The organism is Enterobacter mori LMG 25706, from assembly GCF_000211415.1.
Classification (GTDB): Bacteria; Pseudomonadota; Gammaproteobacteria; order Enterobacterales; family Enterobacteriaceae; genus Enterobacter; species Enterobacter mori.
Map to the genome: position 1 here is coordinate 685,561 of NZ_GL890775.1, position 57,671 is coordinate 743,231.

General features: G+C 54.4%; 44 protein-coding genes (1 of these 44 running past the window's edge). 31 read left to right on the forward strand and 13 right to left on the reverse strand.

Annotated elements, in window-relative coordinates:
• Positions 1-318 precede the first annotated feature (318 nt).
• On the forward strand, positions 319-759 hold the full coding sequence (locus tag ENTMO_RS0108315; protein WP_010429172.1) for a hypothetical protein: 441 nt from the start codon (positions 319-321) through the stop codon (positions 757-759).
• A 77-nt stretch (positions 760-836) separates the two neighbouring features.
• Here the strand turns inward: ENTMO_RS0108315 and infA are convergent, their stop codons facing one another.
• From infA to trxB, 5 genes are all read right to left on the reverse strand, one after another.
• Positions 837-1,055, reverse strand: coding sequence for a translation initiation factor IF-1 (infA, locus tag ENTMO_RS0108320; RefSeq protein WP_002211347.1), 219 nt, complete (start codon positions 1,053-1,055; stop codon positions 837-839).
• 284 nt (positions 1,056-1,339) lie between these two features.
• Positions 1,340-2,044, reverse strand: a complete 705-nt coding sequence (gene aat, locus ENTMO_RS0108325; protein WP_010429175.1) for a leucyl/phenylalanyl-tRNA--protein transferase — start codon at positions 2,042-2,044, stop codon at positions 1,340-1,342.
• A gap of 46 nt (positions 2,045-2,090) precedes the next feature.
• The gene (gene cydC / locus ENTMO_RS0108330) at positions 2,091-3,812 is read right to left on the reverse strand and encodes a heme ABC transporter ATP-binding protein/permease CydC (protein WP_010429177.1); all 1,722 of its coding nucleotides are present in this window, start codon (positions 3,810-3,812) and stop codon (positions 2,091-2,093) included.
• A complete protein-coding gene (gene cydD, locus ENTMO_RS0108335; protein ID WP_010429180.1) occupies positions 3,812-5,578 on the reverse strand; it encodes a heme ABC transporter permease/ATP-binding protein CydD in 1,767 nt (588 codons plus the stop codon). Before cydD ends, cydC begins: the two co-directional genes overlap by 1 nt.
• A 114-nt stretch (positions 5,579-5,692) precedes the next feature.
• On the reverse strand, positions 5,693-6,661 hold the full coding sequence (trxB, locus tag ENTMO_RS0108340) for a thioredoxin-disulfide reductase (protein WP_010429185.1): 969 nt from the start codon (positions 6,659-6,661) through the stop codon (positions 5,693-5,695).
• Between the two features lie 736 nt (positions 6,662-7,397).
• On the opposite strand from trxB, the gene lrp reads away from it, so the two are divergent.
• The 10 genes from lrp (at position 7,398) to ENTMO_RS0108390 (ending at position 21,364) form a co-directional block, all read left to right on the forward strand.
• Positions 7,398-7,892 carry a leucine-responsive transcriptional regulator Lrp gene (lrp, locus tag ENTMO_RS0108345; RefSeq protein ID WP_002439523.1) on the forward strand — a complete coding sequence of 165 codons (495 nt, stop codon included), beginning with the start codon at positions 7,398-7,400 and terminating at the stop codon, positions 7,890-7,892.
• Between the two features lie 136 nt (positions 7,893-8,028).
• A complete protein-coding gene (locus ENTMO_RS0108350; RefSeq protein WP_029485021.1) occupies positions 8,029-11,667 on the forward strand; it encodes a DNA translocase FtsK 4TM domain-containing protein in 3,639 nt (1,212 codons plus the stop codon).
• Between the two features lie 128 nt (positions 11,668-11,795).
• Positions 11,796-12,410 (forward strand): outer membrane lipoprotein chaperone LolA, encoded by a 615-nt coding sequence (gene lolA / locus ENTMO_RS0108355; protein WP_010429202.1) that lies wholly within the window; start codon positions 11,796-11,798, stop codon positions 12,408-12,410.
• A 9-nt stretch (positions 12,411-12,419) separates the two neighbouring features.
• A complete protein-coding gene (gene rarA / locus ENTMO_RS0108360; RefSeq protein ID WP_010429205.1) occupies positions 12,420-13,763 on the forward strand; it encodes a replication-associated recombination protein RarA in 1,344 nt (447 codons plus the stop codon).
• Positions 13,764-13,854: 91 nt separating this feature from the next.
• Positions 13,855-15,147 carry a serine--tRNA ligase gene (gene serS / locus ENTMO_RS0108365; RefSeq protein ID WP_010429208.1) on the forward strand — a complete coding sequence of 431 codons (1,293 nt, stop codon included), beginning with the start codon at positions 13,855-13,857 and terminating at the stop codon, positions 15,145-15,147.
• Between the two features lie 211 nt (positions 15,148-15,358).
• Entirely contained in the window at positions 15,359-17,803 is a 2,445-nt protein-coding gene (gene dmsA / locus ENTMO_RS0108370; RefSeq protein ID WP_010429211.1) for a dimethylsulfoxide reductase subunit A, read from the forward strand.
• A 10-nt stretch (positions 17,804-17,813) separates the two neighbouring features.
• Positions 17,814-18,431: a DMSO/selenate family reductase complex B subunit gene (locus ENTMO_RS0108375; RefSeq protein WP_010429214.1), complete on the forward strand. Its 618-nt coding sequence runs from the start codon at positions 17,814-17,816 to the stop codon at positions 18,429-18,431.
• A 1-nt stretch (position 18,432) separates the two neighbouring features.
• Positions 18,433-19,296: a dimethyl sulfoxide reductase anchor subunit family protein gene (locus tag ENTMO_RS0108380; RefSeq protein ID WP_010429217.1), complete on the forward strand. Its 864-nt coding sequence runs from the start codon at positions 18,433-18,435 to the stop codon at positions 19,294-19,296.
• Positions 19,297-19,570: 274 nt separating this feature from the next.
• Positions 19,571-20,719 carry an MFS transporter gene (locus tag ENTMO_RS0108385; protein ID WP_010429220.1) on the forward strand — a complete coding sequence of 383 codons (1,149 nt, stop codon included), beginning with the start codon at positions 19,571-19,573 and terminating at the stop codon, positions 20,717-20,719.
• A gap of 123 nt (positions 20,720-20,842) precedes the next feature.
• Positions 20,843-21,364 carry an anti-virulence regulator CigR family protein gene (locus ENTMO_RS0108390; RefSeq protein ID WP_010429223.1) on the forward strand — a complete coding sequence of 174 codons (522 nt, stop codon included), beginning with the start codon at positions 20,843-20,845 and terminating at the stop codon, positions 21,362-21,364.
• Between the two features lie 37 nt (positions 21,365-21,401).
• Here the strand turns inward: ENTMO_RS0108390 and pflA are convergent, their stop codons facing one another.
• The 4 genes from pflA to ycaO all read right to left on the reverse strand — a co-directional run bounded on the left by pflA (position 21,402) and on the right by ycaO (position 27,703).
• Positions 21,402-22,142 carry a pyruvate formate lyase 1-activating protein gene (gene pflA / locus ENTMO_RS0108395; protein ID WP_010429226.1) on the reverse strand — a complete coding sequence of 247 codons (741 nt, stop codon included), beginning with the start codon at positions 22,140-22,142 and terminating at the stop codon, positions 21,402-21,404.
• Between the two features lie 203 nt (positions 22,143-22,345).
• Positions 22,346-24,628 carry a formate C-acetyltransferase gene (gene pflB / locus ENTMO_RS0108400; RefSeq protein WP_010429228.1) on the reverse strand — a complete coding sequence of 761 codons (2,283 nt, stop codon included), beginning with the start codon at positions 24,626-24,628 and terminating at the stop codon, positions 22,346-22,348.
• A 51-nt stretch (positions 24,629-24,679) separates the two neighbouring features.
• Complete coding sequence (focA, locus tag ENTMO_RS25880) at positions 24,680-25,537, reverse strand: formate transporter FocA (RefSeq protein WP_010429231.1); 858 nt, start codon at positions 25,535-25,537, stop codon at positions 24,680-24,682.
• A gap of 405 nt (positions 25,538-25,942) precedes the next feature.
• Positions 25,943-27,703 (reverse strand): 30S ribosomal protein S12 methylthiotransferase accessory factor YcaO, encoded by a 1,761-nt coding sequence (ycaO, locus tag ENTMO_RS0108410; RefSeq protein WP_010429234.1) that lies wholly within the window; start codon positions 27,701-27,703, stop codon positions 25,943-25,945.
• A 127-nt stretch (positions 27,704-27,830) separates the two neighbouring features.
• Between ycaO and ENTMO_RS0108415 the strand changes: the two genes are divergently transcribed.
• The 13 genes from ENTMO_RS0108415 to ENTMO_RS0108475 all read left to right on the forward strand — a co-directional run bounded on the left by ENTMO_RS0108415 (position 27,831) and on the right by ENTMO_RS0108475 (position 42,757).
• The gene (locus tag ENTMO_RS0108415; RefSeq protein ID WP_010429236.1) at positions 27,831-28,523 is read left to right on the forward strand and encodes a DUF421 domain-containing protein; all 693 of its coding nucleotides are present in this window, start codon (positions 27,831-27,833) and stop codon (positions 28,521-28,523) included.
• Between the two features lie 162 nt (positions 28,524-28,685).
• Positions 28,686-29,774 carry a 3-phosphoserine/phosphohydroxythreonine transaminase gene (gene serC / locus ENTMO_RS0108420; protein ID WP_010429240.1) on the forward strand — a complete coding sequence of 363 codons (1,089 nt, stop codon included), beginning with the start codon at positions 28,686-28,688 and terminating at the stop codon, positions 29,772-29,774.
• Between the two features lie 69 nt (positions 29,775-29,843).
• Positions 29,844-31,127 carry a 3-phosphoshikimate 1-carboxyvinyltransferase gene (aroA, locus tag ENTMO_RS0108425; RefSeq protein WP_010429243.1) on the forward strand — a complete coding sequence of 428 codons (1,284 nt, stop codon included), beginning with the start codon at positions 29,844-29,846 and terminating at the stop codon, positions 31,125-31,127.
• A 185-nt stretch (positions 31,128-31,312) separates the two neighbouring features.
• Positions 31,313-31,996, forward strand: coding sequence for a (d)CMP kinase (gene cmk / locus ENTMO_RS0108430; RefSeq protein WP_010429248.1), 684 nt, complete (start codon positions 31,313-31,315; stop codon positions 31,994-31,996).
• Between the two features lie 109 nt (positions 31,997-32,105).
• Positions 32,106-33,779, forward strand: a complete 1,674-nt coding sequence (gene rpsA / locus ENTMO_RS0108435; RefSeq protein ID WP_010429251.1) for a 30S ribosomal protein S1 — start codon at positions 32,106-32,108, stop codon at positions 33,777-33,779.
• Positions 33,780-33,949: 170 nt separating this feature from the next.
• Positions 33,950-34,237 (forward strand): integration host factor subunit beta, encoded by a 288-nt coding sequence (gene ihfB / locus ENTMO_RS0108440; protein WP_003858233.1) that lies wholly within the window; start codon positions 33,950-33,952, stop codon positions 34,235-34,237.
• A gap of 213 nt (positions 34,238-34,450) precedes the next feature.
• A complete protein-coding gene (locus tag ENTMO_RS0108445; RefSeq protein WP_010429259.1) occupies positions 34,451-36,715 on the forward strand; it encodes a ComEC family protein in 2,265 nt (754 codons plus the stop codon).
• Positions 36,716-36,751: 36 nt separating this feature from the next.
• Complete coding sequence (gene msbA / locus ENTMO_RS0108450; RefSeq protein WP_010429262.1) at positions 36,752-38,503, forward strand: lipid A ABC transporter ATP-binding protein/permease MsbA; 1,752 nt, start codon at positions 36,752-36,754, stop codon at positions 38,501-38,503.
• Positions 38,500-39,477 carry a tetraacyldisaccharide 4'-kinase gene (lpxK, locus tag ENTMO_RS0108455; protein ID WP_010429264.1) on the forward strand — a complete coding sequence of 326 codons (978 nt, stop codon included), beginning with the start codon at positions 38,500-38,502 and terminating at the stop codon, positions 39,475-39,477. Before msbA ends, lpxK begins: the two co-directional genes overlap by 4 nt.
• Positions 39,478-39,521: 44 nt before the next feature.
• A complete protein-coding gene (locus tag ENTMO_RS0108460) occupies positions 39,522-40,751 on the forward strand; it encodes a winged helix-turn-helix domain-containing protein (RefSeq protein ID WP_010429267.1) in 1,230 nt (409 codons plus the stop codon).
• A 45-nt stretch (positions 40,752-40,796) separates the two neighbouring features.
• Entirely contained in the window at positions 40,797-40,979 is a 183-nt protein-coding gene (gene ycaR, locus ENTMO_RS0108465) for a protein YcaR (protein WP_006174474.1), read from the forward strand.
• Positions 40,976-41,722, forward strand: a complete 747-nt coding sequence (gene kdsB, locus ENTMO_RS0108470; RefSeq protein WP_010429271.1) for a 3-deoxy-manno-octulosonate cytidylyltransferase — start codon at positions 40,976-40,978, stop codon at positions 41,720-41,722. The genes ycaR and kdsB overlap by 4 nt, the downstream gene beginning before the upstream one ends.
• A gap of 141 nt (positions 41,723-41,863) precedes the next feature.
• The gene (locus ENTMO_RS0108475) at positions 41,864-42,757 is read left to right on the forward strand and encodes a YcbJ family phosphotransferase (RefSeq protein WP_010429273.1); all 894 of its coding nucleotides are present in this window, start codon (positions 41,864-41,866) and stop codon (positions 42,755-42,757) included.
• Here the strand turns inward: ENTMO_RS0108475 and elyC are convergent.
• On the reverse strand, positions 42,734-43,513 hold the full coding sequence (elyC, locus tag ENTMO_RS0108480; RefSeq protein WP_010429275.1) for an envelope biogenesis factor ElyC: 780 nt from the start codon (positions 43,511-43,513) through the stop codon (positions 42,734-42,736). The genes ENTMO_RS0108475 and elyC overlap by 24 nt on opposite strands.
• Positions 43,514-43,637: 124 nt before the next feature.
• Between elyC and cmoM the strand changes: the two genes are divergently transcribed.
• From cmoM to ENTMO_RS0108515, 7 genes are all read left to right on the forward strand, one after another.
• Positions 43,638-44,417, forward strand: coding sequence for a tRNA uridine 5-oxyacetic acid(34) methyltransferase CmoM (gene cmoM / locus ENTMO_RS0108485; protein ID WP_010429276.1), 780 nt, complete (start codon positions 43,638-43,640; stop codon positions 44,415-44,417).
• Positions 44,418-44,420: 3 nt separating this feature from the next.
• Positions 44,421-45,743 carry a chromosome partition protein MukF gene (mukF, locus tag ENTMO_RS0108490; RefSeq protein WP_010429279.1) on the forward strand — a complete coding sequence of 441 codons (1,323 nt, stop codon included), beginning with the start codon at positions 44,421-44,423 and terminating at the stop codon, positions 45,741-45,743.
• Positions 45,724-46,428 (forward strand): chromosome partition protein MukE, encoded by a 705-nt coding sequence (gene mukE / locus ENTMO_RS0108495; protein WP_003858208.1) that lies wholly within the window; start codon positions 45,724-45,726, stop codon positions 46,426-46,428. Before mukF ends, mukE begins: the two co-directional genes overlap by 20 nt.
• A complete protein-coding gene (gene mukB / locus ENTMO_RS0108500; protein WP_010429285.1) occupies positions 46,428-50,876 on the forward strand; it encodes a chromosome partition protein MukB in 4,449 nt (1,482 codons plus the stop codon). The genes mukE and mukB overlap by 1 nt, the downstream gene beginning before the upstream one ends.
• Before the next feature lie 177 nt (positions 50,877-51,053).
• Positions 51,054-52,877 (forward strand): L,D-transpeptidase, encoded by a 1,824-nt coding sequence (ldtD, locus tag ENTMO_RS0108505; RefSeq protein WP_010429288.1) that lies wholly within the window; start codon positions 51,054-51,056, stop codon positions 52,875-52,877.
• A gap of 175 nt (positions 52,878-53,052) precedes the next feature.
• A complete protein-coding gene (locus tag ENTMO_RS0108510) occupies positions 53,053-53,604 on the forward strand; it encodes a YcbK family protein (RefSeq protein WP_010429293.1) in 552 nt (183 codons plus the stop codon).
• Positions 53,605-53,624: 20 nt separating this feature from the next.
• Positions 53,625-54,272, forward strand: coding sequence for an MBL fold metallo-hydrolase (locus ENTMO_RS0108515; RefSeq protein ID WP_010429295.1), 648 nt, complete (start codon positions 53,625-53,627; stop codon positions 54,270-54,272).
• Between the two features lie 48 nt (positions 54,273-54,320).
• Here ENTMO_RS0108515 and ENTMO_RS0108520 read toward each other — a convergent pair whose 3' ends face one another.
• The 3 genes from ENTMO_RS0108520 to asnS form a co-directional block, all read right to left on the reverse strand.
• On the reverse strand, positions 54,321-55,511 hold the full coding sequence (locus ENTMO_RS0108520; RefSeq protein ID WP_010429298.1) for an amino acid aminotransferase: 1,191 nt from the start codon (positions 55,509-55,511) through the stop codon (positions 54,321-54,323).
• Between the two features lie 184 nt (positions 55,512-55,695).
• Positions 55,696-56,751 carry a porin OmpF gene (gene ompF / locus ENTMO_RS0108525; protein ID WP_010429301.1) on the reverse strand — a complete coding sequence of 352 codons (1,056 nt, stop codon included), beginning with the start codon at positions 56,749-56,751 and terminating at the stop codon, positions 55,696-55,698.
• A gap of 605 nt (positions 56,752-57,356) precedes the next feature.
• Positions 57,357-57,671: the end of an asparagine--tRNA ligase gene (gene asnS, locus ENTMO_RS0108535; RefSeq protein ID WP_010429307.1), read on the reverse strand. The gene runs 1,086 nt beyond the window's last position; only the last 315 of its 1,401 coding nucleotides appear in the window; the start codon falls outside the window, past its right edge — the gene reads right to left on this strand; its stop codon occupies positions 57,357-57,359.

The following is a 57,671-nucleotide window of genomic DNA, read 5'->3' on the forward strand; positions in this document are numbered from 1 at the left end:
CTTTCCACTTTCTTTCGAAGTCAGTTGCTGGATAAAAACACAGTAATAAAATGGCGGCGCACCTGCAAAATCAGGTGCCGGGATTGGCGTCCTGATTACACACGAGAAATGATGTTGATACGTCAACTATCATCAGGTTCGTTCACACTTTTGAAAGCTAGCGATATAATCCGCAGACTCAATTATGGTGGGCTGAACCGGGGCTTCTAATGAAGCGCCGATTTTCCCGTGTGGGTCGGTACGCCAAACCGGTTCAGTCTGCCACCTGAGTTGGCGTTCGGGTGGAGATCTCATCATTTCACACGGAGTCATAACCAAATGGAACATAACAATTTTTCACAACTCTACACCGAACTCTCCCTCAACCCCGATCTCCCCACCCTTGCCGAGCGCTGCAAACTGCTCACCGAAATCCTCCTCGACTGCAAATCACTCCCGCAAACCCAGCCCGTTTGCCGTTGCCTCGGAGCCTGGCTGGAAGAGGTGAAATCCGGCCTCACAGAGTCAATGCGTGATTTTCAGGTGGTGGAATTTGAGGACGAAGCGGAACAACCGCGACAAAAAGAGTGGTTGCTGGAAGATACAGAAACAAAATGCAACTACTGTCGGGCATTAAACCATGTGCTGCTGGTGTCGCATTTTGACCACGATATGTTGCCGCATCTCACGGGATTACTTCACGACATGGCTCATTCTATGGCAGGGGATTTAATCGCTCCTGCACAACCGTGGATGACAATACATCTTCCGACGCAGTAACACTAAAGTCATAAATAAAAAAGGCCGGGATTATCCCGACCTTTTAAATATTCATCTGCCATTACAGGCGAAAACAATTAGCGACTACGGAAGACAATGCGGCCTTTGCTCAGGTCGTACGGGGTCAGTTCAACAGTCACTTTGTCGCCCGTTAAAATGCGGATGTAGTTTTTGCGCATTTTACCGGAGATGTGCGCAGTTACCACGTGACCGTTTTCCAGCTCTACGCGAAACATGGTATTAGGCAACGTATCAAGTACGGTACCCTGCATTTCAATATTGTCTTCTTTGGCCATCTAATCCTCTGGGGTATCACTACCAAGTTTTGAACCGGCAAGATAATGCCGAAATTCATCAATTAAGTAAAGAATTGCGCGTTTAAAACGCAGCAAAACAGTTTCAGCGCATTGCCCAAGCGTCACGGTACAACCGAACGGAAAGCGCATTCGTAAAGGGGAAACAACAGGATAAACGTCAGGACGTTATCTGAAGCGAGGGTCCCAAACGGCGGCGGGGCAACAGGCAGAAGCTACTCTGCGGCATAATTATAACACCCTCATAAAAAATATGCGGAAAACATTTAGGCATTGGGCAGAAAGAGTGTACGCGGTACCCAGAAGTCACGCGGGAGCTTCTCCTGACGACAATTATCGAGATGTTCAATGTAGTGGCGGCGGGAGATTTCGACGGCGCCGAGCGAGGCGGTATGCTCGTTAAGCACCTGGCAATCCATCAGTCGTCCGCCACGTTGGGCAAATTCCTCGCAGAACACCAGCAGTGCCGTTTTTGAGGCATTAACTGCACGCGAGAACATCGACTCCCCACAAAACAGCGTTCCCTGAGCCACGCCGTACATGCCGCCCATCAGCTCACCCCCATCCCATACTTCAATAGAATGCGCGTAACCCAGCTCATGCAACTGGTGATAGGCGGTGATGATATCACGAGTGATCCATGTACCTTCGTGCCGATCTTCAGCACAGCCTTCAATGACCTGACCAAAAGCGTGATTCAGGGTTACGCGATACGGCGACTTCGCGTGAAAGCGCTTCATGCTGCGGCTAATGTGAAACTGCGCTGGCCACAATACGGCTCGTGGATCGGGTGACCACCATAAAATCGGGTCGCCTGGAGAAAACCACGGAAAAATCCCGCGCTGATAAGCCATCAACAGACGAGCAGGGCTGAGATCGCCGCCCAGTGCCAGCAACCCGTTAGGTTCACGTAGCGCCCCCTCCGGTGAAGGGAACGCAATATTATGACGAGACAGCTGGACCAGGCGCATGACAGCAGAACTCCAATACGCGAGTGAGGATCGGTACAAATATAGTCTACAGACGTTGTTTAAACTGGTAGTAGCGACCCTGTTTTGCCAACAGTTCTGCGTGACTACCTTGCTCAATAATGTGTCCGTTGTCCATCACAATTATCCGATCGAAACTCGCCAGTCCGCGCAGGCGATGCGTCACCATCAGCACCGTTTTACCGGCCATAACATTCGCCAGTAAATCAAGAATTTGGCTTTCGGTGGTGGCGTCCAGCCCTTCGGTGGGCTCGTCGAGCAGCATCAGCGGCGCATCGTGCAGCAGCGCACGGGCAATCGCCAGACGACGCAGTTCGCCACCGGAGAGGAGACGACCCCCTTCACCCAGCCAGCTATTTAGACCTTCGTCCTCAAGCAGCTTATGCAGCCCGACCTGTTCTAGCGTGGTACGAAGTGCATCGTCAGATGCGTCCGGCGCTGCCAGCAGCAGGTTGTCGCGCAGCGTGGCGCTAAACAGATGCACGCGCTGTGGCACAACGCTGACGGTCTTGCGTAAGATCTGCTCGCTGAAATCAACCAGCGGCACTGCGTTAAAGAGAATCTGACCGTGCTGCGGATCCCAGGCGCGCGTCAACAGCTGCAGAAGCGTTGACTTACCGCATCCGGTCCGCCCAAGGATTGCAATGCGCTGGCCCGGGTTAACGGAGAGATTGATATCTTCAAGTGCATTCTGCGTCTGTGTGTTATAGGCGAAGGTGACGTTATTCAGCGTCAGCGCAACCTGCGCAGGAGCCGCACTTTGTTCAGCCGTGAATTTCACCTCTGGCTCCTGCTCGGCAATTTCCGTGATGCGCAGGGCAGAGGCGATAACCTGTCCAAGATGCTGGAAGGCCCCCGTCACGGGTGCCAGCGCTTCGAAGGCTGCCAGTGCACAGAAAACAAAGAGTGCAATCAGCGGGCCTGGCTGCAGATTTCCACCCACGCCGCCGGAGGCCATCCACAGCATCGCGATAACAGCCACGCCGCCGATGAGCATCATCAACGCCTGGGAGAAGGCCGTGAGTTCAGACTGTCGACGCTGGGCTTCATGCCAGTTCAACTCCGTACTTTCCATACGCGCGCGGTAACGCTTGCTGGCACCGAAAATGGTCAGTTCTGCCTGTCCCTGCAGCCAGGAGGTCAACTGCTGACGATATTCTCCCCGCAGGCGCGTCAGACTTTCGCCGGTGGATTTACCGGCGCGATAGAACAGCGGCGGCAGGATAATCAACGTCAGCAGCATAATGCCGCCGAGCGTCAGCGCGATAGGGACGTCCAGAACACACAGACCCAGCGTGACGACAACAATCACCACAAACGCGCCGACTATCGGTGAAATCACGCGCAGATAGAGGTGATCCAGCGTATCGACATCCGCAACCACGCGGTTGAGCAATTCGCCCTGACGAAAACGCGCCAGCCCGGCAGGGGAGAGCGGGAGCAGCTTGCTGAACGTGTAGATGCGCAGGTGCTGGAGCACGCGGAATGTGGCGTCATGGCTGACCAGACGCTCGAAGTAACGCCCGGCGGTACGGGTAATGGCGGTGCCACGTACGCCTGCTGCCGGGAGCATGTAGTTAAAGCTGTAGAGCCCGGCGAAACCTGCAACGGCAGAGGCAGACAGGAACCAGCCAGAAAGGGTGAGCAGGCCGATGCTGGCGAGCAGGGTAATAATCGCCAGCACGATCCCCAACGTCAGCATCCATTTGTGGCGCTTATACAGGGCAAGATAAGGGAGCAGGGCACGCATCAGATGTCCTCCTGACGATTCGCGAGAAGGGCTGCAAAAGGCCCCTGCGCGGCAACGAGTGAAGCATAATCGCCTTGCTCAACGAGTTGACCGTTTTCCATCACCCAAATCTGGTCCCAGTCGGCGATGCCTTCAAGCTGGTGGGTGACCATCAGCGTGGTTTGCTGCTGTGATGCGGCATTAAGCGCTTCCATCACGCGTTGTTCGCTGTGCGCGTCCAGGCTGGCGGCAGGCTCATCCAGCAACATCAGTTGGCAAGGATTCAACAACGCGCGGGCAACAGCCACACGCTGCGCTTGCCCTACGGACAGCCCGGCAGACTGGTCGCCAACGACCGTATCCACGCCCTGCGGGAGCAGCGGCAGAAACTCGCTAACCCAGGCGCGATCGAGGACCGATTGCAACTCGTCTTCCCGCGCGTCCGGGCGAGCCAGAAGCACGTTTTCGCGTAGCGTGGAAGCCGGAAGCTGCGGGTTTTGTCCTACCCAGCTCAGCTGTTTGCGCCAGGCATCAGGCTCCAAATCGCACAACTCAGTTTTATTAATGCACAGCGAACCGGTGTAAGCCATAAAGCCGGAGAGTGCATTTAACAGCGAGCTTTTCCCTGAGCCACTGGTTCCGACCAGCACCACGCGCTGCCCGGCAGGCAGGGTAAAGTTGAGCGGACCTGCCAGCACTTTGCCTTCAGGTGACAGAACAGAAAAATCCTTCGCCTCAATCGTCACGGGCTCTTTGGCGTTCAGAACGATGTCTCCACGCTCGGGATGCGCCAGCGGTGTTTCAAGGAAGGTTTTCAGGCTATCGGCCGCGCCAACCGCCTGTGCTTTGGCATGGTAAAAGGTGCCAAGATCTCGCAGCGGCTGGAAAAACTCCGGAGCCAGGATCAATGCCAGGAAACCTGCTGAAAGCGTTACGGCTGTGCCGTAGTGACCGAAATCCAGCGCGCCGAGGTAAGAAAACCCGAAGTAGACCGCCACAAGGGCAATCGACAGCGAAGTGAAGAATTCAAGCACGCCAGAGGAGAGAAATGCGAGACGCAGCACCTCCATGGTGCGCTGACGGAAATCCTGAGACGCCAGGCGAATATTTTCCGTTTCCGCTTCACCCCGGCCAAAAATACGCAGGGTTTCCATTCCGCGCAGCCGGTCAAGGAAATGCCCGCTCAGGCGGCCCAGCGCGAGGAAGTTACGACGGTTAGCATCCGCCGCTCCCATCCCGACCATCGCCATAAACAGCGGGATAAGCGGGGCGGTACCCAGCAGGATCAGCGCCGCTACCCAGTTGGTCGGGAAAATCGCAATCAGTATCAGCAGCGGTACGCAAACGGCCAGCGCCATCTGCGGCAGGTAGCGGGCGTAGTAGTCGTGCATATCGTCGATCTGTTCAAGGATCAGCGTCGCCCAGCTCCCCGCAGGTTTACCCTGGATCCAGGCAGGCCCGGCCTCCTGAAGACGATCCAGGACCTTACGGCGGATCTCGTAGCGGATATGCTGTCCGGCATGAAAACCAACGCGTTCACGCAGCCAGACTACCCACGCACGAAGGATAAAAACCAGAATCAGGACAATAAAGGGCAACAGGAGCGCTTCACGCGGAATGTTCTCCATGATCATATGATTAAGAATGCGGGCCAGCAGCCATGCCTGGGCAACAATCAACAAACCACTGATGAGTCCCAGAAGACGGGAAATCATGAGCCAGCGGCGGGAAAGAACGCTTTGCTGTTTAAGCCAGCGTGTTAACTCTTGTTGACGGGTTTTTTCCATTGCGTACTTTGCAGGTGACGTTATAAGAAATTAGACCACTGCATGTTACACGTGGGGAAAAATAAAGGCGACCTGTGGCCGCCTTTATTTACGTTTGTTACTGACTTGTAAAGATTATTTACCTTGTTCAGCCAGTCCGTCGAGGTAGCGTTCAGCGTCCAGCGCGGCCATACAGCCGGTGCCCGCAGAGGTAATCGCCTGACGATAAATATGGTCCATCACGTCGCCAGCCGCGAACACGCCCGGGATGCTGGTCTGGGTCGCGTTACCGTGAATGCCGGACTGCACTTTGATGTAGCCGTTTTCCAGCTCCAGCTGACCGTCGAAGATCGCGGTGTTCGGGCTGTGACCGATCGCCACAAACAGGCCCGCCACTTCCAGCGACTCGATGTTATCAGTGTTCTGGGTATCGCGCAGACGCAGACCGGCAACGCCCATCTGGTCGCCCGTGACCTCTTCCAGGGTACGGTGGGTGTGAAGCACGATGTTGCCGCTTGCCACTTTATCCATCAGGCGTTTGATCAGGATCTTCTCAGCGCGGAAGGTGTCGCGACGGTGGATCAGGTGCACTTCAGAGGCGATGTTTGCCAGGTAGAGCGCTTCTTCCACTGCGGTGTTACCGCCGCCGATCACGGCGACTTTCTGATTGCGATAGAAGAAACCGTCGCAGGTAGCGCAGGCAGATACGCCGCGGCCCTTGAACGCTTCTTCAGATGGCAGACCAAGGTAACGGGCAGAGGCGCCGGTGGCGATGATCAGCGCGTCACAGGTGTATTCGCCGCTGTCGCCGGTCAGGCGGAAAGGACGGTTCTGCAGATCGACCTTATTGATGTGGTCGAACAGAATTTCAGTTTCGAATTTGGCGGCATGCTCGTGCATACGTTCCATCAGCAGCGGCCCGGTCAGGTCGTTCGGGTCCCCTGGCCAGTTTTCCACTTCGGTGGTGGTGGTCAGCTGACCGCCTTTTTCCATACCGGTGATGAGCACCGGGTGCAGGTTAGCGCGTGCAGCATAGACCGCTGCGGTATATCCCGCAGGTCCAGAACCAAGGATTAGCAGCTTACTGTGTTTGGCCGTGCCCATGAGATCCCCATTGTTGTTGGCAGACATTTGGCTGGATTGTAGGGAATTTGTTGCCGTAAAAAAAGAGCGCAGCAATTTTGATATCAATCTGTGTAATAGCCACGGACGATGAATGAGGCGCTATAACATCACTATTTCGCCTGAAATCCGGTCGTTTATAAGGCAATAAAATGACGATTAATACCCTGCCGTAATGAATATCCGGCATGTTGTACTAAAAATCGATGTTTTGCTTTGACAATCACCTGCGCTTTTGCGAAAACATTCAAGGAAGAAAAAAAACCGCGTTAACCGTGTGCCGCATAGGCATGCACGTAAATGCCATTTTTACCGTGTCAGTGAAATCTACGCATGGCGTGGACAGACGCCATACGTGATGTCGGTGACTGCCTTCGGGCAACGGTCTTCTTACCAACAGAACCCGAATCCGCATCGCGTCTATAGCCTAATAATTCGAGTTGCATGAAGGCGGCGACGCAGCGAATCCCCGGGAGCGTACATCAGTACGTGACTGGGGTGAGCGAGGACAAACTGGCCTGGCCAGTTTGAACAGCGCTTGCGCTGGCCCCGAAGGGGCGAGGCCACAGGCCGAGTCAAGCCAACGCACAGGCAACTTGAAGTATGACGGATATAATACATAACCAGGCGATGTGATGACTAACGGGTACAGGCTCTGAACAGTGATGTGCACAGGGTCCAGGCAGGAGTAGGGAAGGAATACAGAGAGACAATAATAATGGTAGATAGCAAGAAGCGCCCTGGCAAAGATCTCGACCGTATCGATCGTAACATTCTTAATGAATTGCAAAAGGATGGGCGTATTTCCAACGTCGAGCTTTCAAAACGTGTGGGACTTTCCCCGACGCCGTGCCTTGAGCGTGTGCGCCGACTGGAAAGACAGGGTTTTATTCAGGGCTATACGGCTCTGCTTAACCCGCATTATCTGGATGCCTCACTTCTGGTATTTGTTGAGATTACTCTGAATCGTGGTGCGCCGGATGTGTTTGAACAATTCAACTCCGCTGTACAAAAACTTGAAGAAATTCAAGAGTGTCATCTGGTTTCCGGTGATTTCGACTACCTGTTGAAAACCCGCGTGCCTGATATGTCCGCCTACCGTAAGCTGCTGGGTGAAACCTTGCTGCGTCTGCCGGGCGTGAACGACACCCGTACGTATGTGGTGATGGAAGAGGTTAAACAGAGCAATCGTCTGGTAATTAAGACGCGCTAACACGGAACAGGTGCAAAATCAGCGTAGTTTGATTACACTCCTGTTAATCCATACAGCAACAGTGCCGGGGAGTCCCCGGCGCTGTTGTCCGTTTTAGCAAACAGGCAGGATATGCCTGATACCTGGAGAGCCTTTCTTGAGCCAGGAATACACTGAAGACAAAGAAGTCACACTATCGAAGCTAAGCAGCGGACGTCGTCTCCTCGAGGCTTTGCTGTTGGTTATTGCCCTTTTCGCCGTCTGGCTGATGGCAGCCTTACTCAGTTTCAACCCCTCCGATCCCAGCTGGTCGCAAACCGCATGGCATGAGCCTATTCATAATTTAGGCGGTGTACCGGGTGCCTGGCTTGCGGACACGCTCTTTTTCATTTTCGGTGTGATGGCCTATACCATTCCCGTCATTATCATTGGCGGATGCTGGTTTGCCTGGCGTCATCGTCAGAATGACGACTACATCGATTACTTCGCGGTATCGCTGCGCCTGATTGGCGCGCTGGCATTGATCCTCACATCGTGCGGGCTGGCGGCTATAAACGCCGACGATATCTGGTACTTCGCCTCCGGTGGCGTCATCGGCAGCCTGCTGAGTTCCGCCCTGCAGCCGATGCTTCACAGCAGCGGAGGTACCCTGACGCTGCTTTGCATCTGGGCCGCAGGGTTGACCCTGTTTACTGGCTGGTCGTGGGTGAGCATCGCCGAGAAGATCGGCAGCTTTATTCTCACTATCCTCACTTTCGCCAGTAACCGTACCCGTCGTGACGATACATGGGTCGATGAAGACGAATATGAAGATGAGTACGAAGAGGAAGACGAGGCGCCGGTACAGCGTCGTGAATCTCGTCGGGCCCGTATTCTTCGTGGCGCGCTCGCGCGTCGTCAGCGCGTCGCTGAAAAATTTGCCAATCCGCTTGGGCGTAAAACAGATGCGGCGCTCTTCTCCGGCAAACGCATGGATGAAGACGAGCAGGTTGAGTACCGTGCGGCGGGCGCCGCCGTCGATCCTGATGATGTTCTGTTCTCCGGCAATCGTGCGATGCCGGGCGATTTTGATGAGTACGATCCGCTGCTGAATGGTCATTCAGTGACAGAGCCGGTCGCAGCCGCTGCTGCCGCTACCACGGCAGCGCAGGCTTTCGTTGCGCCAGCGGAAGCCGTAATGCCCTCCGCGCCTGTTCCGGCACCGGAGTCGGTTATCCAGCAACCTCAGGTTGACTGGCAGACTGCACCGGGTGTTCACACCCCGGAACCTGTTATTGCGCCTGAACCAGAAAGCTATGTTCCTGTGCAGCAGGAGCAATGGCAGCAGCCTTATCAGCCGGAGCCTGTGTATGAACCACAGGGGTACCCGGAATATGAGCAACCGGTCGCACAGCCGTATGTACCGGAACCGGTTGAACCTGCGCAGCCATACGCACAACCTGAGCCTGACGTGGCGGAAGAGGCGAAACCATCTCGTCCACCACTGTACTACTTTGAAGAAGTGGAAGAGCGCCGCGCCCGTGAGCGCGAGCAGCTGGCAGCCTGGTATCAACCTGTGCCGGAGCCGGTGCAAGAGCCTGTCACAAAAGCGCCTTCCGTTTCCGTACCGCCAGTAGATCCAACGCCTGTGGCAGAGAGCGTGAAGCAAGCCTCTGTCGCTGCCGCCGCTGCGGCACCAGTCTTTAGCCTGGCGACCGGCGGCGCGCCTCGTCCTCAGGTGAAAGAGGGCATTGGCCCGCAATTGCCTCGTCCTAATCGCGTACGTGTGCCCACGCGCCGCGAGCTGGCTTCCTACGGTATCAAGCTGCCTTCCCAGCGTATGGCTGAGGAAAAAGCGCGTGAATCGGACTATGAAGACGACGCCGATGAACTTCATCAGGATGAGCTGGCGCGTCAGTTCGCCGCGCAGCAAAATCAGCGTTACGGTGAAGAATATCAGCACGACGAGCAAATCCAGGAAGATGAAGACGATGCGGCAGAAGCGGAATTAGCCCGCCAGTTCGCCGCTACGCAGCAGCAGCGTTATTCTGGTGAACAGCCTTCGGGCGCGAACCCGTTCTCGCTGACGGATTTTGAATTCTCACCGATGAAAGATCTGGTGGATGATGGCCCAAGCGAACCGTTGTTTACGCCGAGCGTAATGCCGGACGCTGAACCCGTGCGCCAGCAGCCTGCACCTCAGGCTTACACGCAGCAGCCACAGCAGCCTGCGCCACAGCCGCCGCAGTTCCAGCAGCCTGCGCCTCAGCCGCAGGAAAGCCTTATTCACCCGCTGCTGATGCGTAACGGCGATAGCCGTCCGCTGCAGCGCCCAAGCACGCCGCTGCCGTCGCTGGATCTGTTAACGCCGCCACCGTCAGAAGTGGAGCCGGTTGATACCTTTGCGCTCGAACAAATGGCGCGTCTGGTCGAAGCCCGTCTGGCTGATTTCCGCATCAAGGCGGATGTGGTGAACTACTCACCGGGTCCGGTGATCACGCGATTCGAACTGAATCTGGCGCCAGGCGTAAAAGCAGCGCGTATTTCTAACCTGTCACGAGACCTGGCGCGTTCCCTGTCGACCGTTGCGGTACGTGTGGTGGAAGTGATCCCAGGCAAGCCGTACGTTGGCCTTGAGCTGCCGAACAAGAAACGTCAGACCGTTTACCTTCGAGAAGTGCTGGATAACACCAAGTTCCGCGATAACCCGTCCCCGCTGACCGTGGTGCTGGGTAAAGATATCGCAGGCGATCCGGTGGTGGCAGATCTCGCGAAAATGCCTCACCTGCTGGTTGCCGGTACCACCGGTTCCGGTAAGTCAGTTGGCGTTAACGCCATGATCCTCAGCATGCTATACAAAGCGCAGCCGGAAGATGTGCGTTTCATCATGATCGACCCGAAAATGCTCGAACTGTCGGTCTACGAAGGTATTCCGCATCTGCTCACGGAAGTGGTGACGGACATGAAAGACGCCGCCAACGCCCTGCGCTGGAGCGTCAATGAGATGGAACGCCGCTACAAGCTGATGTCTGCGCTGGGCGTGCGTAACCTGGCCGGTTATAACGAGAAAATCGCCCAGGCTATGCGCATGGGACGTCCTATTCCGGATCCTTACTGGAAGCCGGGTGACAGCATGGATGCCCAGCATCCGGTGCTGGAAAGACTGCCTTATATCGTCGTGCTGGTTGATGAGTTCGCTGACCTGATGATGACCGTCGGTAAGAAAGTGGAAGAGCTGATTGCTCGTCTGGCGCAGAAAGCGCGTGCGGCGGGTATTCACCTTGTGCTGGCGACGCAGCGTCCTTCCGTGGACGTTATTACTGGGCTTATCAAAGCGAACATTCCGACGCGTATTGCGTTTACCGTATCAAGTAAAATTGACTCCCGTACCATTCTTGACCAGGGCGGCGCTGAGTCGCTGCTGGGCATGGGGGATATGCTTTACTCAGGTCCGAACTCCACCTCGCCGGTGCGTGTCCACGGTGCATTTGTCCGCGATGAGGAAGTTCACGCTGTCGTGCAGGACTGGAAAGCGCGCGGTCGTCCACAATACGTGGACGGGATCACCTCTGACAGCGAGAGCGAAGGCGGCGGCGGTGGCTTTGACGGCGGTGAAGAGCTGGATCCGTTATTCGATCAGGCGGTTAACTTCGTGACCGAAAAACGCAAAGCGTCCATCTCTGGCGTGCAGCGTCAGTTCCGTATCGGCTACAACCGCGCGGCGCGTATCATCGAGCAGATGGAAGCGCAGGGGATTGTGAGCGAGCAGGGGCATAACGGTAACCGCGAGGTGCTGGCTCCGCCGCCGTTTGATTAACCTTCAGCGATTGCAAAGAAGGGTAAATCAGCCAAAATTAAGCATTTTCTTCTGTCGCCTGCCTTCGGGCAGGGCCAGAATAGAAGACGGAAACCCCATATCGGGAAGACGTATTTTAAGGAATAACAATGAAAAAAATCGCTATCGCCTGTGCTTTACTCACCAGTTTTGTTGCCAGCAGCGTCTGGGCTGATGCAGCCAGCGACCTTAAAAGCCGACTGGATAAAGTAAGCAGCTTCCACGCCAGCTTCACGCAAAAAGTGACTGACGGCAGCGGCAACGCGGTGCAGGAAGGCCAGGGAGATTTGTGGGTAAAACGCCCAAATCTCTTCAACTGGCACATGACCCAGCCGGATGAGAGTATCCTGGTGTCTGACGGTAAAACCCTGTGGTTCTTCAACCCGTTTGTTGAACAAGCCACGGCGACCTGGCTGAAAGATGCGACCAGCAATACGCCGTTTATGCTGATTGCCCGCAACCAGTCCAGCGACTGGCAGCAGTACAACATCAAACAAAACGGTGATGAGTTTGTCCTGACGCCGAAAGGCAGCAACGGCAACCTGAAGCAGTTCACCATTAACGTGAGCAGCAACGGCACGATCAATCAGTTCGGTGCGGTTGAGCAAGATGACCAGCGCAGCAGCTACCAGCTGAAAACGCAGCAAAACGGCGCTGTTGATGCATCAAAATTCACCTTTACCCCGCCGCAGGGCGTAACGGTGGATGACCAACGCAATAAGTAAGAGGCATGAGTGGGCAATCTGTCGCTCGATTTTTCAGATAATGCGTTTCAACCTCTGGCCGCTCGTATGCGGCCAGAAAATTTAGCGCAGTACATCGGCCAGCAGCATCTGCTGGCTGCCGGGAAACCGTTGCCACGCGCCATTGAGGCCGGGCATCTGCACTCGATGATCCTCTGGGGGCCTCCAGGCACCGGTAAAACGACCCTCGCTGAAGTGATCGCCCGATATGCAAACGCGGACGTTGAGCGGATTTCTGCCGTGACCTCCGGCGTGAAGGAGATCCGCGAAGCGATCGAGCGTGCGCGGCAGAACCGCAATGCAGGACGCCGGACTATCCTCTTCGTGGACGAAGTTCACCGCTTCAACAAGAGCCAGCAGGATGCCTTCCTGCCGCATATTGAAGACGGCACGATCTTCTTCATCGGTGCCACCACGGAAAACCCATCCTTTGAACTTAACTCAGCACTTCTTTCCCGTGCGCGCGTTTACCTGCTCAAATCGCTGACTACCGACGATATCGAAAAGGTGCTCACCCAGGCGATGGATGACAAAGCGCGGGGTTACGGCGGACAAGACATCGTTCTACCGGATGAGACGCGCCTCGCGATTGCTCAGTTGGTTAACGGCGATGCGCGTCGGGCTCTGAACACGCTGGAAATGATGGCCGATATGGCCGAAATAGATGATTCCGGCAAGCGGGTGCTGAAGCCTGAATTGCTCACCGAAATAGCCGGTGAGCGAAGCGCGCGTTTTGATAATAAAGGCGATCGTTTTTACGACCTAATCTCGGCGCTGCATAAGTCCGTGCGCGGTAGTGCCCCGGATGCGGCGCTCTACTGGTACGCGCGCATTATTACCGCAGGTGGCGATCCGCTGTATGTCGCACGTCGCTGTCTGGCGATTGCATCAGAAGACGTCGGTAATGCCGACCCGCGCGCCATGCAGGTGGCTATCTCCGCCTGGGATTGTTTCACACGCGTTGGGCCTGCCGAAGGCGAGCGTGCCATTGCGCAGGCGATTGTCTATCTGGCCTGCGCGCCGAAAAGCAATGCGGTTTATACCGCCTTCAAAGCAGCAATGTCTGATGCGCGCGAGCGTCCGGACTATGATGTGCCGGTTCATCTGCGTAACGCACCAACAAAGTTGATGAAAGAGATGGGGTACGGGCAGGAGTATCGTTACGCCCACGACGAACCCAATGCCTATGCCGCCGGAGAGGACTATTTCCCGCCAGAGATGGCACAAACCCGCTATTATCACCCCACAAACAGAGGTCTTGAGGGTAAGATTGGCGAAAAGCTCGCCTGGCTTGCCGGACAGGATCAAAATAGCCCTATAAAACGCTACCGTTAGCGCTATCGTTGCGGTAATGTTGGCGTTGTATCCCTGTGACCGCAGGCTGTGGTCACTTTTCCTATTTTAATTCGATAAGCACAGGATAAGCATGCTCGATCCCAATCTGCTGCGTAATGAGCCAGACGCAGTCGCTGAAAAACTCGCACGCCGGGGCTTTAAGCTGGATGTAGATAAGCTGCGCGCTCTTGAAGAGCGTCGTAAAGTTCTGCAGGTACAAACTGAAAATCTGCAGGCAGAGCGTAATTCTCGATCGAAATCCATCGGCCAGGCGAAAGCGCGCGGGGAAGATATTGAGCCATTACGCCTGGAAGTGAACAAACTGGGTGAAGAGCTGGATCAGGCGAAAGCTGAACTGGACGTTCTTCAGACCGAAATTCGTGATATCGCCCTGGCTATCCCGAATATTCCTGACGACAGTGTGCCTGTCGGCAAAGATGAAAACGACAACGTTGAAGTGAAACGCTGGGGCACGCCTCGCGAGTTCGACTTCGAGGTTCGCGATCACGTGACCCTGGGCGAAATGCACGCGGGCCTGGACTTTGCGGCGGCGGTTAAGCTGACCGGTTCTCGCTTCGTGGTCATGAAAGGTCAGATTGCTCATCTGCACCGTGCGCTGGCACAGTTCATGCTGGATCTGCACACTGAACAGCATGGTTACAGCGAAACCTACGTTCCGTATCTGGTTAACCACGATACGCTGTACGGTACGGGTCAGCTGCCGAAATTTGCCGGCGATCTGTTCCACACCCGTCCGCTGGACGAGGAAGCAGACAGCAGCAACTATGCGCTGATCCCAACCGCGGAAGTGCCGCTGACTAACCTCGTGCGTGATGAGATCATCGACGAAGACGACCTGCCAATCAAACTGACCGCACACTCTCCGTGCTTCCGTTCTGAAGCAGGATCTTACGGTCGCGACACGCGCGGTCTGATCCGTATGCACCAGTTCGACAAAGTTGAGATGGTGCAGATCGTCCGTCCGGAAGAGTCTATGGACGCGCTGGAAGAGATGACCGGCCACGCTGAGAAAGTGCTGGAGCTGCTGGGTCTGCCGTACCGCCGTATGGCGCTGTGCACCGGCGACATGGGCTTTGGTGCCTGCAAAACCTTCGACCTGGAAGTTTGGGTACCTGCGCAGAACACCTACCGTGAAATCTCCTCTTGCTCTAACGTCTGGGATTTCCAGGCGCGCCGCATGCAGGCTCGCTGCCGCAGCAAGTCCGACAAGAAAACCCGTCTGGTGCACACACTGAACGGTTCTGGTCTCGCTGTGGGTCGTACGCTGGTTGCCGTGCTGGAAAACTATCAGCAGGCAGACGGACGTATTGAGATCCCGGAAGTGCTGCGTCCCTACATGAAGGGCCAGCAGTTCATCGGCTAATAATATGTCTTAAAACAAGAAAGCGCCTCAGGGCGCTTTTTTTATGCCTGCTAATTGATACGACTCAATAATCTCTCCCTCTAAAGTAGTAATACTCCTCCGAATGAAAGTCAGCATAAAAAGCTGATAACGCAGAAATTCGTTCTATATAAAACTATATAGCGGTCTATGCCGCCTCTCTTTTCTTTGTGAGCAACCAAAGTGAGTCTTTATGAAAATCAAAGCGCCTGAAGCGTTAATGGCTGCCGAGGTCACTCGCCGTGGGTTGATGAAAACCACGGCAATTGGCGGCCTGGCTGTAGCCAGCAGCGCCTTCACGCTCCCTTTTACCCGACTAGCATCGGCGGCGGACACATTATCCCCAGCCTCAGCGCCGGAAAAAGTGGTCCGGAGTGCATGTACCGTTAACTGCGGTAGCCGTTGTCCACTGCGCATGCATGTGGTGGATGGTGAAATTAAATATGTCGAAACCGATAACACCGGGGACGATAACTATGAAGGGTTACATCAGGTTCGCGCCTGCCTGCGCGGGCGCTCCATGCGTCGCCGCGTCTATAACCCGGATCGTCTTAAATACCCGATGAAGCGTGTCGGTAAGCGTGGGGAAGGGAAGTTCGAGCGCATTAGCTGGGACGAAGCCTACGATATTATCGCGACCAACATGCAGCGTCTGATCAAAGAGTATGGCAACGAGTCCATCTACCTGAACTACGGCACCGGGACGCTCGGCGGCACGATGACGCGATCCTGGCCGCCGGGAAAAACGCTGGTAGCACGCTTGATGAACTGCTGCGGCGGTTATCTCAACCACTACGGCGACTACTCTTCCGCGCAGATTGCGGCAGGTCTCAACTACACCTACGGTGGCTGGGCCGACGGTAACAGCCCGTCTGATATCGAAAACAGTAAGCTGGTCGTACTCTTCGGTAACAACCCGGGTGAAACGCGCATGAGCGGCGGCGGGGTGACCTACTACCTCGAACAGGCCCGCGCCAAATCCAATGCCCGCATGATCATCATCGATCCGCGCTACACCGACACCGGTGCCGGACGTGAAGACGAGTGGATCCCAATCCGTCCGGGTACCGATGCGGCGCTGGTCTCCGCGCTGGCATGGGTAATGATCACCGAAAACCTCGTTGATCAGCCTTTTCTGGATAAATACTGCGTCGGCTATGACGAGAAAACGCTGCCCGCCAGCGCGCCTGCCAATGGCCACTATAAGGCGTATATTCTCGGTCAGGGCAGTGACGGCGTGGCGAAAACGCCAGAGTGGGCGTCCACCATCACCGGGATACCGGTTGAGCGTATTGTTCAGCTGGCGCGTGAGATTGGCTCAGCCAAACCGGCCTACATCAGCCAGGGCTGGGGGCCGCAGCGTCACGCCAATGGCGAAATCGCGACCCGCGCAATCTCCATGCTCTCCATTTTGACCGGCAACGTTGGTGTTCACGGCGGGAATACCGGCGCCCGTGAAGGCTCGTATTCGCTGCCGTTTGAACGCATGCCGACGCTGGACAACCCCGTGCAGACCAGCATCTCCATGTTTATGTGGACGGATGCAATCGAACGTGGTCCTGAGATGACCGCGCTGCGCGACGGGGTGCGTGGCAAAGACAAGCTGGATGTGCCGATCAAGATGATCTGGAACTATGCCGGCAACTGTCTTATCAACCAGCACTCCGAAATCAACCGTACCCATGAAATCCTGCAGGATGACAAGAAGTGCGAAATGATTGTGGTGATTGACTGCCACATGACATCGTCGGCGAAATATGCCGATATCCTGCTGCCGGACTGTACCGCGTCAGAGCAGATGGATTTCGCCCTGGATGCCTCCTGCGGCAACATGTCCTACGTGATCTTTACCGACCAGGCGATTAAACCGCGCTTCGAGTGCAAAACCATCTATGAGATGACCTCAGAGCTGGCGAAGCGTCTTGGCGTAGAGCAGCAGTTTACCGAGGGGAGGACGCAGGAAGGGTGGATGCGCCATCTGCACGAGCTCTCTCGTAACGCTATCCCTGACCTGCCGGACTTCGACACCTTCCGCAAGCAGGGGATGTACAAACAGCGTGACCCTGAAGGGCATCACGTGGCGTACAAAGCCTTCCGCGAAGACCCGCAGGCTAACCCGCTGACCACACCGTCGGGCAAAATCGAAATTTACTCCGAAGAGCTGGCAAAAATTGCCTCCACCTGGGATCTGCCGGAAGGGGATGTTATCGATCCACTGCCAATCTACACGCCGGGTTTCGAAAACTACAACGATCCACTTACCGCGAAATTCCCGCTTCAGCTGACCGGTTTCCATTACAAGGCCCGCGTCCACTCAACCTACGGCAACGTCGATGTACTGAAAACCGCGTGCCGCCAGGAGATGTGGATCAACCCGGTGGATGCCAAAGCACGTGGAATCAACAATGGTGACCGCGTACGCATCTTCAATGGTCGTGGTGAGGTACATATCGAAGCCAAAGTCACTCCGCGCATGATGCCTGGCGTTGTCGCGCTGGGGGAAGGGGCCTGGTATAACCCGGATGCAAACCGCATTGACCAGGCGGGCAGTATTAACGTACTGACCACACAGCGGCCGTCGCCACTGGCGAAGGGCAACCCGCCCCACACGAACCTTGTTCAGGTTGAAAAGGTGTAAGGAGTAACCGATGACAACCCAGTATGGATTTTTTATTGATTCCAGCCGCTGCACAGGGTGTAAAACCTGCGAGCTGGCCTGCAAAGATTACAAAGACCTGACGCCGGACGTGAGCTTCCGCCGTGTTTACGAATACGCCGGTGGCGACTGGCAGGAAGATAACGGCGTCTGGCATCAGAACGTCTTTGCCTACTACCTGTCAATTGCGTGCAACCACTGCGAAGATCCGGCTTGTACCAAACTCTGTCCGAGCGGTGCGATGCACAAGCGTGAAGACGGCTTTGTGGTGGTGGCCGAAGATGTCTGCATCGGCTGCCGCTATTGCCACATGGCGTGTCCGTACGGTGCACCACAGTACAACGAAGCAAAAGGCCATATGACCAAGTGCGACGGCTGCCACTCCCGCGTGGCCGACGGTAAAAAACCGATCTGCGTGGAATCCTGCCCGCTACGCGCGCTGGACTTTGGCCCAATTGAAGAGCTGCGTAAAAAACATGGCCAGCTTGCTGCCGTTGCGCCGCTGCCGTCCGCGCACTTCACGAAGCCGAGCATTGTGATTAAACCTAACGCCAACAGCCGTCCTACAGGTGATACCACCGGCTATCTGGCAAACCCGAAGGAGGTGTGAGATGGGAAGTGGATGGCATGAATGGCCGCTGATGATCTTCACGGTCTTTGGGCAGTGCGTTGCGGGTGGCTTTATTGTGCTCGCGCTGGCGCTGTTGAAGGGTAATCTCAACGCAGAACAGCAGCAGCGTTTGGTGCTGAACATGTTTGGCCTGTGGGTACTGATGGGGCTTGGCTTTATTGCTTCTACGCTGCACCTCGGTTCACCAATGCGCGCGTTCAACTCTCTGAACCGCGTGGGGGCATCATCTCTCAGTAACGAGATTGCCAGTGGGGCGATTTTCTTTGCTGTTGGCGGGCTGGGCTGGCTGCTGGCCGCGCTGAATAAATTGCCTGCGGCGCTGCGTAGCCTGTGGCTGACTGTGACGATGGTGCTGGGCGTGGTGTTCGTGTGGATGATGGTGCGTGTCTATAACACCATTGATACTGTCCCAACCTGGTATAGCATCTGGACACCGATGAGCTTCTTCCTGACGATGTTTATTGGCGGGCCGCTGCTCGGCTACCTGCTGCTGCGCGTCGCGGGTGTGGATGGCTGGGCAATGCGTTTGCTGCCTGCCGTATCGCTGCTGGCTTTGGTCGTGAGCGCTGTGGTTGCTCTGATGCAAGGGGCGGAGCTGGCAACGATTCACAGTTCGATTCAGCAGGCCTCTGCCCTGGTCCCGGATTACGGTTCTCTGATGGCCTGGCGCATCGTTCTGCTGGTCGCGGCGCTGGTATTCTGGATCGCCCCTCAGCTTAAAGGTTATCAGCCCGCGCTGCCGCTGCTGTCACTGGCCTTTGTGCTGGTACTGGCGGGTGAACTGATTGGCCGCGGAGTGTTCTACGGGTTGCATATGACCGTTGGTATGGCTATCGCCAGTTAGCGTTGTATTTAGTTCTATCAAGCCGGGCCCGAGCGCCTGGCTTCTCTTTTTTCAATCATGAAATTTTTCGACTGTCGTTTTGTTTTAATTTCGGGCATTAATAAATAAAAACAGAGACATAATTAATATCTATAGCAGGCGTGGCATTAGCAGGATAAGTTTTTTAAATCGACAGGGATCATATTGTGCGTGGCGCTTAAATCAGTGGATTGACTTTGTTTTTGCCAGTGGCATGATGCGCACGAAATCTGAACTTCCTCACGGTTTTTAATCCATGACCACCTATACCCGGCCAGTGCTTCTGTTGCTCTGTGGCCTGCTTCTGTTGACCCTGGCGATCGCAGTGTTAAATACGCTCGTCCCGCTGTGGCTCGCCCATGAAAACTTACCGACCTGGCAGGTGGGTATGGTCAGCTCGTCCTTTTTTACCGGGAATCTGCTGGGCACATTATTAACCGGTAGCCTGATCAAGCGTTTTGGCTTTAATCGCAGCTATTATCTGGCTTCGCTGATTTTTGCCGCCGGATGTGCCGGGCTGGGACTGATGGTTGGTTTCTGGAGCTGGATGGCATGGCGCTTTATCGCTGGCGTAGGCTGCGCGATGATTTGGGTGGTGGTTGAAAGTGCGCTGATGTGCAGCGGCACGTCACGTAACCGCGGACGCCTGCTTGCCGCCTATATGATGGTTTACTACGTCGGCACCGTGCTGGGGCAACTGATGGTGAGCAAGCTGCCAACCGACCTGATGAGCGTTCTGCCGTGGGTAACGGGCATGGTGCTGGCCGCAATCCTGCCTCTGCTGTTTACGCGCATTGTGAACCAGAACAGTGAGCATCAGGAAGCGACCCACATCTGGCCGATGCTGAGGCTGCGCCATGCACGCCTGGGGATTAACGGCTGTATTATTTCCGGGATTGTGTTGGGTTCGCTCTATGGCCTGATGCCGCTCTACCTGAATCATCAGGGCGTGAGCGATTCCGGAATAGGGTTCTGGATGGCGGTGATGGTCAGCGCCGGGATTGTTGGGCAGTGGCCTATTGGTCGTTTGGCTGACCGCTTTGGTCGCCTGCTGGTGCTGCGCGTTCAGGTCTTCGTGGTGATCATGGGATGCCTTGCGATGCTCAGCAATGCCGCCATGGCACCGGCCCTGTTTATACTTGGGGCTGCGGGCTTTACGCTCTATCCTGTTGCGATGGCCTGGGCCTGTGAGAAAGTTGAACATCACCAGCTGGTGGCGATGAATCAGGCGCTGTTACTGAGCTATACCATCGGCAGTTTATTAGGGCCGACGTTTACCGCGATGCTGATGCAGAATTATTCCGATAACCTGCTGTTTATCATGATCGCCAGCGTATCGTTTATTTATCTCTTAATGCTACTGCGCAAAGCGGGCGAGCACCCAACGCCAGTGGCACATGCCTGATTAAATAAAAGCCTGTCGATGACAGGCTTTTTTGTCCCCATCACAACTAAGAGTTTTACTTATTGTGTGTTTATCTCACCAGGCGATAATTCACAGCAGTCCTACCACAATAAGGCAGTCATCATGTCTATTCGTCGTTTTTCCACTACTGCGCTTGCCGTAGTGTTGTCTTTAACGTTTGCAACCGCTCCGGTCATGGCTAATCCTGGAAATGGGAATGACGGTGGTCACGGAAACGGTGGTGGACAAGGTAATAGCGGCAATCATGGCAACGGGAATTCTGGTGACCATGGTAATAAGCAAAATAACGGTAAGGACAATCCGGGAAAATCGGATAAGAGCTTCAAAAACAGCAAAGATGTCAGTAATGATGTCGACGTTCGTGTGAGCTTCGATCATGCCCGCCATCTGGCACTGAATTACGGCTTAACGGGCTATGATTCTCTGCCTCCGGGGATCGCAAAAAACCTGGCGCGCGGTAAACCGCTGCCTCCGGGCATTGCGAAGAAAACTGTGCCAGCTTCTATGCTGGGCCAACTTCCTTCTTATCCGGGCTATGAATGGCGGGTGGTGGGGGATGACCTGGTCTTAATCGCATTGAGTACCGCGATTGTAACCTCCGTTATTAATGGCGTCTTCAAATAGAATACAGAAAAGGCCCGGTTTTCACCGGGCCTTTTCTTTAATACATCACCTTGTGGCCGTACTGTTCAAGAATACCTTTGACGCGTTCCATCGTCTCTTTTTTTGGCGGCTTCACGCCATCAAGCTTATATTCTTCACCCATCGCCACCCATTTGTGTTTACCGAGTTCGTGATAGGGCAGAAGCTCAATTTTCTCCACGTTGCCCATATCACGGGTGAATTCGCCGAGACGGTGCGCGGAATCATCATCATCTGACCAGCCCGGCACGACCACATAGCGGATCCAGGTTTTGATGCCTTTGTCGGCAATGTATTTGGCAAATTCCAGCGTGCGGTGGTTGGAGACGCCAACCAGGTTCTGGTGGATCTCATCATTCATCTGTTTGAGATCGAGCATGACCAGATCGGTCACTTCGAGCAGTTCATCAATAACCGGATCGTAGCGGCGTACAAAGCCATTGGTGTCGAGACAGGTATGGATACCTTCCTTGCGGCAGGCACGGAACCAGTCGCGGACAAATTCAGCCTGCAGGATGGCCTCGCCGCCGGACGCGGTGACACCGCCGCCGGACGCGTTCATAAAGTGGCGGTAGGTCACCACCTCTTTCATAAGATCTTCAACGGTTACTTCTTTACCGCCATGCGTATCCCAGGTGTCACGGTTATGGCAGTACAGGCAGCGCATCAGGCAGCCCTGGAAAAAGGTGATAAAGCGGATGCCCGGGCCATCGACGGTGCCACAGGATTCAAAGGAGTGAATGCGACCAATAATTGACATTGCGGTGATATCTCCAGCATCGGCCCGTCCGGGGCCTGTGTATGCACAGCTCAAAACCGGCTGTGTTAAGTCTGTTTTGGCTGTTATCCATTAAGTATAGATAGCGGACAAAAGAGACTGAGATGGAGAGGGTGCTAAAAAGGCCCCACTGACGTGGAGCCTTTATTGTACGCTTTTTAACGCGTGATTTCAGTCAATTCCAGTTAGATGGACTGAGTGAAAGTACGGGTGATAACGTCCTGCTGCTGTTCTTTAGTCAGGGAGTTAAAACGTACTGCGTAGCCAGATACACGGATGGTCAGCTGAGGATATTTCTCAGGGTGTTCCATCGCGTCGAGCAGCATTTCACGGTTCATTACGTTCACGTTCAGGTGCTGACCACCTTCGATGGACGCTTCGTGGTGGAAGTAACCATCCATCAGACCCGCGAGGTTAGTTTTACGCACTTCGTCGTCTTTACCCAGCGCGTTTGGCACGATAGAGAAGGTATAAGAGATACCATCTTTCGCGTAAGCAAACGGCAGTTTAGCAACGGAGGTCAGAGAGGCAACTGCACCTTTCTGGTCACGACCGTGCATTGGGTTAGCACCTGGGCCGAATGGCGCGCCAGCACGACGACCGTCTGGGGTGTTACCGGTTTTCTTACCATACACAACGTTAGAGGTGATGGTCAGAACAGACTGAGTCGGGATAGCGTTACGGTAAGTCGTCAGTTTCTGAATTTTCTTCATGAAACGTTCTACCAGGTCAACCGCCATGTCATCAACGCGAGAGTCGTTGTTACCAAACTGCGGGTATTCACCTTCGATTTCGAAGTCTACAGCCAGGCCGTCTTCGTCACGAATTGGTTTAACTTTCGCATATTTGATTGCAGACAGGGAGTCAGCGGCAACGGACAGACCCGCGATACCACATGCCATGGTGCGAACCACGTCACGGTCGTGCAGTGCCATCAGAGAGGCTTCGTAGCTGTACTTGTCGTGCATGTAGTGGATAACGTTCAGCGCAGTGACGTACTGTTTAGCCAGCCAGTCCATGAAGTGATCCATACGATCCATCACTTCGTCGAAGCTCAGAACGTCGCCTTTGATCGGCTCAGACTTAGGACCAACCTGCATTTTCAGTTTTTCATCAACGCCGCCGTTGATTGCGTACAGCATGGTTTTCGCCAGGTTTGCACGCGCACCGAAGAACTGCATTTGTTTACCAACAACCATTGGGCTTACGCAGCAAGCGATAGCGTAATCATCGTTGTTGAAGTCCGGACGCATCAGGTCATCGTTCTCGTACTGCAGAGAAGAGGTATCGATAGACACTTTAGCGGCGAATTTCTTGAAGTTCAGAGGCAGTTTTTCAGACCACAGAACGGTGATGTTCGGCTCCGGAGAAGGACCCATGGTGTACCGGGTATTCAGGAAGCGGAAGCTGTTTTTGGTTACCAGAGTACGGCCGTCAACGCCCATACCACCGATTGATTCTGTTGCCCAGATTGGGTCACCAGAGAACAGCTCATCGTATTCAGGGGTACGCAGGAAGCGAACCATACGCAGTTTCATGACCAGGTGGTCAATCATTTCCTGAGCGTCTTGCTCGGTGATTTTGCCTGCTTTGATATCACGTTCGATGTACGCATCCAGGAAGGTGGATACGCGACCGAAGGACATTGCTGCACCATTCTGAGACTTAACCGCGGCCAGGTAGCCGAAGTAGGTCCACTGGATAGCTTCCTGAGCGTTGGTAGCAGGACCAGAGATATCGCAGCCATATTTAGCAGCCATCTCTTTGATCTGACCCAGTGCGCGGTGCTGTTCAGCGATTTCTTCACGCAGACGGATAGTCGCTTCCAGGTTTACGCCGTTTTCCAGGTCAGACTGCAGGGAAACGAACTGCGCGTATTTGTCTTTCAGCAGGAAGTCGATACCGTACAGCGCAACGCGACGGTAGTCACCGATGATACGGCCACGGCCATACGCATCTGGCAGACCGGTCAGAACGCCAGATTTACGGCAGTTCAGAATGTCTTTGGTGTAAACATCGAATACACCCTGGTTGTGGGTTTTGCGGTATTCGGTGAAGATTTTTTTCAGCATTGGGTCCAGCTCGCGGTTATACGCTTTGCAGGAACCTTCAACCATTTTGATGCCACCGAACGGGATGATTGCGCGTTTCAGTGGTGCTTCAGTCTGCAGACCAACGATTTTCTCAAGGGCTTTGTTGATGTAGCCAGCATCGTGAGAAGTGATGGTTGATGCAACGGAGGTGTCAAAATCAACTGGCGCGTGAGTACGGTTTTCCAGTTTAACGCCTTCCATTACGCTGTCCCACAGCTTGGTGGTCGCGTCAGTTGCGCCAGCCAGGAAGGATTCGTCACCTTCATACGGGGTATAGTTTTTCTGAATGAAGTCACGTACGTTTACTTCATTCTGCCAGTCACCTTTCGCAAAACCTTCCCAGGCTGTGGCTAACTTTTCATTAAGCTCGGACATGTAACACCTACCTTCTTAAGTGGATTTTTTATTTACTGCCTGAGACAACCATTAATGATGGTCGTCGCCACGCAGGTAAATGACCCAGTATGTCAACCCAACTAACAGACCCCCACCGATAATGTTCCCGATAGTGACAGGGATCAGGTTATCAGTAATGAAGTTCATGATTGTCAGGTGAGAGAAACTTTCCGGATTTGAACCAACTGCGGTCCAGAACTCCGGGCTCGCAAAGTTGCGGATAACAATCCCCATTGGGATCATAAACATATTCGCAATACTGTGCTCGAAGCCGCTCGCAACAAACATCGCAACCGGTAGAACCATAATCATGGCTTTGTCCATCAGGCTACGACCCGAGTAGCTCATCCAGACGGCCAGGCAGACCATCAGGTTTGCGAGGATGCCGAGAGCAACAGCTTCGATAAATGTATGGTGCATTTTGTGGTCAGCGGTTTGCAGGACGTTAAGCCCCCAGCCACCGTTGGCGGTCATGTACTCGCCAGAGAGCCACATCAACAGAACAAAGAGCAGACAGCCAATCAGGTTACCAACATAGACGTTTAGCCAGTTGCGTGCCAGTTGACCCCAGGCAATTCTTCCGCTGGCTTTCGCCACAACAATCCGCCCCGTAGAGGTGAAAAGGTCGGCGCCGCAGATGACGCAAAGAATCAGACCCAGTGAGAAGCAAATGCCGCCAATCAGTTTGGCCATGCCGAAAGGCATCCCGGCAGTACCGGTGGTGGCAGTGATGTAGAAGACGAAAGCGATTGAGATGAACACACCAGCCGTGATCGCCAGATAGAACGTCTTCATCGGGTGTTTCGTTGCTTTATAGACACCCGCTTCTTCGGCAACTTTGGCCATTGCAGCTGGGAGTAAAAGATCAAAAGGGTTGTCAGCTTTCACACTAACTCTCTCTTTATTAAGTCGGCGACGAGATACTAACAAAGCATTATAGAAGAGAAATTGATATAGATCATATCTCGCCTGGCTTATAGGCCCGCAATGTGTATGGATTTACAGCGAATACGGAGTAAGTATTTGATTATCCGTATAAAAATAAATTTTAAAAGTTATGAAAAGAGTTGAATTTTTTCGTTAGGCCTCCCGTAAAACAGTTAATTAAAATGGAGTATTTACCACAAAAAGTAACAGTCCAGCCCAGGTAAGTATTATTATATTTACCCGTAATTAACTTAATTATTACAATCAAACGTCATTACCGAAAAAATAAAAAAAGGGGCAATGAAATTGCCCCGTAATATAGCCCAGACGATTGGATACGCCTACATCTGGTAATGTTATGTGCGCTTATTTTGACCAGTAAGCGGCTTTTGCCTTCTGTAATTTTTCATACGCTTTCAGCAGCGACTGATGTGCCGGGAAGGCTTTCAGATCGCTATCAACAGCCTGCAGGCCATAGAACGGCTCTTCGCCGCTCAGCGCCGCGCTGGCTGCTTCGACGGCATCTGCACCGTACATACGAACAAAGGCATTCAAGTACTGCAGAGGTTCACGGTCCTCTTCCTGAGCGAGCAGCAACAGCGTCTGAAGACAGCGGTAGTAGTTGGTGCGCTCGGCTGAGAAGACGGACTGGTTGAATTCCATGGTCCACTCGGTCCAGGCCAGGGCCTGATCCAGATCGCCACCCGCAAGCGCCAGCATCGCTTTCAGCTCACCAATACGCAGGGTGTACCAGCCATTGTCTTTACCGGTCGCCAGACCCAGCAGTTCACGCACGCGGGTGAAGTCATCGTGGCCTTCTTCGTCCAGTTGGGCGATCAGGTTCAGATAATCTTCTTTCTCCCACTCGCTGCCCGGCAGGGCCAGCAGCGTTTCGCGCAGGTGCGCGCCCATGCTGTTATTCGCCAGCCACAGATCTTCAGCCGGGTAGATGTCGGACATGCCAGGAACGATAATGCGGCACGCGTAGACGCCAAGGTGTTCGTAGTCGGCAATATAGACGTCCTGGTCTTCCGCTTTGAAGATTGCCATCAGCGTGGCGAACTCTTCTTCCGTGGTACCGGCAAAACTCCAGTCCACGAACGGATAGTCTGCATCCTGCTTAAACATGTCCCAGGAGATCAAACCGCTGGAGTCGATAAAGTGGGTTTCGAGGTTGGTATGCTCGGCCACTTCTTCATCGTCAAAGGTTGGCGGGGTGAACACGTCGAGATCTTTCAGGCTACGGCCCTGCAGCAGCTCGGTGACGGTACGCTCCAGTGCCACGCCGAAGTCCGGGTGCGCGCCGAAGGAGGCGAAGCAGGTGCCGTTGGTCGGGTTAAACAGTACGACGCAGATAACGGGATATTTGCCGCCCAGCGAGCCGTCATAGGCAAAGATTGGGAAACCTTCTGCTTCCAGCTTAGCGATGGATTCCACCACGCCCGGATAGCGCGCCAGCACGTCTGCCGGAATTTCTGGCAGGCTGATGGATTCGGCGATGATGCGGTTTTTAATGTGACGTTCGAAGACTTCAGACAGACCCTGCACGCGCGCTTCATTGCGGGTGTTACCAGCGGACATACCGTTAGATACATACAGGTTACCGACGATGTTCATCGGGATGTAAACGGTCTTTTCGTCTGACTGGCGGGTAAACGGCAGGGCGCAGATACCGCGATCCTCGTTACCGGACTGCAGATCGATCAGCATGCTGGCAGTCAGTTCGTTATCTGGATCGTAGAACGCACGCAGGCGCGCGTCGAGAATGCCTTCCGGCAGTTCGTCGTCTTCGGTCAGCGGGAACCATTTTTCGTTCGGATAGTGAACGAACGGGCCGTTAGCGATGGTTTCGCCCAACCAGAAGTCAGCGAAGAAATAGTTGGTGGACAGACGCTCAAAATACTCACCCAGCGCAGAGGCCAGTGCCGCTTTTTTTGTCGCGCCTTTACCGTTGGTAAAGCACAGGGCACAGTCTTTATCGCGAATATGCACGGACCAGACATGCGGCACCGGATTGAGCCAGGAGGCTTCTTCAATGTTAAAACCCAGGTCGGTCAGTTTCTGCTGGAAGCGAGCGATGGAATCTTCCAGAGCGGCGTCTTTGCCGGGGATAAACGTTTGAGTCATGGCGTTCACTTTTATCGTACGTAAAGCGCGCAATGATACGGGTTTTGCGTGACGGGTGCTATCTTCGGCGAAAATAAAAGGCTGGGCTATGCTTAGTGGCAGTAACTGACTGTTAAGGCATAGAAAAATGAAAGCATTTGATCTCCAACGGATGGCGTTTGATAAAGTTCCTCCTGAGTTTCTGGGCGAAGTGGCGCTGCGCAGCCTGTATACCTTCGTACTCGTCTTCCTGTTTCTTAAAATCACTGGCCGTCGCGGCGTGCGGCAGATGTCGCTCTTTGAAGTGTTGATTATCCTGACGCTGGGGTCAGCGGCGGGGGACGTCGCCTTTTATGACGATGTGCCGATGGTGCCGGCGTTTATCGTTTTTGTCTCACTGGCGCTACTTTACCGTCTTGTCATGTGGCTGATGTCGAAAAGCGAAAAGCTGGAAGATCTACTTGAAGGGAAGCCGGTCGTTATCGTCGAGGACGGACAGCTGGCCTGGGAAAACGTGCAAAGCGCCAATATGACGGAGTTTGAGTTCTTTATGGAGCTACGCCTGAACAGCGTTGAACAGCTCGGGCAGGTGCGGCTGGCGATCATGGAAACCAACGGGCAGATCAGCGTCTATTACTATTCTGACGACGAGGTGAAGCCGGGACTGTGTATCTTGCCGGATATGCTGATTGAGCGTTTCAGAACGGTACCTGAATCAGGTGAATATGCTTGCGTAAGATGTAGCCACGTTGTGGCGATGCAGCCGGGGGATCGTCAATTATGCCCCCGCTGTGCAAATCCGGAATGGACGAAGGTTAGCCGGGCCAAACGTATCACATGACAGGCATTTTGTCGGTTTTGTCTTAGCGAGGCGGCAGATTGTTTTGTGTGACGCGGGGCACATTTCATGGGTCATAAGTTTTAGACATTGCGGCGCGTGTCACTGAATGATAAAACCGATATCCACAGTTATAACTTATGGCTTTTAGCGTGGTGAGGGGAAATGGCTCAAGTCTTTAATTTCAGTTCAGGTCCGGCAATGTTACCGGCAGACGTGCTTAAACAGGCTCAACAGGAGCTGTGTGACTGGAACGGTCTGGGTACGTCGGTGATGGAAGTTAGCCACCGTGGTAAAGAGTTTATTCAGGTGGCGGAAGAGGCAGAAAAGGATTTTCGCGATCTGCTGAACATTCCCTCGAACTACAAAGTATTGTTCTGCCACGGCGGTGGGCGCGGTCAGTTTGCCGGTATCCCGCTCAACCTGCTGGGAGACAAAACTACCGCTGATTATGTGGACGCGGGCTACTGGGCGGCCAGCGCTGTCAAAGAAGCGCATAAGTACTGCACACCGAATGTTATCGACGCCAAAGTGACCGTTGACGGCCTGCGCGGCGTTAAGCCGATGAGCGAGTGGCAAGTTTCTGATAACGCAGCCTATCTCCACTATTGTCCGAATGAAACCATTGACGGTATCGCCATCCATGAAGAGCCAAACTTTGGTGAAAACGTGGTTGTTACCGCGGACTTCTCTTCGACCATTCTTTCCACGCCGCTGGACGTTAGCCGTTACGGTGTGATCTACGCTGGCGCACAGAAAAATATCGGCCCTGCGGGGCTGACTATTGTGATTGTGCGTGAAGACCTGCTGGGCAAAGCACACAAATCCTGCCCGTCGATTCTCGATTACACCGTGTTGAACGATAACGATTCTATGTTCAACACGCCACCAACGTTTGCCTGGTACCTTTCCGGCCTGGTCTTCAAATGGCTGAAGCAAAACGGCGGTGTGGCGCAGATGGATAAGGTTAACCAGCAGAAGGCTGAACTGCTGTACGGCGTGATCGACAAGAGCGATTTCTACCGTAACGATGTGGCCATCGCTAACCGTTCCCGCATGAACGTGCCGTTCCAGCTGGCCGACAGCAACCTGGATAAAGCCTTCCTGGATGAGTCCTTCGCTGCGGGTCTGCACGCGCTGAAAGGCCACCGTGTGGTGGGCGGCATGCGTGCCTCCATCTATAACGCTATGCCGCTTGAAGGCGTCAAAGCGCTGACCGATTTCATGATCGACTTCGAACGTCGTCACGGTTAATTTGCTGTTATTCACCCCCGCAGCATTCCTGCGGGGTTTTTATTATGTTGAGTTGAGAGTTTAGTTTTCATGGAATCCCTGACGTTACAACCTATCGCGCGGGTAGATGGCACCATCAATCTGCCTGGTTCAAAAAGTGTCTCGAACCGCGCTCTGCTGCTGGCAGCTCTGGCAAACGGCACCACCGTCCTCACAAACCTGCTGGACAGCGATGACGTGCGCCATATGCTCAATGCACTGAAAGCGTTGGGCGTTCATTACACTCTCTCTGACGATCGTACCCGTTGTGAAGTCACCGGCAACGGCGGCGCATTACGTTCCGCTGAAGAGCTTGAGCTGTTTTTGGGTAACGCGGGTACCGCGATGCGTCCGCTGGCGGCAGCCCTGTGTCTGGGCAGCAACAATATTGTGCTGACCGGCGAACCGCGTATGAAAGAGCGTCCGATTGGCCATCTGGTCGATGCCTTACGCCAGGGCGGCGCGCAGATTGACTATCTGGAGCAGGAAAACTATCCACCACTGCGTCTGCGCGGTGGTTTTACCGGCGGTAACGTTGAGGTGGACGGCAGCGTTTCCAGCCAGTTCCTGACGGCACTGCTGATGACCGCGCCGCTGGCACCACAGGATACGGTGATCGCGATTAAAGGCGATCTGGTTTCTAAACCGTACATTGATATCACGCTGCACCTGATGAAAACCTTCGGTGTTGAGGTGGAAAACCAGTCTTATCAGCGCTTCGTGGTGCGCGGGGCACAGCAGTACCAGTCTCCGGGCAACTACCTGGTTGAAGGGGATGCGTCATCCGCGTCCTACTTCCTGGCCGCGGGTGCGATTAAAGGCGGCACGGTAAAAGTGACCGGTATTGGCCGTAACAGCGTGCAGGGCGATATCCGTTTTGCGGACGTGCTGGAAAAAATGGGCGCGGTTGTTACCTGGGGCGATGACTTTATCTCCTGTACCCACGGCGAGCTGAATGCCATCGACATGGACATGAACCATATCCCGGATGCGGCGATGACCATCGCCACGGCGGCGCTGTTTGCCAAAGGCACTACCACGCTGCGTAATATCTACAACTGGCGCGTAAAAGAGACTGACCGCCTGTTCGCGATGGCGACCGAGCTGCGTAAGGTCGGCGCAGAGGTGGAAGAGGGCGAAGACTACATTCGCGTGACCCCGCCGGCAAAACTGCAGTTTGCGGAAATCGGCACCTATAACGATCACCGTATGGCGATGTGCTTCTCGCTGGTGGCGTTGTCAGACACGCCTGTGACCATTCTTGACCCGAAATGTACGGCGAAAACGTTCCCGGACTACTTCGAGCAGCTGGCGCGCATTAGTACGCTGGCCTGATACCCTCATGCCGCATCATCCGATGCGACATTTCCTTACGCTTCCTGACGAACACTCCCGCTCATTTCTTCTACACTCTGCTTCTATCATTCTGTAATTTGCACGCAAAGGTAACAGTTGCGCACGTTGGCGCGTATAATGCGCGGCGTTCATGTAAACGGTATGCCTTATTTAAGGAGAAAAAGATGACGGCACTTGCCCCGGTAATCACCATTGATGGGCCTAGTGGCGCAGGGAAAGGTACTCTGTGCAAAGCGATGGCAGAAGCATTGCAATGGCATCTTTTAGATTCGGGAGCAATCTATCGCGTGCTGGCTCTGGCTGCGCTGCATCACCATGTGGATGTCGCCTCTGAAGAAGCGCTGGTACCGCTGGCTGCGCATCTGGATGTGCGTTTTGTTTCGACTGATGGCAACCTTGAAGTGATCCTGGAAGGAGAGGACGTCAGCGGGGAAATTCGTACTCAGGAAGTCGCTAACGCGGCCTCCCAGGTCGCAGCCTTCCCGCGCGTTCGCGAAGCCTTGCTGCGCCGCCAGCGTGGTTTCCGTGAAGCCCCTGGTCTGATCGCTGACGGACGTGATATGGGAACGGTGGTATTCCCTGATGCGCCAGTGAAAATTTTCCTCGACGCCTCTTCGGAAGAACGTGCGCAACGCCGCATGCTTCAGTTGCAGGAAAAGGGGTTTAGTGTTAACTTTGATCGCCTTTTATCCGAGATAAAAGAGCGCGATGACCGCGATCGTAACCGCGCCGTCGCCCCACTTGTTCCTGCAGAAGATGCATTAGTGCTGGATTCAACCAGTTTAACTATTGAGCAAGTGATTGAAAAAGCGCTACAATATGCGCGCCAGAAACTGGCACTCGCGTAATCGCGACCGATTTAGTAGTACCCCGCTGCAATGGATTGACGGCGGGTATGTGAAACAACCCCATCCGGCATGGAGCCAGGTGGACGTTATCTTAACCTGAAGATTAAACATGACTGAATCTTTTGCTCAACTATTTGAAGAATCCTTAAAAACAATCGAAACCCGTCCGGGTTCCATCGTTCGTGGTGTTGTTGTTGCTATCGACAAAGACGTAGTACTGGTTGACGCCGGTCTGAAATCTGAGTCCGCCATTCCGGCAGAGCAGTTCAAAAACGCCCAGGGCGAGCTGGAAATCCAGGTTGGTGACGAAGTTGACGTTGCTCTGGATGCAGTGGAAGACGGCTTCGGTGAAACCCTGCTGTCCCGTGAGAAAGCTAAGCGTCACGAAGCTTGGATCACGCTGGAAAAAGCTTACGAAGAAGCTGAAACTGTGGTCGGTGTTATCAACGGCAAAGTTAAAGGCGGCTTCACTGTTGAGCTGAATGGTATTCGTGCGTTCCTGCCAGGTTCACTGGTAGACGTTCGTCCAGTCCGTGACACCCTGCACCTCGAAGGCAAAGAGCTTGAGTTCAAAGTAATCAAGCTGGACCAGAAGCGTAACAACGTTGTTGTATCCCGTCGTGCCGTTATCGAATCCGAAAACAGCGCAGAACGCGATCAGCTGCTGGAAAACCTGCAGGAAGGCATGGAAGTCAAAGGTATCGTTAAGAACCTCACTGACTACGGCGCATTCGTTGACCTGGGCGGCGTTGATGGTCTGCTGCACATCACCGACATGGCGTGGAAACGCGTTAAGCACCCAAGCGAAATCGTGAACGTTGGCGACGAAATCACTGTTAAAGTGCTGAAGTTTGACCGCGAACGTACTCGTGTATCCCTCGGCCTGAAACAGCTGGGCGAAGATCCATGGGTAGCTATCGCTAAGCGTTACCCAGAAGGTACTAAACTGACTGGTCGCGTTACCAACCTGACTGACTACGGCTGCTTCGTTGAAATCGAAGAAGGCGTTGAAGGCCTGGTGCACGTTTCCGAAATGGACTGGACCAACAAAAACATCCACCCATCCAAAGTTGTTAACGTTGGTGATGTAGTGGAAGTGATGGTTCTGGATATCGACGAAGAACGTCGTCGTATCTCCCTGGGCCTGAAACAGTGCAAAAACAACCCATGGCAGCAGTTCGCGGAAACCCACAACAAGGGCGACCGTGTTGAAGGTAAAATCAAGTCTATCACTGACTTCGGTATCTTCATCGGCCTGGACGGCGGCATCGATGGCCTGGTTCACCTGTCTGACATCTCCTGGAACGTTGCAGGCGAAGAAGCAGTACGTGAATACAAAAAAGGCGACGAAATCGCTGCAGTTGTTCTGCAGGTTGACGCAGAGCGTGAGCGTATCTCCCTGGGCGTTAAACAGCTCGCAGAAGATCCGTTCAACAACTGGGTTGCACTGAACAAGAAAGGCGCAATCGTAAACGGTAAAGTGACTGCAGTTGACGCTAAAGGCGCAACCGTAGAACTGGCTGACGGCGTTGAAGGTTACCTGCGCGCTTCCGAAGCTTCACGTGACCGCGTTGAAGATGCCACTCTGGTTCTGAGCGTTGGCGACGACGTTGAAGCTAAGTTCACCGGTGTTGACCGTAAGAACCGCGCAATCAGCCTGTCTGTTCGTGCTAAAGACGAAGCTGATGAGAAAGATGCAATCGCAACTGTTAACAAACAGGAAGATGCAAACTTCTCTAACAACGCAATGGCTGAAGCTTTCAAAGCAGCTAAAGGCGAGTAATATCAAGTTCTCACCATCATTTGAGCTGTAACGTATTTACAGCGAGAAGGATGAGGAGCAGACTTGACAGATTGCAGGATTCGTCCTGTAATCAATAACAAAGGGCGGCTACGGCCGCCCTTGTTTAATGAGCTGTCCAGCTAATTGGCTTGAAACGAACCGGAGGAATCATGACCAAGTCAGAATTGATTGAAAGACTTGCCAGTCAGCAACCGCACATCCCTGCAAAGGCTGTGGAAGATGCTGTTAAAGAGATGCTGGAGCATATGGCCACCACTCTTGCCCAGGGCGAGCGCATTGAAATCCGCGGTTTCGGTAGTTTTTCTCTGCACTATCGTGCTCCACGTACCGGGCGTAACCCGAAGACTGGCGATAAAGTTGAGCTGGAAGGCAAGTACGTTCCGCACTTTAAGCCGGGTAAAGAACTGCGCGATCGCGCCAATATTTACGGCAACTGAGTTTTAGCCATAATGGCTAAACTGGGTTTAAAAGAAAGCACCTGCGGGTGCTTTTTTTGTGCCTCTCGTCTGCATTTCTGAATGCGTCACGCATTTCCATGCTGGCTTTTCTGCAAACCGCTAAAAACGTTGCAGCGCCCGCCGTAACGCCCCTTTTTCCTGTCTGACGACACGCTATTCTCACGGCATACTGCCCGAAACCGGGAGGTATAAATGGGGATCCACATTGTCAGTGCTTGCGCCATTCTGGCCATTATTCCGCTCTATTGGTTACCTGTTGTACCGGAGCCAGAGAGCGTCTGGATGATGATTGCCGCAGGTATCGCGTTAGCCGCGCAGCAAAGACGATGGCTAACGTTCTCAGGTATCGGGTTGCTCTTTTTTTGCTGGGGCGTATTAGCGGCGCAGGAGAGCATTTGGCCTTTGAATCATCTCACGACAGGGCCGCAGCAGGCGGAGGTGGTCATTACAGCAACCGACGGCGCAACAATGCATCAAGGAAACATTGTCAGCCTCAACGGAAAACGCTGGTGGGGCGTCACTGGGGTGACGCTGTATGGCAATTACCTGCCCCAAAAAGCGTGTGCTGGTCAACGCTGGGCCATGGTGCTGCGTCTTAGAGCGGTACATGGTGAATTAAACGATGGTGGCTACGATTCGCAGAAAAATGCTTTTGCCCGACATCAAACGCTGAGCGGGCGTTTTACGCATGCTGAGGTTGTTGACGCACGCTGTAGCCTGCGTTCACGGTACCTGGGCTCACTGCAAAACGTACTCACAGCATATCAGTGGGGGCCGGTGATCCTTGGGCTGGGGATGGGGGAGCGCCTGAATGTACCGCGTGAGATAAAAAATATCATGCGCGAGACAGGAACAATACACCTGATGGCGATTTCGGGTCTGCACATCGCGCTGGCTGCGTCCATCATCTGGTTACTGGCAAGAGGGTTGCAATATTTCCTGCCGAGCCACGCTATCCATTGGCAATTTCCCATGCTTGCAGGTCTGTGCTTTGCGGCTTTTTATGCATGGTTAACGGGGATGCAGCCGCCCGCAATGCGCACGGTTGTCTCTCTCTCAGTGGTGGCTGTGCTGCGGATTAGCGGCCGTCAATGGTCTCCCTGGCAGATCTGGTTAGCCTGCGTGGCGGCAATTCTGATTTTTGACCCTGTGGTTGTTCTGTCGCAAAGCTTTGCGCTGTCGGCGTTTGCGGTCGCGGCATTAATTTTTTGGTACCAGTGGCTACCGCTTCCGAACGGGCGCTGGATCCGCCGAATAAAACCTCTGGCAAATCTCATTCATCTGCAGACAGGAATGCTGTGCCTGCTGCTTCCGCTGCAGGTGCTGATTTTTCATGGTTTCAGCCTGTCTTCATTCCTCGCGAATCTGTTTGCTGTTCCGCTGGTCACGTTTATTTCCGTGCCGCTGATCCTTCTCGGTATGCTGCTCCATCTTTTTCCGCTGGCGTTACTGGAGAACGCTGTCTGGTATGCGGCCGATAAGTCTCTGGCAGGGTTATTCGGGTTGCTGACTCGTTTGCCAGACGGCTGGCTAGATGTTGATGAACGTTGGCAATACCTGATGCTGCTACCCTGGCTTGCCATTATCGGCTGGCGTTTTCGAAGCTGGAAGGTTCTACCGGCTGTATGTCTGACAGCAAGTATTATGCTCGCACTTCCTTTGTGGCGAACGGATAAAACTAACGGCTGGACGCTGCACATGCTGGATGTCGGGCAGGGGCTGGCAATGGTAATTGAACGTCAGGGGAGGGCTATTTTATACGATACCGGGCTGGCCTGGCCGGGGGGCGATAGCGGGCAGCAGTTGATCATTCCATGGTTACGCTGGCATCACCTGAATCCAGAAGGGGTGATCCTGAGTCATGAGCATCTCGACCACGCGGGAGGACTGGCATCGCTGCAAAAAACCTGGCCCGAAATGTGGGTGAGGAGTCCGCTGCACCAGGATGGACATCTTCCTTGTTTTCGTGGGCAGCAATGGCAGTGGCAAGGGCTAACGTTCAGCGTTCACTGGCCGCCTGATGAAGAGCACGCCAAAGGTAACAACCGCTCCTGCGTGGTTAAGATCGACGACGGTGAGCAGAGCATCCTGCTGACCGGGGATATTGAAGCACAGGCTGAAATGGCAATGCTGAGCCACCGCTGGCGCAATCTTGCGTCTACACTCATTCAGGTACCTCACCACGGCAGCAACACCTCGTCTTCTATGCCGTTGGTGCAGCGTGCAGAAGGGAAAATAGCGCTGGCCTCTGCAGCCCGCTATAACGCGTGGCATTTTCCATCCGCGAAAGTGGTGCGGCGCTACGGGAAAGAGGGATATACCTGGCTAGACACCCCTCATTCTGGACAAATATCGGTGACATTTTCGCAACATAACAGGCAGATCCGACGCCTGCGTGAGCACAATTTACCGCGTTGGTATCATCAGTGGTTTGGCGCGCCCGTAGATAACGGGTAGAATATGCGGCTATTTCAACAAATGCTGGTTTTTTGAATGCATAACGACAAAGATCTCTCCACGTGGCAAACGTTCCGCCGACTCTGGCCGATGATTGCCCCTTTCAAAGCAGGCTTGATCGTGGCGGGCGTAGCGTTAATCCTCAACGCAGCCAGCGATACTTTTATGCTATCGCTCCTCAAACCGTTACTGGATGACGGTTTTGGTAAAACGGATCGCTCAGTGCTGCTATGGATGCCGCTGGTGGTTATTGGGCTGATGATCTTACGCGGTATTTCCAGCTATATCTCCAGTTACTGTATCTCCTGGGTATCAGGAAAAGTGGTAATGTCCATGCGTCGCCGACTCTTCGGTCACATGATGGGCATGCCGGTCTCATTCTTTGATAAACAGTCTACGGGCACGCTGCTGTCACGTATTACCTACGATTCAGAGCAGGTGGCATCATCGTCCTCCAGCGCGCTGATTACCGTGGTCCGTGAAGGCGCATCGATCATCGGCCTGTTTATCATGATGTTCTATTACAGCTGGCAGCTGTCGCTCATCCTGATCGTGCTGGCACCGGTTGTCTCCATTGCTATCCGCGTCGTCTCAAAGCGTTTCCGCAATATCAGTAAGAATATGCAGAATACGATGGGGCAGGTCACGACCAGCGCTGAACAGATGCTGAAAGGCCACAAAGAAGTGTTGATCTTTGGTGGTCAGGAAGTCGAAACCAAGCGCTTTGATAAGGTCAGCAATAAAATGCGCCTGCAGGGAATGAAAATGGTGTCGGCCTCCTCTATCTCCGATCCTATCATTCAGCTGATTGCCTCACTGGCACTGGCATTTGTTCTGTATGCAGCGAGCTTCCCGAGCGTTATGGAGACCCTGACTGCAGGGACCATCACCGTAGTGTTCTCCTCCATGATTGCGCTGATGCGTCCGCTGAAATCCCTGACCAACGTGAACGCGCAGTTCCAGCGCGGGATGGCAGCATGCCAGACGTTGTTCAGCATTCTCGATTCCGAGCAGGAAAAAGATGAAGGTACGCGCGTGATTGAGCGTGCAAACGGAGACGTTGAATTCCGCAATGTGACCTTTACCTATCCAGGCCGCGAAGTGGCTGCACTGCGTAATATCAACCTGACGATTCCAGCAGGTAAAACCGTTGCGCTGGTGGGCCGTTCCGGCTCGGGTAAATCAACCATTGCCAGCCTGATTACGCGCTTCTACGACATTGATGAAGGTGAAATCCTGTTAGATGGTCATGACCTGCGGGAGTATACCCTGCAGTCGCTGCGTAACCAGGTTGCACTGGTTTCTCAGAACGTGCATCTGTTCAACGACACGGTTGCCAACAACATCGCCTATGCCCGTACTGAAGAGTACAGCCGCGAGCAGATCGAGAATGCCGCACGCATGGCGTATGCGATGGACTTCATCAACAAGATGGATAACGGTCTGGATACCATCATTGGTGAAAACGGTGTGCTCCTTTCCGGTGGTCAGCGTCAGCGTATCCCCATTGCGCGTGCGCTGCTGCGCGACAGCCCAATCCTGATTCTGGATGAAGCGACGTCCGCGCTGGATACTGAATCTGAACGCGCTATTCAGTCAGCGCTGGACGAACTGCAGAAGAACCGTACCTCTCTGGTGATTGCGCACCGTCTCTCGACCATCGAACAGGCTGATGAAATCGTGGTGGTAGAGGACGGCGTGATTGTCGAGCGGGGCAGCCATGCCGATCTGCTCGCCCACCGTGGCGTCTACGCTCAGCTTCATAAGATGCAGTTCGGTCAACAATGATTGCACGCATCTGGTCAGGTGAATCACCACTGTGGCGACTGCTTCTGCCGCTCTCCTGGCTCTATGGCCTGGTGAGCGGTGCCATTCGTCTGATGTACCGCCTGGGGCTGAAGCGCGCCTGGCGCGCACCGGTTCCGGTTGTGGTGGTCGGTAACCTGACCGCTGGTGGGAACGGCAAAACGCCGGTGGTGATCTGGCTGGTGGAGCAGTTGCAAAAGCGCGGTATTCGCCCAGGGGTTGTATCGCGCGGCTATGGTGGTAAAGCGACGCACTATCCGCTTCTGCTTACGGCTGATACAACAACGGCCGAAGCGGGTGATGAACCTGTCCTGATCTATCAGCGCACAGGTGTGCCGGTTGCGGTCTCACCCGTGCGCAGCGACGCCGTTCAGGCGCTTCTTGCCGGGCACGCTGTGGACATCATTATCACCGACGATGGCCTTCAGCATTACGCACTGGCGCGTGATAAAGAGATTGTGGTTATCGACGGCGTGCGCCGTTTTGGCAACGGCTGGCGGCTGCCTGCCGGCCCGATGCGTGAACGCGCGTCGCGTCTTCAGTCCGTTGATGCGGTCATTGTTAACGGTGGCCAGGCTAAGCCAGGGGAAATCCCTATGCATCTTCAGCCTGGCATGGCGGTTAACCTGTTAACGGGCGAGCGTAAGGCGGTTGAACAGCTGTCTGCACTGGTGGCGATGGCGGGTATTGGTCACCCTCCGCGCTTCTTCGCGACGCTGGAGCAGTGTGGTGCCCGGCCAGAAAAACGCGTTCCGCTGGCAGACCACCAGGCGCTGGTGGAAGGTCAGGTAGACGCCCTGACCGTACCCGGGCAGTCGCTGATCATGACCGAAAAAGATGCGGTGAAATGCCGCGCCTTTGCGAAAGAAAACTGGTGGTATCTGCCGGTTGACGCTGAACTCAGCGGCGAGCAGCCGGAACACTTGCTCAAGGAACTGATTGCGTTGGTGCGATAAACGCTTACGCGGTTCTGGTGGCGCTTTGACTGACAGGAAAACGCATGTCTTTACCGCAACTCTCGCTTTCAGCCGCACGTCATTTACACCTTGCTGCCCAGGGGCTGCTTAAAAAGCCTCGCCGTCGCGCACAACCCTCTGACATTCTCTCCACCGTACAGCGCATGTCGTTGCTGCAAATCGATACCATCAACATCGTGGCGCGAAGCCCTTACCTGGTGCTCTTCAGCCGTCTGGGAAATTATCAGCCGCAGTGGCTAGACAATGCGCTTAGTCAGGGTGAGCTAATGGAATACTGGGCACATGAAGCCTGTTTCCTGCCCCGCAGTGATTTCGCGCTGATTCGTCACCGCATGCTCTCTCCGGATAAGATGGGCTGGAAATATCGTCAGGAGTGGATGCATGAACACGCCGCTGAAATTGAGCAGCTTATCGCGCATATTCAGGAAAACGGTCCGGTGCGTTCGGCTGATTTTGAGCATCCGCGAAAAGGGGCGAGCGGATGGTGGGAGTGGAAACCGCATAAACGTCATCTGGAGGGGCTGTTTACATCCGGTAAAGTGATGGTTGTGGAACGACGTAACTTTCAGCGCGTATACGACCTGACGCACCGCGTGATGCCGCACTGGGACGATGAGCGTGACCTGCTTACGCAGGAAGCGGCCGAAGCCATCATGCTGGAGAACAGCGCCCGCAGTCTGGGGATTTTTCGTCCGCAATGGCTGGCAGACTACTACCGACTCCGTCAGCCTGCGCTAAAACCGTTGCTGGAGATGTGGCAGCGCGAGCAGCGCGTCATACCTGCCGCTGTCGAAACGCTGGGCGAGATGTGGCTGCATGCCGATTTGCTCCCGCTTTTACCACAGGCGCTGGAAGGTAAGCTCCAGGCCACGCACAGCGCGGTACTGTCACCTTTCGACCCGGTCGTCTGGGACAGAAAACGGGCCGAGCAGCTGTTTAATTTCAGCTACCGGCTTGAGTGTTACACCCCCGCGCCAAAACGCCAGTACGGTTACTTCGTTTTGCCTCTGCTGCATAAAGGGCAACTGGTGGGACGCATGGATGCCAAAATGCACCGCAAAACCGGGACGCTTGAAATCATCGCGCTGTATCTTGAAGACGGGGTTAAGGCGACGGCTACCCTGGAGAAAGGATTATCATCCGCCATTAGCGATTTTGCGCGCTGGCAAGGGGCGAGCAGCGTGACGCTGGGCCGTATGCCGGACGGGCTGTTTACAACCTGCCGAAGTGGTTGGGAAACAGACACTCCCTGAAAAGGGAATGTGTTAAGCTTTAGCGATTACCCATACGGAGGAACTATGGATCACCGTTTACTTGAAATTATTGCCTGCCCAGTGTGCAACGGCAAACTCTACTACAGCCAGGATAAACAAGAGCTGATTTGCAAGCTGGACAGTCTGGCTTTCCCGCTGCGGGACGGTATTCCGGTCCTGCTGGAGAATGAAGCCCGTTCCCTGGTGGCAGAAGAGAGCAAGCCATGAGTTTCGTTGTCATTATTCCGGCGCGCTATGCATCAACGCGTCTGCCGGGTAAACCGTTGGTAGATATCAACGGTAAGCCAATGATTGTGCATGTCCTGGAGCGTGCGCGTGAATCGGGTGCAGACCGCGTCATCGTGGCAACCGATCACTCGGACGTGGCGCAAGCGGTTGAAGCGGCGGGGGGGGAAGTGTGCATGACTCGCGCCGATCACCAGTCCGGCACTGAGCGTCTGGCGGAAGTGGTTGAGAAATGCGGTTTCAGCGATGATACGGTCATCGTCAACGTGCAGGGCGATGAGCCGATGATCCCGGCGGTTATTATTCGCCAGGTAGCGGAAAATCTGGCGCAGCGACAGGTTGGCATGGCCACCCTCGCGGTACCCATTCATCATGCTGAAGAAGCATTCAACCCGAATGCGGTTAAAGTGGTTATGGATGCCGAGGGCTATGCGCTCTATTTCTCTCGCGCGACGATCCCTTGGGATCGCGATCGCTTTGCGGTATCGAAAGAGACCATCGGTGATTCATTCCTGCGCCACATTGGGATCTACGGCTATCGTGCGGGCTTCATTCGCCGCTATGTCAACTGGGCACCAAGCCCGCTGGAACATATTGAAATGCTGGAGCAGCTCCGCGTGCTCTGGTATGGCGAAAAAATCCACGTAGCCGTTGCCAAAGAAGTTCCCGGAACGGGCGTTGATACGCCGGAAGATCTTGAGCGCGTTCGCGCCGAACTGCATTAATTTTGCCTCCATCCCTCCTTACGGGGGGATGTTCTCACCCCACAATTTTTTCTTTCTTACTCTTAATTGATCTCTTCCGGGTGACATCCTTTGCTCACGCGCTCATTATAAAAGCAGTAGCCTTAATGGGGGTAATCTCATATGGAACAGCTGCGTGCCGAACTGAGCCATCTGCTTGGCGAGACGTTGAGCCGGGTCGAGTGTGTGAATGAAAAGGCGGATACCGCACTTTGGGCGCTGTATGACAGTCATGGAAACCCAATGCCTCTCATGGCCAGAAGCTTTACCTCACCCGGCGTCGCCAGACAGCTGGCATGGAAAATATCGATGCTGGCAAGGGAAGGTACGGTGCGAATGCCGACGGTTTACGGTGTCATGACGCATGAGGAACACCCCGGCCCGGATGTCCTGCTTATTGAGCGCCTGCGTGGCGTCTCTGTTGAAGCCCCGGCGCGCACGCCGGACCGCTGGGAACAGCTGAAAGATCAGATCGTCGAGGCGTTGCTGGCCTGGCACCGGCAGGATAGCCGCGGGCTCGTCGGTCCCGTCGACAGCACTCAGGAGAACCTGTGGCCGCTCTGGTATCGTCAGCGGGTGGAAGCGCTGTGGGGAACGCTTAACCAGTTCAACAACACCGGTTTAACCATGCCGGACAAACGCATTCTGTTTCGCACTCGCGAGTGCTTGCCTGCGCTGTTTGACGGCTTTAATGATAACTGCGTGCTGATACACGGCAATTTTACCCTGCGCAGTATGCTGAAAGATCCCCGCAGCGACCAGCTGTTGGCGATGGTTGGGCCGGGCATTATGCTCTGGGCACCGCGCGAGTACGAACTGTTCAGACTATGCGACAGCGCCTCTGCGGAAGGTTTGCTCTGGCATTATCTGCAACGGGCACCTGTCGCGGAGGCGTTTCTCTGGCGGCGCTGGCTCTATTTGCTTTGGGATGAAGTGGCGCAACTGGTGAATACCGGACGGTTCAATCGCGCCAACTTCGACCTGGCGACAAAATCACTCTTGCCCTGGCTCGCCTGACGCGCCTTTCAGCCATTGCCAGAGGCGTCCAAGCGTCTCGTAACCGACACGATCGCTGTGCATCAACCAGACCGGGGACGGGATTGCTCGTTCCCACGGGTTAAGCGGCGCGTTGATCGCTATCTGGTTAGCCGGTGCGGGTAGGGGATGTAATCCCTGTTTCTCGAAGAAAATCATCGCTCTCGGTAAATGCGACGCCGATGTCACGAGCAGGAACGGCACGTCGCCGATGGCCTGCTTCACCGCGGCGGCTTCCTCTTCGGTGTCTTTTGGGCTGTCCAGGGTGATGATAGACGAACGTGGCACGCCCAGTGATTCAGCGACGCGTGCGCCAGCCTCCGCCGTACTCACCGGGTTTGTTTTGGCTGCGGCTCCGGTGAAGATCATTTTCGACCCCGGATTAGCAAGCCACAGGCGAATACCTTCGTTCAGGCGCGGCAGGCTGTTGTTGATCAGATTAGAGCTGGGTGCCCAGTTCGGATCCCAGGTATACCCGCCACCCAATACCACGATGTACTCCACTTTCTGATTTCCCTGCCAGGTCGGGTACTTATTTTCGATGGGGCGTAACAGACCATCCGCGACCGGCTGCAGGCTCAGCAGCAGCATCATCAGCCAGCCGAGGGTGATAAGCGTTTTGCCACTTTTCTGAAAGCGGCTGAACCACACCAGTGCCAGCCCCAGCGCGATGAGAAGCAGCAGCAGGGGAAGGGGAAGCATCATGCCTCCGATGTATTTTTTTAGGGTAAAAAGCATCCTTTTTGGTTCCTTTTTTAACCATACAGCAGGCGATTACCCGTGATATTACACCAGAGTGGTTCATTCTCCGCGCGGGTGTGACAAAATAGCGGTTTTGCAGTTAGCGAGTGGAACCTTCCCAATGCGGGATCGCAATTTTGATGACATCGCGGAAAAGTTTTCGCGCAACATTTATGGCACCACCAAAGGTCAGCTTCGGCAGACGATCCTCTGGCAGGATCTGGACAAGCTGTTGGCGGAACTGGGTGACCGGCGGTTGCGCGTGCTCGATGCCGGTGGCGGGGAAGGTCAGACTGCAATTCTGATGGCGCAGCGGGGGCACCACGTCACGCTTTGCGATCTTTCTGCTGAGATGGTTACTCGCGCCGAACGCGCGGCAGAAGAGAAAGGTGTGAGCGACAACATGCATTTTATACATTGCGCCGCTCAGGACATTCCCCAGCATTTGGAAACGCAGGTTGATCTGATATTGTTTCATGCTGTGCTCGAATGGGTCGCCGAACCGCAAGCCATGTTAAAAACGCTGTGGTCGATGTTGCGTCCGGGCGGTGCGTTATCGCTGATGTTCTACAATGCAAACGGTCTGCTGATGCGAAACGTGCTGGTGGGCAATTTTGGCTACGTGCAGCAGGGTATGTATAAAAAGAAACGGCGCACGCTATCGCCGGATTTCCCTCGTGAACCGCAGCAGGTCTATGGCTGGCTGGAGGAGATCGGTTGGGAGATCACCGGTAAAACAGGCGTGAGGGTGTTTCATGATTATCTGCGTGATAAACAAAAACAGCATGACTGTTTAGACGCCTTAACAGAAATAGAAACGCGGTATTGCCGCCAGGAGCCTTATCTGAGCCTTGGCCGCTATATACACGTCACCGCGCGCAAGCCGCAGAAGCAAGGATAATCTATGAGTGAATTTTCCCAGACAGTCCCCGAACTGGTTGCCTGGGCCAGGAAAAACGATTTCTCCATCACGCTGCCGGTAGACAGACTCTCCTTCCTGCTGGCGGTTGCCACGCTGAACGGCGAACGGCTGGATGGTGAAATGAGCGAGGGTGAACTGGTGGATGCGTTCCGCCATGTCAGTGATGCGTTTGAGCAAACCAGCGAAACCATTAGCGTGCGTGCCAACAACGCAATCAACGATATGGTGCGTCAACGTCTGCTGAACCGCTTTACCAGCGAGCAGGCGGAAGGAAACGCCATTTATCGTCTGACGCCTCTGGGGATCGGCATTACCGATTACTACATTCGCCAGCGCGAGTTTTCGACGCTGCGTCTCTCCATGCAGCTATCGATCGTGGCGGGCGAGCTTAAGCGCGCCGCCGACGCGGCAGATGAAAACGGTGACGAATTCCACTGGCACCGTAACGTCTACGCGCCGCTGAAGTACTCGGTGGCAGAGATTTTCGACAGCATCGATCTGACCCAGCGTCTGATGGATGAACAGCAGCAGCAGGTGAAAGACGATATCGCTCAATTGCTGAATAAAGACTGGCGTGCAGCCATCTCCAGCTGTGAACTTTTATTGTCAGAAACCTCCGGTACGCTGCGTGAACTGCAGGATACGCTGGAAGCCGCAGGCGACAAGCTGCAGGCCAATCTGCTCCGCATCCAGGATGCGACCATGGCGCACGACGACCTCCACTTTGTCGACCGTCTGGTCTTCGATCTGCAAAGCAAACTCGACCGTATTATTAGCTGGGGCCAGCAGTCGATCGACCTGTGGATCGGCTACGACCGACACGTGCATAAATTTATCCGTACCGCGATCGATATGGATAAAAACCGCGTCTTCGCTCAGCGTCTGCGTCAGTCGGTACAAACCTATTTCGATGCCCCATGGGCGCTGACCTACGCGAATGCCGACCGTCTGCTGGATATGCGCGACGAAGAGATGGCGCTACGTGATGAAGAGGTGACCGGTGAATTGCCACCGGATCTGGAATACGAAGAATTTAACGAAATTCGCGAACAACTTGCGGCGATGATCGAAGAACAGCTCGCTGTCTACAAAACCAGACAAGCACCGCTGGATCTTGGTCTCGTGGTGCGCGACTATCTGGCGCAATATCCTCGCGCGCGGCACTTTGACGTTGCCCGCATCGTGGTAGATCAGGCGGTACGCCTGGGCGTCGCGCAAGCAGATTTCACCGGACTGCCGCCGAAGTGGCAGCCGATCAACGATTACGGAGCCAAGGTACAGGCGCATGTCATTGACAAATATTGAACAAGTGATGCCAGTAAAGCTGGCACAGGCGCTGGCGAATCCGTTATTTCCGGCGCTGGACAGCCAGCTGCGTGCCGGTCGTCACATTGGTCTTGACGAGCTGGATAATCACGCTTTTTTGATGGATTTCCAGGAATACCTGGAAGAGTTCTACGCGCGCTACAACGTGGAGCTGATTCGCGCGCCGGAAGGGTTTTTCTACCTGCGCCCGCGCTCAACCACGCTGATTCCGCGTTCCGTACTCTCCGAGCTGGATATGATGGTCGGCAAAATCCTCTGCTACCTCTACCTCAGCCCGGAACGTCTGGCGAACGAAGGGATTTTCACTCAGCAGGAACTCTACGACGAACTGCTGTCGCTGGCAGATGAAAGCAAATTGCTGAAGCTGGTGAACAACCGTTCGACAGGTTCCGATCTTGACCGTCAGAAATTACAGGAAAAAGTTCGCTCTTCCCTGAACCGTCTGCGTCGTTTGGGCATGGTCTGGTTTATGGGCCATGACAGCAGCAAATTCCGCATTACGGAATCCGTCTTCCGCTTTGGCGCCGACGTGCGCGCGGGTGACGACGCCCGTGAAGCGCAGCTGCGCATGATCCGCGACGGTGAAGCGATGCCGGTGGAAAACCATTTGCAGCTCAATGATGAGCATGAAGAGAATCAGCCGGATAGCGGGGAGGAAGAGTAATGATTGAACGCGGTAAATTTCGCTCACTAACGCTGATTAACTGGAACGGCTTCTTCGCCCGAACCTTCGATCTGGATGAGCTGGTTACGACGCTCTCCGGCGGTAACGGTGCGGGTAAATCCACCACCATGGCGGCATTTGTGACGGCGCTGATCCCCGATCTCACGCTGCTGCACTTCCGTAACACCACCGAAGCGGGCGCGACAAGCGGCTCTCGTGATAAGGGTCTGCACGGTAAGCTGAAGGCCGGTGTCTGTTATTCGGTGCTGGACGTGATCAACTCTCGTCACCAGCGCGTGGTGGTGGGCGTGCGTCTGCAGCAGGTTGCCGGTCGCGACCGTAAAGTGGATATCAAACCGTTCGCCATCCAGGGGCTGCCAACATCCGTGCAGCCGACGGCGCTGCTGACGGAAACGCTGAACGAACGTCAGGCGCGCGTGCTGACGCTGCAGGAGCTGAAAGACAAACTCGAAACTATCGAAGGTGTGCAGTTCAAGCAGTTCAACTCCATTACCGACTACCACTCCCTGATGTTCGATCTGGGCGTGGTGGCGCGTCGTCTGCGCACGGCATCAGACCGTAGCAAATACTACCGTCTGATCGAAGCGTCCCTGTACGGCGGTATCTCCAGCGCCATTACCCGCTCCCTACGCGACTACCTGCTGCCGGAAAACAGCGGCGTGCGTAAAGCCTTCCAGGATATGGAAGCCGCGCTGCGTGAGAACCGCATGACGCTGGAAGCCATTCGCGTGACCCAGTCTGACCGCGACCTGTTTAAACACCTTATCAGCGAAGCCACCAACTATGTGGCCGCAGACTATATGCGTCACGCCAACGAGCGCCGCATTCATCTCGATCAGGCATTAGAGTACCGCCGCGAGCTGTTTACCTCGCGTAAGCAGCTGGTGGCCGAGCAGTATAAGCACGTCGAAATGGCGCGCGAGCTGGGTGAGCACAACGGTGCCGAAGGTGACCTGGAAGCGGATTATCAGGCCGCCAGCGATCACCTCAACCTGGTGCAGACCGCGCTGCGTCAGCAGGAAAAAATCGAGCGTTATGAAGCGGACCTCGATGAGCTGCAAATTCGCCTCGAAGAGCAAAACGAAGTGGTGGCCGAAGCCGCCGACATGCAGGAAGAGAACGAAGCCCGCGCCGAAGCCGCCGAGCTGGAAGTGGATGAGCTGAAAAGCCAGCTCGCCGATTACCAGCAGGCGCTGGACGTGCAGCAGACGCGTGCTATTCAGTACACTCAGGCCCTGCAGGCGTTACAGCGTGCCAAAGAGCTGTGTCATCTGCCTGACTTAACGCCAGAAAGCGCCGACGAATGGCTGGATACCTTCCAGGCCAAAGAGCAGGAAGCCACTGAGAAACTCCTGTCACTCGATCAGAAAATGAGCGTCGCGCAAACGGCGCACAGCCAGTTTGAGCAGGCTTACCAGCTGGTCGTGGCGATTAACGGCCCGCTGGCGCGTAATGAAGCCTGGGACGTCGCCCGTGAACTGCTGCGTGACGGGGTGAACCAGCGCCATCTGGCCGAGCAGGTTCAGCCGCTGCGTATGCGTCTCAACGAGCTGGAACAGCGTCTGCGCGAGCAGCAGGAAGCCGAGCGTCTGCTGGCGGAATTCTGCAAGCGTCAGGGGAAAAATTACGATTTCGACGAGCTTGAGGCTCTGCATCAGGAGCTTGAAGCGCGTATTGCGGCACTTTCAGACAGTGTCTCTAACGCCAGCGAACAGCGTATGACGCTGCGCCAGGAGATGGAGCAGCTTCAGTCCCGCTCGCAAAAACTGTTGCAGCGTGCGCCGGTCTGGCTGGCAGCTCAAAGCAGCCTGAGCCAGCTCAGCGAACAGTGCGGCGAGCAGTTTGAATCCAGTCAGGAAGTGACCGAATACCTGCAGCAGCTGCTGGAGCGCGAGCGCGAAGCGATTGTTGAGCGTGATGAAGTTGGCGCCCGCAAGCGTGAAGTCGACGACGAAATTGAACGCTTAAGCCAGCCGGGCGGTGCGGAAGATCCGCGTCTCAATACGCTGGCAGAGCGGTTTGGCGGCTTACTGCTGTCCGAAATTTACGACGATGTTGGTCTGGACGATGCGCCGTATTTCTCCGCGCTGTATGGTCCGTCGCGTAATGCAATTGTCGTCCCGGATCTGTCGCTGATTTCTGAGCAGCTGGCAGGACTGGAAGATTGCCCGGAAGATCTCTACCTGATCGAAGGGGATCCGCAGTCGTTTGATGACAGCGTATTCAGCGTCGACGAGCTGGAAAAAGCGGTGGTGGTGAAAATCGCCGACCGGCAGTGGCGCTATTCCCGCTTCCCGGAACTGCCGCTATTTGGCCGTGCCGCGCGTGAAAACCGTATTGAAAGCCTGCACGCCGAGCGTGAAACGCTCTCCGAACGCTTTGCGACGCTGTCGTTTGACGTTCAGAAAACCCAGCGTTTGCACCAGGCATTCAGCCGCTTTATCGGAAGCCATCTTGCCGTGGCCTTTGACGCGGATCCGGAAGCTGAGATTCGCAAGCTCAATACTCGCCGTGGTGAACTTGAGCGCGCGATTGCCAATCATGAAAGTGACAACCAGCAGAGCCGCGTCCAGTTTGAACAGGCGAAAGAGGGCGTCGCCGCCCTTAACCGCATCCTGCCGCGCCTGAATCTGCTGGCTGATGACACGCTGGCTGACCGCGTAGATGAAATCCAGGAACGTCTGGATGAAGCGCAGGAAGCCGCGCGTTTTGTGCAGCAGCACGGTAATCAGCTGGCGAAGCTGGAGCCGGTCATCTCCGTTCTTCAAAGCGACCCGGAGCAGTTCGAGCAGTTAAAAGAAGATTACGCCTGGTCACAGCAGGTGCAGCGCGAAGCGCGTCAGCAGGCGTTTGCCCTGACGGAAGTCGTACAGCGTCGCGCCCACTTCGGCTACTCCGATTCAGCAGAAATGCTGAGCGGAAACAGCGATCTGAATGAAAAGCTGCGTCAGCGCCTGGAGCAGGCTGAAGCCGAGCGTACTCGCGCTCGTGAAGCCATGCGTACGCATGCCGCACAGCTGAGCCAGTACAGTCAGGTCATGGCCTCGCTGAAAAGCTCCTTCGATACCAAGAAAGAGCTGTTGAACGATCTACACAAAGAGCTGCAGGATATTGGCGTGCGTGCCGACAGCGGTGCGGAAGAACGTGCGCGCATTCGTCGCGATGAACTGCACAGCCAGCTCAGCAACAACCGCGCGCGCCGCAACCAGCTGGAAAAAGCGCTGACCTTCTGCGAAGCGGAAATGGACAATCTGACGCGTCGCCTGCGCAAGCTGGAGCGTGACTATCACGAAATGCGCGAGCAGGTCGTGACTGCGAAGGCGGGCTGGTGCGCGGTGATGCGCATGGTGAAAGACAATAACGTTGAGCGTCGACTACACCGTCGCGAGCTGGCCTATCTTTCCGGGGACGAATTGCGCTCCATGTCGGATAAAGCGTTGGGTGCGCTGCGTCTGGCGGTGGCGGATAACGAACACCTGCGTGATGTGTTGCGCATGTCGGAAGATCCGAAGCGTCCAGAGCGCAAAATCCAGTTCTTCGTGGCCGTTTATCAGCATCTGCGCGAACGTATTCGTCAGGACATCATCCGTACCGACGATCCGGTCGAAGCCATCGAACAGATGGAAATCGAGCTGGGTCGCCTGACGGAAGAGTTGACCTCCCGCGAGCAGAAGCTGGCTATCAGCTCCCGCAGCGTGGCGAACATCATCCGTAAGACCATTCAGCGTGAGCAGAACCGTATCCGCCAGCTCAACCAGGGCCTGCAGAGCGTGTCGTTTGGCCAGGTTAACAGCGTACGTCTGAACGTGAACGTGCGTGAGGCTCACTCTACGCTGCTGGACGTGCTGTCTGAACAACACGAACAGCACCAGGATCTGTTCAATAGCACCCGTCTGACCTTCTCTGAAGCGCTGGCGAAGCTGTATCAGCGCCTGAACCCGCAGATCGATATGGGCCAGCGTACGCCGCACACCATTGGTGAAGAGCTGCTGGCTTACCGTAACTATCTGGAGATGGAAGTTGAGGTTAACCGTGGCTCCGACGGCTGGCTGCGTGCTGAGTCTGGTGCGCTGTCGACGGGTGAGGCTATCGGTACCGGTATGTCGATTCTGGTGATGGTTGTCCAGAGTTGGGAAGATGAAGCGCGTCGCCTGCGCGGGAAAGACATCTCGCCATGTCGTTTGCTGTTCCTTGATGAAGCGGCGCGTCTTGATGCCCGTTCCATCGCCACGCTGTTTGAGCTTTGCGATCGCCTCGATATGCAGCTCATCATCGCGGCACCGGAGAACATCAGCCCGGAAAAAGGGACGACGTACAAACTGGTACGTAAAGTGTTCCAGAACAGCGAACATGTTCACGTTGTCGGGTTACGCGGTTTTGCACCGCAACCACCTGAGTCTTTACCGGGTACGGCAGACGCCTCCTGAGGTGTTTTGTTACAAAGCGCGGCGCAGTAGCGCCGCTTTTTTTTACTCTTAGCTTGTGCTTACGGCTGCGTTATCTTTAAACTTCTTTACATAAGGTAAGCCAACAGCATGTGTGCCTACCTATAATGAAAGAAAGCCCCAATGTGATGGGCGTGTCGTGAAAACAGGGGGCAAGGGATGTTGCTAAAGAAAAATCGTGGTCGTCAGCTGTCAGCGCTGAGTTTGTGTCTGGCAGTGATGTTTGCTCCACTGTTTACCGCGCAGGCTGATGAGCCTGAGGTTGTACCGACTGACAGCTCTGCAACGATGGGCGCTCAGCCGACATCGTTGTCGCAGCCGCTGGAGCAGTCGCCAGCAACGGCCATTATGGCCGGTATTACGCCGTTACCTGAAGGTATCGACACAGAGTCTGTTCGTCAGCAGCTGCAGTCCGGGCTGCCATCAGGATATACGCCTGCTTATCTCAATCAGCTCACGCTGCTCTATGCCGCGCGTGATATGAAACCGATGTGGGATAATCGTGATGCGGTGCGTGCTTTCCAGCAGCAGCTGGCAGAAGTGGCCATCGCGGGCATTCAGCCGCAGTTTACGACCTGGGTTGAGCTGTTGACCGATCCAGCCGTGACGGGGAAGGAGCGTGACGTGGTTCTCTCGGATGCCATGATGGGGTATCTCCAGTTTGTGGCGGGCATTCCGGTGAATGGCAATCGTTGGTTATACAGCGAAAAACCGTACAAACTGGCGACGCCAGCCCTGTCGGTCATAAACCAATGGCAACTGTCACTGGATAATGGCGACCTGCCGCGCTTTATCGCAAGCCTTGCGCCTGCACATCCGCAATACGCCACAATGCATCAGTCGCTGCTTGAACTGGTTACGGATTCGCGCCCGTGGCCGCAACTCCGAGCGGCGGCCACGCTGCGTCCGGGGCAGTGGAGCAGTGATGTTCCCGCACTGCGCGAAATTCTCAAACGTTCCGGCATTCTGGATAATGGGCCAAAAATTGCGCTTCCTGGCGATGACGGTCAAAGCGTGGCGGTGAGCCCGTCGGCACCGGTAAAAGAGACCAGCGCAGCTCCGCTAAGCTCGAAGCCAGCCGCGTATGATCGCGAGCTGGTTGCAGCAGTTAAGCAGTTCCAGGCTATTCAGGGGCTGGGTGCCGATGGCGTAATTGGTCCGTCAACGCGCGACTGGCTGAATGTTTCTCCGGCACAACGGGCGGGTGTACTGGCGCTGAATATCCAGCGTTTGCGCTTGCTGCCAGGCACGCTGTCTACCGGCATCATGGTAAATATACCGGCGTATTCGCTGGTCTATTACCAGAACGGGAGTGAAGTGCTGGCTTCGCGTGTGATTGTCGGGCGTCCCGATCGTAAAACGCCAATGATGAGCAGCGCGCTGAATAACGTGGTGGTTAACCCGCCGTGGAACGTCCCGCCGACGCTGGCTCGTAAGGATATCCTGCCTAAGGTCTGGAACGATCCAGGATATCTGGAGCGCCACGGGTATACCGTGATGCGTGGATGGAACAGTAAAGAGGCGATAGATCCCTGGATGGTTGACTGGTCAACGATAACGGCGTCGAATTTACCGTTCCGCTTCCAGCAGGCTCCGGGCGCCCATAACTCGCTGGGGCGCTATAAATTCAACATGCCAAGTTCAGATGCAATCTATCTGCATGATACGCCGAACCACAACCTGTTCCAGAAGGATACGCGCGCGCTCAGTTCGGGTTGCGTCCGTGTGAATAAGGCCTCCGAGCTGGCGAATATGCTGCTGCAGGATGCGGGCTGGAACGATACGCGGATTTCAGATGCGTTGAAACAAGGTGATACCCGTTACGTTAATATTCGACACAACATTCCGGTCAATCTTTACTATCTGACGGCGTTTGTCGGCGAGGACGGGCGCACCCAGTACCGTACAGATATTTACAATTATGATCTCACCGCGCGATCCGGCGCACAAATTTTGCCAAAAGCTGAACAATTAATCAGGTAAATGAAGTAGTTCGGGCAAATTGATTGTCGTAAGTTATGGTGAATACGGGGCGATCTGGCTGTAAGCCGCGTATTCACTGGGGTTGGGCGCCTTGACGTAAGCCATTTTGACAGTTAAGGTGCCCTTCGTGCGCTAAGCATATTTACGATTTCATTGACCTGTAGACCTGATTATCATGGACAAATTTGACGCTAATCGCCGCAAATTGCTGGCGTTAGGTGGTGTTGCGCTCGGCGCTGCGGCCATCCTTCCGACGCCAGCATTTGCCACCCTCTCGACACCACGTCCGCGTATTTTAACGCTCAACAATCTTCATACCGGTGAGTCGCTTAAAGCGGAGTTTTTCGATGGCAGAGGCTATATTCAGGATGAATTAGCAAGACTTAACCATTTTTTCCGTGATTTCCGCGCGAATAAAATAAAAGCCATCGATCCAGGACTGTTTGATCAGATTTTCCGCCTTCAGGGCCTGCTGGGAACCAGCAAGCCGGTGCAGCTCATTTCAGGATACCGTTCACTCGATACCAACAATGAACTGCGCGCCCACAGCCGTGGGGTAGCGAAAAAAAGCTATCACACCAAAGGGCAGGCAATGGATTTCCACATTGAAGGCGTTTCGTTAGCCAATATTCGCAAAGCCGCGTTATCTATGCGCGCAGGTGGTGTAGGATACTACCCACGTAGCAACTTTGTGCATATTGATACCGGGCCGGTTCGGCACTGGTAATAACGAAACACAGGAGCAGTATGAACTATCGTATTATTCCGGTTACCGCGTTCTCCCAGAACTGTTCATTGATCTGGTGCGAGCAAACTAAACTGGCCGCGCTTGTCGATCCCGGCGGTGACGCTGAGAAAATCAAGCAGGAAGTTGCAGCAAGCGGCGTTACGCTGATGCAGATTTTGCTCACTCATGGTCATCTTGACCATGTGGGTGCTGCGGCTGAACTGGCTGAACACTACGGTGTGCCGGTGATCGGCCCGGAAAAAGAAGATGAGTTCTGGCTGCAGGGGTTACCCGCCCAAAGCCGCATGTTTGGCCTTGATGAGTGTCTGCCATTGACGCCCGATCGTTGGTTAAACGAAGGAGATCGCGTTACCGTAGGGAATGTGACTTTACAGGTGTTGCATTGTCCTGGGCATACGCCAGGCCATATCGTCTTCTTTGATGACCAGTCACGTCTGCTGATTTCCGGCGATGTTATTTTCAAAGGTGGCGTAGGACGCAGCGATTTCCCGCGCGGCGATCACGGTCAGCTGATTCAGTCGATTAAACAAAAGTTATTGCCGCTGGGTGATGACGTCACGTTTATCGCAGGACACGGTCCGATATCGACGCTGGGCTATGAACGGCTCCATAACCCGTTCCTTCAGGACGAAATGCCTGTCTGGTAACCCGAATAAAAAAAGCCTGCATAACGCAGGCTTTTTTATGCGCGCAACTTACAGTACGGCGACAATCGCTTCGCACAGTGGCGCCATGTTGTCAGGCGTCATGCCTGCAACGTTCACGCGGCCAGACGCTACGGCGTACACGCCATACTCTTCACGCAAACGCAGAACCTGCTCTTTGGTCAGGCCGCTGAAAGAGAACATGCCGTTCTGTTTGATGATAAAGCTGAAGTCGCGGTCAGCGCCTTTCTCAGCCAGCGTGTTCACGAACAGCAGGCGCATACGCTGAATGCGCTGGCGCATATCGTTCAGCTCTTGTTCCCAGATCGCACGCAGGGCATCGTTGCTCAGGATGGTGGCAACAACAGACGCACCGTGTGCCGGTGGGTTAGAGTAGTTGGCACGGATCACGGACTTCATCTGGCTGAACGCACGATCGACGGTCTCTTCGTTTGCCGCGACCAGCGTACAGGCACCTACGCGCTCATTGTACAGGCCGAAGTTCTTGGAATAGGAACCCGCCACGATCAGTTCCTGATGCACGGCTGCGAACGCGCGCAGGCCTTCCGCATCTTCTTCCAGACCACGGGCAAAGCCCTGATAGGCGAAGTCAAACAGCGGCAGCCAGCCTTTCTCCACGGACAACTTAGCCAGGTGTTCCCACTGCTCCAGCGTCGGGTCGATACCGGTTGGGTTATGGCAGCAACCGTGGAACAGCACCACGTCACCTGCCTGCGCTTCGCTCAGGCTTGCCAGCAGGCCGTCAAAGTCGAGAGAGTGATTTGCCGCGTCGTAGTAAGCATATTCACGTACTTCCAGACCCGCAGAGTTAAAGACGCTCTTGTGGTTTGGCCAGCTTGGGTTGCTCACCCATACGCGCTTAACAGAGGTATTTTTCGCCAGGAAATCCGCCGCAACGCGCAGCGCGCCGGTACCGCCAGGGGTTTGTGCTGTGCGAGCGCGTTTGCTGCTCACAATTTCGCTGCCTTTACCGAACAGCAGCTCCTGGGTGCAGCGACCAAATTCAGGGATACCATCAATACCGAGGTAGTTTTTGGTGGTTTCGTTTTCCAGCAGATACTGTTCAGCTTTTTTAACGCTGGTCAGGACCGGGGTTTTGCCGGTTTCATCTTTATATACACCAATACCCAGGTTGATTTTGCCAGGGCGGTCGTCGGCACGAAACAGATCGGCCAGGCCCAGAATAGGGTCGGCAGGAGCGGCGGTAATGTTCTCAAACATGACGAAGTTCCATTGTGATTACAGAAGTGAAATCCGCTATCAGGTTAACGGTAGATTTACAAAATGCCAACCGTTTGCGACGAAAAGCGTGCGGCTTTTCAAAAGTCGCCATTATTTTCTGTCGGGCATAAAAAAACAGGGCCGAAGCCCTGTTCATTAAGCATATAACAACGTGGTGTACTGATTAGAACTGGTAAACCAGACCTACAGCAACGGTATCATCGTTATTGATGCCCAGTTTGTTGTCGTCTTTCAGCTGGTTGATCTGGTAGTCAACATAGGTGGACATGTTTTTGTTGAAGTAGTAAGTCGCACCGATGTCGATGTAGTTGATGTAATCTTCATCACCCACGCCTTCTACGTCTTTCGCTTTAGATTTGTAGTAAGCGATGGATGGACGCAGACCGAAGTCGAACTGGTACTGAGCAACAACAGAGAAGTCCTGAGTTTTGTTAGCGAAGCCGTTGTCCAGGCGAGCCGCGTTACGCATTTCACCGTACAGCGCTGCCAGGTAAATGTTGTTCGCGTCGTATTTCAGACCGGTAGCCCATTGCTCAGCTTTATCGCCTTTGCCCCACTGCAGATTCTGCTGGGCATTGGTACGGTCAGCTGCGCCGTAAGCACCTACAACACCGAAACCGTCGAAATCGTAGCTAACAGAAGTTGCCCAGCCGTCGCCGTTGGAACGTGACGCATCGGTACGCTCGTTTTTGCCCAGGTACTGAACGCCAAAGTTCAGACCGTCAACCAGACCGAAGAAGCCGCTGTTACGGTAAGTCGCCAGACCACCAGTACGGCCAGAGAAGAAGTTGTCGCTCACGCCGGTGTCGCCGCCGAACTCTGGCAGCATATCGGTGATGCCGATTGCATCATAAACCAGGCCATAGTTACGACCGTAGTCGAAGGAGCCTGCGTCACCGAATTTCAGACCTGCGAATGCCAGACGGGTTTTGTTACCGGACTGTGCATCGGAGCCTTCAGAGTTGTTACCCTGGAAGTTGTATTCCCACTGACCGTAACCAGCCAGCTGATCGTTGATCTGAGTTTCGCCTTTGAAGCCCAGACGCGCGTAAGTTTTGTCGCCATCGTTGCCGTCATTATCAGAGAAGTAATGCAGACCAACAGCTTTCCCGTAAAGATCTAATTTGTTGCCGTCTTTGTTATAGATTTCTGCAGCGTTTGCTGCACCGGCTACCAGCAGGGCAGGGATAACCACTGCCAGGATATTGCGCTTCATCATTATTTATTACCCTCATTGGTTTTTTTATGACACTCGCCACTGCCGTCAATAAATTCTGTCAATAAATATTTCCGGAACTATTGATGAGAGTTAGGTGTCTTTATGTATCTGACAGGCATCTTTCCATTCATAGAACCGTTTCGCTAGCCTGAAAGTGCTACAATTTTCAAGATTGGGTAACAAAAAGAAATAATGTGTAACTAGATGTGTATTTTTGGGAACTTTGTGAACCATCTCAAATTTCAGAGAGACTTGGTTAATTAAGCGGCGGTTTCATTCCTATATATATGAATTGCTTATGTTTAATTTGGCTAAAGGCAATTCATATAAACAGCAGTTAAACAGCTCACCTTTTCTTATGACCGCGAAAGGCCTTCTGGATGGCTGTGAAATTGAATAAAAAATATGCTATTGCTTGAGAATTAAATAAGCACAATAAGAATGCGGGATATTTTTTATTCACAGATATTTCATGGAAACAACACGTAACAGCTAGTGCTTTTGACGGGGTTGTCTTTTAAAGAGGCTGACTTTGCACTGACATAAACTGACATTGCAGAATAAAATAATGGCCAGCATGTGCTGGCCATTATCATTGAGGCGGGTTAGAAGCTTGCGTTACGCGGCGTACGTGGGAACGGAATCACATCACGGACGTTCTGAACACCGGTTACGTAGGCAATCAGACGCTCGAAGCCCAGGCCGAAGCCTGAATGCGGAACAGTACCGTAACGGCGCAGGTCGCGATACCAGCTGTAGTCAGCCGGGTTGAGACCCATCTCTTCCATACGGGCATCCAGGACGTCCAGACGCTCTTCACGCTGAGAACCCCCGATGATTTCACCGATGCCAGGTGCCAGGACATCCATTGCGGCAACGGTTTTACCGTCTTCGTTAAGGCGCATATAGAAGGCCTTAAT

Coding starts and splice junctions, on each gene's coding strand:
- ENTMO_RS0108315 (WP_010429172.1), top strand. CDS start 319: ATGGAACATAACAATTTTTCACAACTCTACACCGAACTCTCCCTCAAC.
- infA (WP_002211347.1), bottom strand. CDS start 1,055: ATGGCCAAAGAAGACAATATTGAAATGCAGGGTACCGTACTTGATACG.
- aat (WP_010429175.1), bottom strand. CDS start 2,044: ATGCGCCTGGTCCAGCTGTCTCGTCATAATATTGCGTTCCCTTCACCG.
- cydC (WP_010429177.1), bottom strand. CDS start 3,812: ATGCGTGCCCTGCTCCCTTATCTTGCCCTGTATAAGCGCCACAAATGG.
- cydD (WP_010429180.1), bottom strand. CDS start 5,578: ATGGAAAAAACCCGTCAACAAGAGTTAACACGCTGGCTTAAACAGCAA.
- trxB (WP_010429185.1), bottom strand. CDS start 6,661: ATGGGCACGGCCAAACACAGTAAGCTGCTAATCCTTGGTTCTGGACCT.
- lrp (WP_002439523.1), top strand. CDS start 7,398: ATGGTAGATAGCAAGAAGCGCCCTGGCAAAGATCTCGACCGTATCGAT.
- lolA (WP_010429202.1), top strand. CDS start 11,796: ATGAAAAAAATCGCTATCGCCTGTGCTTTACTCACCAGTTTTGTTGCC.
- serS (WP_010429208.1), top strand. CDS start 13,855: ATGCTCGATCCCAATCTGCTGCGTAATGAGCCAGACGCAGTCGCTGAA.
- dmsA (WP_010429211.1), top strand. CDS start 15,359: ATGAAAATCAAAGCGCCTGAAGCGTTAATGGCTGCCGAGGTCACTCGC.
- ENTMO_RS0108375 (WP_010429214.1), top strand. CDS start 17,814: ATGACAACCCAGTATGGATTTTTTATTGATTCCAGCCGCTGCACAGGG.
- ENTMO_RS0108380 (WP_010429217.1), top strand. CDS start 18,433: ATGGGAAGTGGATGGCATGAATGGCCGCTGATGATCTTCACGGTCTTT.
- ENTMO_RS0108385 (WP_010429220.1), top strand. CDS start 19,571: ATGACCACCTATACCCGGCCAGTGCTTCTGTTGCTCTGTGGCCTGCTT.
- ENTMO_RS0108390 (WP_010429223.1), top strand. CDS start 20,843: ATGTCTATTCGTCGTTTTTCCACTACTGCGCTTGCCGTAGTGTTGTCT.
- pflA (WP_010429226.1), bottom strand. CDS start 22,142: ATGTCAATTATTGGTCGCATTCACTCCTTTGAATCCTGTGGCACCGTC.
- pflB (WP_010429228.1), bottom strand. CDS start 24,628: ATGTCCGAGCTTAATGAAAAGTTAGCCACAGCCTGGGAAGGTTTTGCG.
- ycaO (WP_010429234.1), bottom strand. CDS start 27,703: ATGACTCAAACGTTTATCCCCGGCAAAGACGCCGCTCTGGAAGATTCC.
- ENTMO_RS0108415 (WP_010429236.1), top strand. CDS start 27,831: ATGAAAGCATTTGATCTCCAACGGATGGCGTTTGATAAAGTTCCTCCT.
- serC (WP_010429240.1), top strand. CDS start 28,686: ATGGCTCAAGTCTTTAATTTCAGTTCAGGTCCGGCAATGTTACCGGCA.
- aroA (WP_010429243.1), top strand. CDS start 29,844: ATGGAATCCCTGACGTTACAACCTATCGCGCGGGTAGATGGCACCATC.
- cmk (WP_010429248.1), top strand. CDS start 31,313: ATGACGGCACTTGCCCCGGTAATCACCATTGATGGGCCTAGTGGCGCA.
- rpsA (WP_010429251.1), top strand. CDS start 32,106: ATGACTGAATCTTTTGCTCAACTATTTGAAGAATCCTTAAAAACAATC.
- ihfB (WP_003858233.1), top strand. CDS start 33,950: ATGACCAAGTCAGAATTGATTGAAAGACTTGCCAGTCAGCAACCGCAC.
- ENTMO_RS0108445 (WP_010429259.1), top strand. CDS start 34,451: ATGGGGATCCACATTGTCAGTGCTTGCGCCATTCTGGCCATTATTCCG.
- msbA (WP_010429262.1), top strand. CDS start 36,752: ATGCATAACGACAAAGATCTCTCCACGTGGCAAACGTTCCGCCGACTC.
- lpxK (WP_010429264.1), top strand. CDS start 38,500: ATGATTGCACGCATCTGGTCAGGTGAATCACCACTGTGGCGACTGCTT.
- ENTMO_RS0108460 (WP_010429267.1), top strand. CDS start 39,522: ATGTCTTTACCGCAACTCTCGCTTTCAGCCGCACGTCATTTACACCTT.
- ycaR (WP_006174474.1), top strand. CDS start 40,797: ATGGATCACCGTTTACTTGAAATTATTGCCTGCCCAGTGTGCAACGGC.
- kdsB (WP_010429271.1), top strand. CDS start 40,976: ATGAGTTTCGTTGTCATTATTCCGGCGCGCTATGCATCAACGCGTCTG.
- ENTMO_RS0108475 (WP_010429273.1), top strand. CDS start 41,864: ATGGAACAGCTGCGTGCCGAACTGAGCCATCTGCTTGGCGAGACGTTG.
- elyC (WP_010429275.1), bottom strand. CDS start 43,513: ATGCTTTTTACCCTAAAAAAATACATCGGAGGCATGATGCTTCCCCTT.
- cmoM (WP_010429276.1), top strand. CDS start 43,638: ATGCGGGATCGCAATTTTGATGACATCGCGGAAAAGTTTTCGCGCAAC.
- mukF (WP_010429279.1), top strand. CDS start 44,421: ATGAGTGAATTTTCCCAGACAGTCCCCGAACTGGTTGCCTGGGCCAGG.
- mukE (WP_003858208.1), top strand. CDS start 45,724: ATGTCATTGACAAATATTGAACAAGTGATGCCAGTAAAGCTGGCACAG.
- mukB (WP_010429285.1), top strand. CDS start 46,428: ATGATTGAACGCGGTAAATTTCGCTCACTAACGCTGATTAACTGGAAC.
- ldtD (WP_010429288.1), top strand. CDS start 51,054: ATGTTGCTAAAGAAAAATCGTGGTCGTCAGCTGTCAGCGCTGAGTTTG.
- ENTMO_RS0108510 (WP_010429293.1), top strand. CDS start 53,053: ATGGACAAATTTGACGCTAATCGCCGCAAATTGCTGGCGTTAGGTGGT.
- ENTMO_RS0108515 (WP_010429295.1), top strand. CDS start 53,625: ATGAACTATCGTATTATTCCGGTTACCGCGTTCTCCCAGAACTGTTCA.
- ENTMO_RS0108520 (WP_010429298.1), bottom strand. CDS start 55,511: ATGTTTGAGAACATTACCGCCGCTCCTGCCGACCCTATTCTGGGCCTG.
- ompF (WP_010429301.1), bottom strand. CDS start 56,751: ATGATGAAGCGCAATATCCTGGCAGTGGTTATCCCTGCCCTGCTGGTA.